The sequence below is a fragment of the Barrientosiimonas humi genome (genome assembly GCF_006716095.1).
In the GTDB taxonomy this organism is placed as follows: domain Bacteria; phylum Actinomycetota; class Actinomycetes; order Actinomycetales; family Dermatophilaceae; genus Barrientosiimonas; species Barrientosiimonas humi.
Map to the genome: position 1 here is coordinate 113857 of NZ_VFOK01000002.1, position 56125 is coordinate 169981.

The following is a 56125-nucleotide window of genomic DNA, read 5'->3' on the forward strand; positions in this document are numbered from 1 at the left end:
ACGGCGTTGCTGCCCGCGCCCCCGATGACCTTGACGTCGAACGGCAGGTCCTTGGCCCAGTCCATCCGCGCCCGCGCGGACATGCCCCACGGGTTCTGCTTGTTCTCCAGGTTCTTGAACAGCCCGCCGAGCTCGGTCGGGAACGCCGACTCCAGCAGCACCTGGTGGCGGCGCATGTCGACGATGTGGTCGACGTGCTCGATGTCGACCGGGCACTGCTCGACGCACGCCCCGCACGTGGTGCACGACCACAGGACGTCCTCGTCGACCACGGCGCCGGCACCGCTCACGCCGAGCGGGTCGTACGCCGTCAGCGGCGAGCCGATGTCGTAGCCGGTCTGCCCGACGAGACTGAGCTCGGCGACCTGCGCCGTCTGCGAGCCCTGGGCCTCCTCGACCGCCACGGTCGAACCCGCCTGTGCCGCCTGCAGATACGGCGCCTTGGCGCTGGCGTGGTCGCGCAGCGTCATCATCAGTAGCTTGGGCGACAGCGGCTTCTCGGTGTTCCACGCCGGGCACTGGCTCTGGCAGCGGCCGCACTCGGTGCAGGTGGAGAAGTCGAGCAGGCCCTTCCAGGTGAACTGCTCGACGGCGCCGACGCCCAGCTTCGGCTCGGCCTCGCTCTCGTCGTCCATCAGCTCGTCGAGGTTGTCGAAGTCGACCGGCTTGCCGTCGATCTGCATCGGCGCCAGGGCACCCAGCGAGGTGCGCCCGTCGGCGTGCCGCTTGAAGAAGATGTTGAAGAACGCCAGGAAGCGGTGCCAGGCGACGCCCATCGTGGTGTTCAGCGAGATGGTGATCATCCAGGCGAACGAGATGACGATCTTGATCGTCGCGATGACGACGATGAGCTGCTCCAGCGACGTCTGCGACAGCCCGCTGAACGCCTCGCCGACGGGGAAGGTCAGCGGGTAGTGCGCGATGGCGTTGACGTCCTCGGTCTTGCTCTGCAGGGCGTACTCCAGGCCGCGCAGGGTCAGGATGCACAGCATCACGCCGAGGATGGTCAGCTCGACGTAGTAGGCCTGCCAGAACGTCGACCCGAAGAAGCGCGAGCGGCGCTCGGTCGGGACCCGGCCCGGGTGGTTCTTGCGGCGCACGGCCATCAGCACGACGATCCCGACGATGCCGGAGATCGTGAGGATGTCGGTGATCCACTCGTACACCGGGAAGTGGCCGATCAGCGGGATCGCGAAGTGCGGGTCGAAGATCTGCCCGAACGCCGTCAGCAGCGTGAAGAACAGGAAGCCGAACGCGATCATCGTCACCCAGTGCGCCGCCGACACGATGCGGATGCGCGACATGCGGGTGTGGCCGAGGAACTCGCGCAGCAGGGTGCGGGTGCGCTCGCCCTTGTGGTCGCCGCGGTTCTCGGGCTGGCCGAGGCGGAAGGTGGCCAGGATGCGGCGCACGGCGCGGACCATCAGCGCGATGCCGACGGCGGTGATGCCCAGCGCGATGACGGCGCAGACGATCTGGAGCGGGGTCATGCGCGCAGTCTAACGATGGGTTACCCGCTGGTAACGTTCCCGGCTCGTCTGCCGGTCGCGGATCGAGATTGACGGGCGGGCCGCACGCACCTGAGGGTGGGGCGCGTGAACGAACCCCGCCTCGTGCTCGGCGCGATGTATTTCGGAACCCGCCTCGACGACCGCGCCAGCTTCGCGCTGCTCGACCGGTTCGTCGCGGCCGGTGGCCGCTGGATCGACACGGCCAACTGCTACTCCTTCTGGGAGGACCCCTCCGGCCTCGGCGGCCAGAGCGAGGAGGTCATCGGTCGCTGGCTGCGGGCCAACCCGGGCGCGGACGTGCGCCTCAGCACCAAGGTCGGCGTGCAGCCGACGGTCCCGCACGGTCACCCCGAGCACGACGAGGGCCTGTCGCGCCAGGCGGTGCGGGCGGGGCTCGCGCTCAGCCTCGAGCGGCTCGGCGTCGAGCGCATCGACCGTTACTGGGCGCACCCGGAGGACCTGCGCGAGCCGATCGACCAGGTCGGCGTGACCTTCGGTGAGCTGGTGCGCGACGGGCTGGTCGACGAGGTCGCGATCTGCAACAACCCGACCTGGGCCGTGGAGCGCGCCCGGGCCGCCGCGCAGGCCGCGGGCCTGGCGCCGTTCGCGGGGTTGCAGCTGCGCCACTCCTACCTGCAGCCCAAGCCCGGCGTGGTCGTCGAGGGGCAGGACTGGCGCTTCGGCATGGTGACGCCGGAGACGGTCGACTACGTCGCGCGGAACGACCTCGACCTGTGGGTCTACACCGCGCTGCTGCTCGGGGCGTACGACCGCGACGACCGGCCGTTCACGCCGGCCTACCAGCACGAGGGCAACGCGGCCCGGCTGCAGGTGCTGGGCGAGGTGGCGGCCGAGGTCGGCGCCAGCAAGGGGCAGGTGGTGCTCGCCTGGCTCGCCGGCGGCGAGGTGCCGATGCTGCCGATCCTCGGCGGCAGCAAGCCCGAGCAGCTCGACAGCGCGCTCGCGGGCGTGCGGCTGGAGCTGACCGCCGACCAGCGGGCGCGGCTCGACGCCGCCGGCTGAGCAGGCGCCGCCCGGCGAGGGCGTACCGACGGTGCTGAAGCGCGGTTTGAGCGCTCTGACTCCGCTGCAGCACGGTCAAAGCGCTGAAACGCGGTTTCGGCGCCCGGGGGTGCCCGGGTGCCGGACTCACCCGGCGGCCGCCACCTCGGAGGGAATAACCTGGCGTTGGAGTTCGTATAAGCCTTTGCCGGTCTTGGCGTACGCCGGCCGCACCGACCCCAAGGAGCATGCCCGTGCCCATCCTCGACGACGTCACCCAGTCCATCGGCCAGACGCCGCTGGTGCGGATCAACCGGATCATCAGCGCCGAGACCGGCGCCGCCGACGGCGTGACCGTCGCCGGCAAGCTGGAGTTCGCCAACCCCGCCGCCTCGGTCAAGGACCGCATCGGTGCCGCGATCGTCGAGGCCGCCGAGAAGTCCGGCGAGCTGAAGCCGGGCGGCACGATCGTCGAGGCCACCTCGGGCAACACCGGCATCGCGCTCGCGATGGTCGGGGCGGCCAAGGGATACCGCGTCGTGCTGGCCATGCCCGAGACGATGAGCAAGGAGCGCCGCGCCCTGCTGCGCGCGTTCGGCGCCGAGCTGGTGCTGACCCCCGGCTCGGAGGGCATGAAGGGCGCGGTCGCCAAGGCCCAGGAGCTCGCCACGGAGGAGGGCGCGGTGCTGGCCCGGCAGTTCGCCAACGAGGCCAACCCCGAGGTGCACCGCCGCACGACCGCCGAGGAGATCTGGAACGACACCGACGGCGCCGTCGACATCGTCGTGAGCGGCATCGGCACCGGCGGCACCATCACCGGCGTCGGCCAGGTGCTCAAGGAGCGCAAGCCCGAGGTGCAGATGATCGCCGTCGAGCCGGCCGAGTCGCCGATCCTCAACGGCGGCGAGCCCGGCCCGCACAAGATCCAGGGCATCGGTGCCAACTTCGTGCCCGACATCCTCGACCGCGAGATCTACGACGAGGTCATCGACATCGACTTCCCGACCTCGGTGGAGTGGGCCCGCAAGGCGGCCACCCAGGAGGGCCTGCTGGTCGGCATCTCCTCCGGCACCGCGCTCGCGGCCGCCGCGCAGGTCGCCGCCCGCCCGGAGAACGCCGGCAAGACGATCGTCGTGATCATCCCCAGCTTCGGCGAGCGCTACCTGTCCACGCTGCTGTTCGAGGGTCTTGTTGACTGATGGCCATGGGCACCCACCTCCTGACGGGGAAGACCGACGACCGGCGTCCGCTGGCGCGGCTGCGCCGAGCCGTGGACGACGTACGCTCGGGGCTGCGCGACGACGTCGACGCGGCTCTGCTGCGTGACCCGGCCGCCGGATCCTCGCTGGAGGTGGTGCTCACCTCGCCCGGGCTGCACGCCGTCTGGGCGCACCGGGTCGCCCACCGGATGTGGCAGCGCGGTGACCGCTGGCGCATCCCTGCGCGGCTCGTGGCGCACGCGTCGCGCGCTGCCACCGGCGTCGAGATCCACCCCGGCGCCACCATCGGGCAGCGCTTCTTCATCGACCACGGCATGGGGGTCGTCATCGGCGAGACCGCGGAGGTCGGCGACGACGTGATGCTCTATCACGGCGTCACGCTCGGCGGCCGCTCGATGGAGCGGGTCAAGCGACACCCCACGATCGCCGACGGCGTGACGATCGGTGCCGGCGCGCGCATCCTCGGCCCCGTCACGATCGGCGAACGCACCCAGGTGGGCGCCAACGCCGTGGTGGTCAAGGACGTCCCGCGCGACTCGGTCGCCGTCGGCATCCCCGCCACGGTGCGCACCTCCGCCCCCGCAGAGGACCCCTACGCCGACCCCGCGCTGTACATCTAGTCCTTTTGGCCTCGGTTCCTCCTCCGCCAGCCCGGCCCTGCCTACTGATTACCTCGGTTCCTCCTCCGCCAGCCCGTCGCAAGCTCCGGTCTGGCGGCATCGTCACCGAGGGGAGCTCCGGTCTGGCGGCATCGTCACCGAGGGGAGCTCCGGTCTGGCGGCATCGTCGCCGAGGCGGCGCCCTTCAGGGACGCTCGGGGGAGTGCCGCAGGGTCTGCAGCAGCACCGCCATGTCCTGCTCGCCCAGGCCGAGCGCCACGGTGCGGTCGAACTGGGCGGCCACGGCGTCGCGCACCGGCAGCCGTAGGTCGCCCGCGGCCTCCGCGGCGTAGCGCAGGTCCTTCACGAACAGCCTCGCCGCGGCGGTCGGGGTGAAGTCGTCGCTGCTCAGCGCCGGGCCGCGTTGGCGCAGCAGCTCCGAGGCAGCGAGCCCGCCGCCCAGCACCTCCAGCAGCTGGGCGCGGTCGAGGCCGTGCCGCTCGGCGAGCAGGGTCGCCTCGGCCAGCGCCTCCATCGTGGCCGCCACCACCAGCTGGTTGGCCGCCTTGGCGACCGAGCCCGCGCCGACCGGGCCGAGGTGGCGCACCGTGCGGCCCAGCGCCTCCAGCATCGGCCGCAGCCGCTCCAGCTGTTCCGGCGTGCAGCCGCACATGATCGACAGCCGCGCCTCCTGGGCGCCCTGCGCCCCGCCGCTCACCGGCGCGTCGACCACCTCGACCTGCGGGGCGAGCCGCTCGGCCAGCGCGACCACGTCGACCGGGGAGCAGGTGCTCATCACGACCAGCGCGGTCGTCGCGTGGCCCGGGGCCAGCAGCGAGCCGTCCTCGAGCAGCGCCTCCAGGTGGGCCAGCTCGGGCAGCAGGCAGACGAGCGTGTCGCACCCGCGCAGGTCGGCGAGGTCGGTGGTCGTGCGCAGCGACGCCGGCCCGGAGAGCGAGCGGGGCGTGCGCGACCAGCCGGCGACGGCGTACCCCGCCCTCGCCAGGTTGACCGCCATGGGCGCACCCATGTGGCCGAGGCCGATGACGCCGACGTGCTGCGGGGCGGCGGGCTGCATGGCTCAGCAGCCTAGGGCGGCACGGCCGTACGCCTGCCAGGACGCCGAGAGCCCGCTCCGCCGGTGGCGGTGCGGGCTCTCGGCCGAAGGGGAGAAGATCGCTGGGGCGTCAGCCCTTGGCGGCAGCCTTGAGCTTGCTGCCCGCGGTGACCTTGGCGGCCTTCGTCGCGGCGATCTGGATCTCCTCGCCGGTCTGCGGGTTGCGGCCGGTGCGCGCCGCGCGGTCGACGACCTCGATGGTCAGCAGGCCCGGCAGCTGGATCTTGTCGCCGCGGCCGACGGCCTCGAGGATCACATCGTTCAGTCCACCGATGACAGCGTTGGCGTCCTTGACGCTCACGCCGGTCTTCTGCGCGATGGTGCTGGCGAGGTCAGTGCGGTTCATGAATGAGTCCTGTCCTTGGTTGAACGGCAAGCCGTGACCGGCTTCCCGATGGAAACTACGCCAGATCGCCCGGAATTTCGCGACCTGGGGGCGTCGGGCGTGCCTCGTGTCGCGGGTGCCCGATACGCGTGTGACGCGTGTCGACCAGTGCTGCTGGACGTGCGTCGGGCGAGCGCAGGATCAGGGCAGGTTGCCCGGGCCGGGGCCGAAGCCACCGGGCTCGGCGTGCAGCTTGCCCTTCTCGTCGCGGTGGATCGTCTCCGGCAGGTCCTCGTCGGCGGTGTTGGGCGCCTCCGGCCCGGACGAGACGCCCGGGGTGGCCCGGGCCGCCTGACCTGCGGCCTTCTGCGCGGCGGTGCCGGCGGCGGCCGCGACCTGCGGCGCCTTGGCCTTCACCTGCTCGCTCGCCTTCTCCACCGTGTCCTGCACCTGCGGGTGGCCCCACGCCTGGTTCGCGCGGTCCTTGATCTGCTCGTAACGCTGCCTGCCGGCCTTGGCGCCGAGGACGTATCCGGCTCCGAGGCCGACGAGGAAGGACAGCTTGCCCATGATGTGCAGCTCCTTTCGGGGTTGGCTCGCCTGTTCCAGGCGGTTCTCGCGACCCTAACGCGACGAGAGCGGCGTTCCCACGCCCGCGCGGGCGTACGGCCGGCTCGCGTCTAGACTCGGGGACGGGCCCGCTGGTGCGGGCAGGGAGGGCTCGCATAGTGGCCTAGTGCGGCGGTCTTGAAAACCGCTAAGTCGGTTACCCCGGCTTCGTGGGTTCGAATCCCACGCCCTCCGCCACCGCAGTACGCCGCCCCCGGCCGGGGCCGAGGCACCGCGGACCGCTCCACCCCAACGGCGGAGGCCCGTCAGCGCGGGGCTGCGCGCAACATCTCGACGCGCTCCATCCGTCTGGTGTTCACCTGTCGCGTGCTAACGTCGCACCCGGTTGCAGTTGCAGTTCCTCGTGATCGATGGACCGCCCGCGCGAGCGGGCGTTCCTGTGTCGGGACCGTCTCGGTCCGGGCAGGGGGTGTCATCGGCAGCCGGCCCCGGCACCATCGGGGTCTCACGCCAGAGAAACAACAGATTGAGAGTTACACCCCATGGCACAGGGAACCGTCAAGTGGTTCAACGCTGAGAAGGGCTTCGGCTTCATCGCCCAGGACGGCGGCGGCCCGGACGTCTTCGTCCACTACTCCGCCATCCAGTCTCAGGGTTACCGCAGCCTCGACGAGCAGCAGCGCGTCGAGTTCGAGATCACCCAGGGCGACAAGGGCCCGCAGGCGACCAACGTCGTCCCGGTCTGAGTCCTGCCCTAGAGCAGACTTCGCCGGTCTCCTGACCGGCTCCGAAGGCCCCGCACCGATCGGTGCGGGGCCTTCGTCGTGCCCGATGGCGTACGTCCTCAGCCGGCCTGCGAGAGCAGGGTCAGGAAGTCCTTGGCCACCGGGGCGGCCCGGTCGCCGCCGCCGCTGCCCAGCGGCACCGTCTCGATCAGCACGGCGAACGCGACGTTGCCCTGCCAGCCGACCAGCCACGCGCGCGACTCGGGCCCGTCGGCGCCGTCGAACTCGGCCGTGCCGGTCTTGGCGAACACGTCGCCGCCCGGGGTGCCCTGCATCTGCCGGCCGGTGCCCTCGGTGACGACCTGGCGCATCATCTGCCGGATCTGCCCGACCGCGTTGCCGTCGAGCGGCTTCGGGGTGCGGTCGGTGCCGGACTGCACGACCAGCTGCGGCGGGACGTAGCTGCCGCGCGCGACCGACCCGGCCATCACCGCGAGCGACAGCGGCGAGGCGAGCGTGCGGGCCTGGCCGAAGCTCTCGGCGGCGTGGTCGACCTTCCCGTCGGTCGGCGGCACCGACCCGGTGTAGGCCGGCACGCCCAGCTGCTTGGTCCAGTCGACGCCGATGCCGAGCTGCTTGGCCGACGTGCTCATCGCGTCGGGCGCGAGGTCGCTGGAGGCCTGCACGAAAGCCGTGTTGCACGACTGGGCGAAGCTGTCGCGGAAGTCGGCGTCGGCCGGCAGCGTCTCCTGCTCGAAGTTCCCGATGCGGCGGCCGTCGACCATGATGCTCGGCGGGCACGGCACCTTGGTGTCGGCCGAGAAGCCGTTGGTGAGCAGGGCGTACGTCGTCGACACCTTGAGCGTCGACCCGGGCTGGTACTGCCCGGCCAGGGCACGGTTGATGCCGTTGCTCGGCCCGTTGGCGACGGCCAGCACGTCGCCGCTCTTGACGTCGAGGGCCACGATCGCGGCGGGGGAGGAGTCGCCGGCGTTGCTGATCGCCTTCTCGGCGGCGCGCTGCACCTTCGGGTCGAGGGTGGTCTGCAGCGACGTGCCGGGCTGCGGCTTGGCGCCGTGCAGCACCTGGTCGGGCTGCCCGGCCACGGTGACGGTGAGCCCGCCGCTCGGCGCGAGGGTCGAGTCGAACGCCGCCTGCAGGCCCGAGCGCCCGACGTACATGCCGGGGCGGTAGCGGTTCGGCTGCTTCTTGATCATCTCGTCGGTGGCCGGGCCGACGGTGCCGAGCAGCGGCTGCCCGAAGGTGCGGGTCTCGGCGAGCGGCTGCTGCCGGTCGTCCACGACGATCCCGTCGAGACCGGTGAGCGAGTCCTCCTTGGGCTGGTAGTCGCTCGCGCGGTAGGTGATCACCGGGATGAGCGCCTCGGACTTGCGGGCCTTGGCGGCGGTCAGCTTCGCCAGCAGCTGGCCGCGCTGGCCGACGACGCCCTCGAGCGTGCCGACGCTGCTCGGCGTGGCCTTCTGCGGGTCGATCTTGACGTCGTAGACGGTCTGGTTGGCCATCAGCTTCGCTCCGCCGCGGCCGAGGATCTCGCCGCGCTGCGCGTCGGACTCGCGCACCGCGAACGCGCCGTTCGGCGCCAGCTTGGGGTGCCACAGCGAGGTGTCGCCGACCTGGACGCCCCACTGCTGGCCCGACTTGGCGAGGGGCACCGGGTCGACCCACTGGAACGACTTGCCGTTGCGCAGGGTCCAGCTGACCTGCAGGTCGGCCGTGGCGGTGCTGCCGTCGCGCCGCAGGTCGCCGACGGTGATCTTGATCGGGCCCGAGCCGAGCGCGGCGGTGGCGGTGCGGAAGTTGGCGGCGGCGCCCTGCCCGTCGGTGCCGATGTAGCGGGCGTTCTGCGGGGCGCGCTGCATCCACGCCCGGGCGAACTGCTCGGCGGCCGCCCGCGCGTCGTCGTCGGCGGCGGAGCCCTCGCGGTAGTCGCTGAGCAGCATGTAGCCGCCGAGCCCGCCGGCCAGCACCACGCCGGCGACGGCCGCGGTCAGCACCGTGTGACGCGCCACGAGCGTCCCCCCTTCGTCGGTATGACCGTGCGCAGTCTCTCAGCAGGAGTCGCGCGTGTTGGTGATCGCCTGCGTGGTGGTGCTGCTGCTCGTCGGCGGCGCCGTCGTGGTCGTGCTGGGCGTCGGCGTGGGCGAGCCGGTCGACTTCGGCGCCGTCTTCTCCGGCGGGGCGGTGGTCGCCTGCTTCACGAGCGCGCGGATCTTGGCGTAGTCGGGGTCGTAGCCCTTGATGATCGGCGGCGACAGGTTGACGCTGCGCATCGTCCCCTTCTGCATCGTCTCCACGAGGGTCGCGAAGGCGGGCAGGTGCTCCTGCGGGATGTCGAAGCTGATGTTGTTCTCCGCGACGGCCATGATGTCGGGGAACTTCTGCAGCAGCGAGAACGGGTTGGACTGGCTCACCAGGGCGTTGACCATGCACCGCTGGCGACGCATCCGGTCGTCGTCGCTGGTGGTGGCGCGCGAGCGGGAGTACCACAGCGCCTGGTGCCCGTTGAGCCGCTGATAGCCCGGCTCGATCCAGTCGGTGATGCTGCCGGGCACGACATAGCCGTTGCGGATGACGCCGCCGATCGGGATGCGGGTCGGCACGTTCATCGTGACCCCGCCCATGGCGTCGACGAGCTTGGTGAAGCCGGACAGGTCGACCACGGTGGTGTAGTCGATCGGGAGCCCGACGATCTCCTGCACGACCTCGCGGGTGGTGTTCAGCCCCGGGTTGGCCTCGTCGGCGGGGAACTTGTCGCGGTTCTTGGTGGCGGCCTCTTCCCAGACGGCGTCCATCAGGCACTCGTTGCCGCAGTCGAAGCCGTTCGGATAGACCTTCTTCAGCGGGTTGTCGGCGGGGAAGGGCACCTTCTGCAGGTTGCGCGGCACGCTGATCAGCACGGTGTCGCCGGTCTTGGTGTCGATGCTCGCGACCATCAGCGAGTCGGTGCGCACGCCGGTGCGCTGGTCGGCCGCGTCGGAGCCGATGAGCAGCACGTTGACGCGCGGCACGTCGCGCCACGGGTCGGAGCCGCCGTCGGGGGTGCGCGCCGAGCCGCCGCGGCCGGCGTAGCGCTCCTCGGTCATCCGGGTGAAGGCGTCCTTGGTGATCAGGACGTACTGCGCGCCGCGGGCCGACGGCGCGGCGATCAGCAGGCACAGGGCGGCGGCGAAGATGCGGTGCAGCCAGACCGAGCGCGTCGACCACGAGTCGCGCACCGTCTCCTGCGCGGTCAGCATGATGCCGAGCACCCAGACCACGCCGCCGATGACGAACAGGGCGAGCAGGAGCAGCAGCCCGCGCGCGGTGAGGAACCCCGCCGCGCTGCTGATCACGCCGCCGCTGAGCAGCGAGAAACCGACGAGCCCGAAGGTGATCAGCGCGGCCAGCGCCATCAGGATGCCGAGGCCGCGGCGGCGGGTGAAGATCAGGCCGAGACCGGGCAGCAGGGTGCTCAGCGCGGTGAGCCCGAACGCCCGGCGCACCTCACCGTTGTGCTGGGCGCGCTGCCCCGCCTGCTGGTCGCGCCAGCCGCTGCGGGAGAGAGGATCCGACCCGCCCGGCTCGTCCCGGGGGTCGTACGGCCGCTGCGGGGGCGTCGCCGGCGGCGGCTGGCTCATGGATCATCCTTCGCGGGGCTCGGGAGGCACCGGGTCACGGTGCGGCTCGGGTGGCGCACGGTCGACCGTCGATGCTGTCGGGGCGCGACCGCCGATCATCGTCCCGCACCGTCTCCAGCAGTGTCAGGCGAACCGAGCAGATGTGACCCCGAGCATCTCAGATCGGTTACCGAGCATGACGCCACATCAACCTGTGTGGTTGCTGGGCGGTCCGGTTTGGTCGGGAACCCGCGCCGCAGGTAGCCTGGCGGACGCTCGACGGGGAGGCGTCGCCTAGTCAGGTCTATGGCGCCCGCCTGCTAAGCGGGTTTGGGGCTACAACCCCATCGAGGGTTCAAATCCCTCCGCCTCCGCCACAGCGCACGAAGGGCCCTCACCGACCAGGTGAGGGCCCTTCGCTGTGCCGGCCGAGGGCGTACGGCGGGGTTGGGCATGTCGTACGTCGTCGCACGATCTGCGCCAGCAGCTCAGGCGGGTGCGGGGCCGGGCGGGGCGGCCGGGGGAGGGGGCGCGAGCGGGGGCGGCGTCGCCGGGAGCGCGATGGTCACCGTCGTCTCGCCCGGGCGGCTGGTCAGCCCGACACGGCCGCCGTGCGCGCTCACGACCGCGTGCACGATCGACAGCCCGAGGCCGCTGCTGCCACCGGCGCGCTGGCGGGCGGCGTCACCCCGGGTGAACCGCTCGAAGACGCGCGCCTGCAGCTGCGGCGGCACCCCCGGCCCGGTGTCGCTCACCCGCAGCTCGACCCCGCCGGGGACCGGCCGGATCGCGGTCGTGACGAGCGTGCCCGGCGGGGTGTGCGTGCGGGCGTTGGCCAGCACGTTGATCAGCACCTGCCGCAGCCGGGCCTCGTCGCCGACGACCTCGGCGGGCTCGTCGGGCAGCTCCAGGGCCCAGCGGTGGTCGGGGCCGGCGGCGCGGGCGTCGCTGACCGTCTCCATCACGACCATCGTCAGGTCCACCGGGTCCTGGGCCAGCGGACGCCCGGCGTCCAGCCGGGCGAGCAGCAGCAGGTCCTCGACCAGCTCGGTCATCCGGTCGGCCTCGGCCTCGATGCGGCCCAGCGCGTGCACCACGCCCTCGGGCACCGGCTCGGGCTCCTTGCGGGACAGCTCGGCGTAGCCGCGGATCGAGGCGAGCGGGGTGCGCAGCTCGTGGCTCGCGTCGGCGACGAACTGGCGCACCTGCAGCTCCGAGCGGTGCCGCGCGGTGAGCGAGCGGTCCACGTGGTCGAGCAGCTCGTTGAGGGCGACGCCGACCTGGCCGACCTCGGTGCCGGGGTCGGTGTCGGCGGGCGCGACCCGCTCGGACGACGTCTGCGCGGCGCCCTCGGCCAGCGGCAGGTGCGACACCCGGCGGGCCGTGCCGGCGACCCGGCGCAGCGGCGCCAGGTTGCGGCGCACGAGCAGCCACGACGCGAGCACGATGAACAGCAGGCCGAACAGGCCGACGAGGGCGACGGTGCGCACCAGGCGGTCGACCGACTCCTGCACCGGCGCGAGCGGCAGGCCGCGCACCTCGGTGAGGGTCTGCTCCTCGGTGCCTTCGCGGGTGCGCACCAGGCCCGAGCGCTGGGCGGTGACGACGCGATAGTCGGAGCCGTCCACCGCGCGGGTGACCGGCCCGGCGGACTGCTGCGGCGAGAGCGTGCGCATCAGGGTCTCGACCTGCCGCTGCGTCAGGTCGTTGCGGCTGCCGTCGGTGCCGGAGACGTAGCAGGTGCTCGCCAGGCTGCCGTCGACCACGCGCTGCACGATCGTGCCGTCCTGGGCGACCGTGCAGGTGACCTGGGACAGACCGAGCCCCGGCGGCGGCCCGCTCTTGCCGGCGTCGCCGCCCTCCAGCGCGAGCGCGGCGCTGCGCAGCTGCTCGTCCATCTGGGACAGCTGGCTGGTGCGCGAGCCCAGCACGGTGGCGGCACCCGTCACCAGCGTGACGGCCAGATAGAGCAGGACGATCGAGGCGACCAGCTTGGTGCGCAGGTTCCAGCCGCTCGGCCGGAGCGCGCGCGCCCGCCGAGCCGAAGGGCTGGTGCCGGTCACGCAGCCGGCTTGAGGACGTACCCCGCGCCGCGCATGGTGTGGATCATCGGGGTCCGCCCCGCGTCGATCTTCTTGCGCAGGTAGGAGATGTACAGCTCGACGACGTTGGCCTGGCCGCCGAAGTCGTAGTGCCACACGCGGTCGAGGATCTGCGCCTTGGACAGCACCCGCCGTGGGTTGCGCATGAGATAGCGCAGCAGCTCGAACTCCGTTGCGGTCAGAGCGATCTCGTCACCGCCGCGGGTGACCTCGTGGCTGTCCTCGTCGAGCGTCAGGTCGCCGACGACCAGCACCGAGTCGGACTCCTCCTGCAGCAGCACGGTGCGGCGCAGCAGCGCGCGCACGCGCGCGACGACCTCCTCCAGCGAGAACGGCTTGGTGACGTAGTCGTCCCCGCCGGCGGTCAGCCCGGCCACCCGGTCCTCGACGGCGTCACGCGCGGTGAGGAACAGCACGGGCACCGTGGGGTTCTCGTCGCGCAGCCGGCGCAGCACCTCGAGGCCGTCGAAGTCGGGCAGCATCATGTCCAGCACGACCGCGTCGGGCTTGAACTCCTTGGCCACGCGCACCGCCTGCGAGCCGGTGCCGGCGCTCTTGACGTCCCACTTCTCGTAGCGCAGCGCCATCGACAGCAGCTCGGTGAGGTTGTTCTCGTCGTCGACGACCAGCACCCGCACGGGGTTGCCGTCGACGCGGGCGAGGGGCGCGCTGCTGCTCATAGCAGCAGTGAAGCGCGCGCCTCTGTGCCGGCGCCATCACCAACCTGTGCGAATCCTGTGTCGGCGCGAACCCTCAGGTGGTGGCGGTCACGTCGCGCAGGCCGGGGCGGGTCTCGGGAGCCTTGGTGCGGGTGGCGTCGCTCTCGGCGTCGGTCGCGAGCTGCTGCGAGGCGATCTCGGCCGCGACCCGCTCCTTGTAGGCCTCGATCTCGCGCGCCTTGGTGGCCTCGTCCCAGCCGAGCACCGCCGCCATGATGTCGGCGGTCTCCTCGGCGGCGTCGACCCCGCGGTGCTTGGTCTCGATCGACATGCGGGTGCGCCGGGCGAGCACGTCGGCGAGGTGCAGCGCGCCCTCGTGGGTGACGGCGTACTTCAGCTCGGCCCGCAGGTACTTCTCCGCGGAGGCGACCGGCTCGAGCATCGAGGGGTCCTCGTCGCCGAGCGCCAGCACCTCGTGCAGCTTGGAGCCGTAGCGGCCGAGCAGGTGCTCGATGCGCCACTCCGGCAGGCCCGCCTCGCGCCCGAGCTCGGACTTGAGGTTGAGCATCGCGGCGTAGCCGTCGGCCCCGACGAGGGGGACGTGCTCGGTCACCGACTCGCTGATCTGGCCGAGGTCCTCGGCGGCGGCGTCGACGGCGTCCTTGGCCATCACCCGGTAGGTGGTGTACTTCCCGCCGGCGATGGAGACCATGCCGGGGGCCGAGCGGGCCACGGCGTGCTCGCGCGAGAGCTGGCTGGTGTCCTCGCTCTCACCGGCGAGCAGCGGCCGCAGGCCGGCGTAGACGCCGACGATGTCGTCGTGGGTCAGCGGCACGGCCAGCACCGTGTTGACGTGCTCGAGCAGGTACTCGATGTCGGTGGCGGTCGCGGCGGGGTGCGCCAGGTCGAGCGCCCAGTCGGTGTCGGTGGTGCCGATGATCCAGTGCTGGTCCCACGGGATGACGAACAGCACCGACTTCTCGGTGCGCAGGATCAGGCCGACCTCGCCGGCGATCCGGTCGCGGTTGACCAGGATGTGCACGCCCTTGGACGCCCGCACCCGGAAGCGGCCCCGGCCGCCGGTCATCTTCTGGATGTCGTCGGTCCACACGCCGGTGGCGTTGATGACGACCTTGGCGCGCACGGTGGCCCGCTCGTCGGTCTCGACGTCGCGCACCACCGCGCCGACCACGCGGTCGGCCTCGGTGAGGATCTCGACGACCTCGGTCGAGGAGCGCACGACCGCGCCGTAGTGCGCCGCCGTGCGGGCCACGGTCATGGTGTGGCGGGCGTCGTCGGCCTGGCCGTCGTAGTAGCGCACGGCCCCGACGAGGGCGTCGGACTTCAGACCCGGGAACAGCTGCAGCGCCCCGCCCTTGGTGAGGTGCTTCTGCCGCGGCACCGAGCGTGCCCCGCCCATCTGGTCGTACATGGCCAGGCCGGTGGCGACGTACGGCCGCTCCCAGCCGCGGTGCGACAGCGGGTAGAGGAACGGCACGGGGTGCACCAGGTGGGGCGCGATGTGGGTGAGCATCAGCTCGCGCTCCTTGAGCGCCTCGGCCACGAGCGAGAAGTTCATCTGCTCCAGGTAGCGCAGGCCGCCGTGGAACAGCTTGGACGAGCGCGAGGAGGTGCCGCTCGCGAAGTCGCGCGCCTCGACGAGGCCGGTGCGCAGCCCACGGGTCGCCGCGTCGAGCGCCGTGCCGGCTCCGGTGACGCCGCCGCCGATGACCAGCACGTCGAACTCACGCTCGGTGAGCTCCTTCCAAGCCTGTGCGTGCTCGGCCGGACCGAGTGTGGCGCTGAACGGCTGCATCACCATGACGGGGATCCTCTCTCGACGCGACACAGGGCTCGGGCATCACCCGTTCGGTGTACCGACAACCCCGAAGTGCGGTAGGAATCGAAGCCTACTGAGCACGTCGAGGGCGTCGCAGCCGCACCGTGCGTCCGAGCCCTCATCGAGACGAAAGGCACACCATGAGTCTGGGGCAAGTGTTCGTCAGCGAGGTCTTCGGGACCGCGTTGCTGCTGCTGCTCGGCTGCGGCGTCGTCGCCAACGTCGCGCTGCCGAAGAACAACGGCTTCGAGGGCGGCTTCCTGATGGTCAACTTCGGGTGGGGGCTGGCGGTGTTCGCCGGTGTCTACGGCGCCTACAAGTCGGGCGCGCACCTCAACCCCGCCGTGACCTTCGGCCTGCTGGCCAACGACGCCGGCGAGTACGCCAAGGGCGTCCCGATCACGGTCACGTCCACGCTGGTCTACCTGGCCGGTGAGATGGTCGGCGCCTTCCTCGGCGCCGTGCTGTGCTGGATGGCGTACAAGAAGCAGTTCGACGAGCGCGGCGACGCCGCGTCGCTCGGCGTCTTCTCCACCGGTCCGCAGATCAAGAGCACCCCGTGGAACCTGATGACCGAGATCATCGGCACCTTCGTGCTGGTCTTCGTGATCATCACCTTCGGGCAGACGCCGTCCGGGCTCGGCCCGCTGGCCGTGGCCCTGCTCGTGGTCGGGATCGGCGCGAGCCTCGGTGGCCCCACGGGGTACGCCATCAACCCGGCCCGCGACCTGGGCCCGCGCATCGCGCACGCGCTGCTGCCCATCCCGCACAAGGACGACAGCAACTGGGGCTACGCCTGGATCCCGGTGGTCGGTCCGATCATCGGCGGCGTCATCGCCGGTGTCCTCGCCAACCTCTACATCTGAGCATCTGAGCCAAGGAGGCTTTTGTGAGCAGCTACATCGCCGCTATCGACCAGGGGACCACCAGCACCCGCTGCATGATCTTCGACCACGACGGCAAGATCGCCGCCGTCGCGCAGATGGAGCACGAGCAGATCTTCCCCAAGGCGGGCTGGGTGGAGCACGACGCCAAGGAGATCTGGAACAACACCCGCAAGGTCACCGCCGAGGCGCTGGCCCAGAAGGACCTCAAGGCCAGCGACATCGCGGCCGTGGGCATCACCAACCAGCGCGAGACCGCGCTGGTCTGGGACAAGACCACCGGTGAGCCGGTCTACAACGCCATCGTCTGGCAGGACACCCGCACCGACGACATCTGCGACGAGCTGGGCGCGCTCGGCGGCGGGGCCGAGCGTTATCGCGACAAGGTCGGCCTGCCGCTCGCGACCTACTTCTCCGGCCCCAAGGTGCGCTGGATCCTCGACAACGTCGACGGGGCGCGCGAGAAGGCCGAGAAGGGCGACCTGCTCTTCGGCAACATGGACACCTGGCTGGTCTGGAACATGACCGGCGGCGTCGAGGGCGGGGTGCACATCACCGACGTCACGAACGCCTCGCGCACCCTGCTGATGGATCTGTCGACGCTCGACTGGGACGAGTCGATCGCCGAGGACATGAAGATCCCGATGTCGATGCTGCCGGAGATCCGCTCCTCGGCGGAGGAGTACGGCAAGGTCCGCGAGCGCGGCGTGCTCGGCGGCGTGCCGATCGCGGGCATCCTCGGCGACCAGCAGGCCGCGACCTTCGGCCAGGTCTGCTTCGAGCCGGGCACCGCCAAGAACACCTATGGCACGGGCAACTTCCTCCTGCTCAACACGGGCGAGGAGAAGGTCATGTCCAAGAACGGCCTGATCACGACCGTCTGCTACAAGATCGGCGAGAACAAGCCGATCTACGCCCTCGAGGGGTCCATCGCCGTCACCGGCTCGCTGGTGCAGTGGCTGCGCGACAACCTGGGGCTGATCAAGCAGGCGCCGGAGGTCGAGGACCTCGCCAAGAAGGTCGAGGACAACGGCGACGTCTACGTCGTGCCCGCCTTCTCCGGTCTGTTCGCCCCGCACTGGCGCAGCGACGCCCGCGGCGTGATCGTCGGCCTGACCCGCTATGCGAACAAGAACCACATCGCGCGGGCGGCGCTGGAGGCCGTGGCCTTCCAGAGCAAGGAGGTCGTCGACGCGATGAACGCCGACTCCGGCGTCGACCTCTCCGAGCTGAAGGTCGACGGCGGCATGGTCGGCAACGACACCCCCATGCAGTTCCAGGCCGACCTGCTCGGGGTGCCCGTCATCCGCCCGGAGATCACCGAGACCACCTGCCTCGGCGCGGCCTACGCCGCCGGTCTCGCGGTCGGCTTCTGGAAGGACGAGGACGAGCTGCGCAAGCAGTGGGCCGAGGACAAGCGCTGGGAGCCGGAGATGGACTCCGAGCAGGTCACCGCGCTCATGACCAAGTGGGACAAGGCGGTCAAGCGCACGCTCGACTGGGTCAAGGACACCGACAGCGACGCGGCGCCGGAGGCCCCGGCCAACGCCTGACCCGTCCGCCGGCGAGCCGACCGGCGTCAGCCCGCGAGGTCGTACCGAGATCTCCCTGAGCCAGATCTCGGTACGACCTCGTGCTGTGTGCGCACCGATCTCACCGGGGCGGACGCGGGCCGGGCCGGTGGCGTCGGGTCAGGGGACGGTGACCTCGGCGCTGCCGGCGGAGGAGCTGCCGGCGCCCTGGTCGCCGCAGTAGGACACGGTCACCCGGATCGTGTAGGTGCCGGGCGCGGCGTAGACGTGCTGACGCTCGCTGGCGAGCGCCTGGCTGAGCGCGACGACTGGGGCGGCCGTGTCGCAGCTGTCGTTGACGTAGTGCTCCTCGCGGTCGCCGTCGCCGAACTCGACGGTGAAGGACATGATCCCCGCGCCCGGCGAGGTGACGTGGGCCTGCCCGATCGCCGAGCTGCTCCAGTAGACCGTGCGGCCCTCGACGCGGTCGGCGCTGGTCGTGACCTGCAGCCAGGTGCCGGGGCGCTCGTCGGCCGGCGGCGGGGGTGGGGTCGGGGCCGCCTGCGGCGGGACGGGCGCGGCGTACGTCGGTGCCGGCGACTCGCTCGGGCTGGGCGCCTCGGGTTCCTGGGGCGTGTCGGGCGCGTCCGGGTCGGAGGTGTCGGGGGCGGTGGTCTCGGCGCGCGGGCTCGCCGTGGGTGCGGCCGGCGGCGCTCCCGGCGCGGGGGACCCCGGGGCTCCGGGGGCCTGCGGCGACGGGCCGGGTGCGCCCGGCGGCAACGGGGCGGGCCGGGTCTGCTGGGGCGGGCGCGGCTGGCCCGGCTGCTGGGGCGCCGGCGGGGACTGCTGCGGCGCGGGTCCGCCCGGCGTCTGGCCGGTGGGTGCCGCGCCCGGGGTGGTGCCGGGGGCCGGCTGGCTCGGCGCGCCCGGCGTGCCGGTGGCGCCCGGGCTCTGCCCCGGGGAGCCGCCCTCGGTGGTGACCTGCACGGTTGAGGTGACGGTCGCGACCGAGCGTGAGCTCTCGGCGACCTGGCTGCCCTGCTGGTCGCGGTCGAGGGTCAGGGTGAGCACGCCCAGCCCCATGGCCGCGGCGGTGAGACCGGCCGCCGCGAGACGCCAGCCCCTTCCGGCGGGGCCACGACCGGCGCTGCCGAGGCGGCCGCCACCGGCGGCGGGCGGCTCCTCGGCCAGGCGTCGACGCAGCTGCGTCTCGCGGTCGCGGTCGAGCTGCTCGGGGGTGATGCTGCGCGCGCTCGCCTCGAACGCATCGCGCAGGCGCTGCTCGAGGGGGTCGGTCATGATCGGGCTTCTTCCAAGTACGTCTGCAGGGTCTTCATCGCGCGGCTCGCCTGGGACTTCACGGTCCCTCGGGACACCCCCATCGCCTGGGCGATCTCGGCCTCGGACAGGCCGGACCAGAATCTCAGGACCAGGACCTCGCGCTGCCGCTCGGGCAGCCGGCGCACCGCCTGGAGCACCTGCTGGTGCTCCTCGGAGAGCAGCAGGCCGGCGTCGGCCGGCGGGGCGACGTCGGGCTCGGCGACCCGCAGGTGGGCGCGCGCGGTGCGGCGGCGGCGCAGGGTGGACCGGGCCTGGTTGACCACCGCCTGGCGGATGTATCCCACCGCCGCGCCGGGGTCGCGCAGCGTCGCCTGGTTGCGGTGCAGGCCGAGGAAGGCGTCCTGGACGACGTCCTCGGCGGTGGCGAGGTCGTCGACGAGCAGCCGGGCCAGACGCACCATGCTGAGGTGGTGGGCGGCGTAGAGATCCGCCAGGTCGACCTCGGCCGGCACGAACGTCACCCCCGTCCCACGGGCCCGGACGGTCCGGGTGACCGCGGGCGTGGCTGCCGAGGCCAAGGTTGTCATGCCTTCGCCTCCCCGGTCAGGTGTTGAGCGCCGCGACGGCGCAGTGGCTGGTCGGACCACTACCTACGAGGACGCCTGACCCGCTCCGAGGTTGCACGACCGCAAAGGGTGATCTGCCCCACCCCTCCCTTCTCCCGCGCGGGAGGGGCGGCCCGGATACGGCAGGGGCGGCCCACGTCATACGTGGGCCGCCCCTGCCGTAAGGGGGGCCGCCCCACCTCGAGGAGGTGGGGCGGCCGGCGTACGTCCTGCGCTCGGTCAGACGCCCAGGCGGGCCTTCAGACCGTCGAGCTCGACCCGCAGCTGCGTCGGGAGGTCGTCGCCGAACTTGGCGAACCACTCCTCGATCTGCGGGATCTCGGCCTTCCACTCCTCGGCGTCGACCGCGAGCGCCTGCTCCAGCTCGGCGTCGCTCAGGTCCAGGCCGTCGGTGTCGAGCGACTCCGGCGTCGGGACGTGGCCGATCGGGGTCTCGACCGCGGCGGCCTTGCCCTCGATGCGCTCGATGACCCACTTGAGCACGCGGGAGTTCTCGCCGAAGCCCGGCCAGAGGAACCCGCCCTCGTCGTCCCGGCGGAACCAGTTCACGTAGAAGATCTTCGGCAGCTTGCTGGCGTCCGCGTCCTTGCCGACGTTGACCCAGTGCTGGAAGTAGTCGCCGGCGTTGTAGCCGATGAACGGCAGCATCGCCATCGGGTCGCGGCGCACCACGCCGACCTGACCGACCGCGGCGGCGGTGGTCTCCGACGACAGCGTCGCGCCCATGAACGTGCCGTGCAGCCAGTCGCGCGACTCGGTCACCAGCGGCACCGTGGTCTTGCGGCGGCCGCCGAACAGGATCGCCGAGATCGGCACGCCCTGCGGGTCGTAGTACTCCTTCGCGAGGATGTCGCACTGCTCGATCGGGGTGCAGTAGCGGGAGTTGGGGTGGCTGGACAGCTCCTCGGACTCGGGCGTCCAGTCCTGGCCCTTCCACGACGTGGCGTGGGCCGGCTCGTTCTCCAGGCCCTCCCACCAGATGTCGCCGTCGTCGGTGAGGGCGACGTTGGTGAAGACCGAGTTGCCCTTGTTGATCGTCGCCATCGCGTGCGGGTTGGTGTGCTCGTTGGTGCCCGGGGCGACGCCGAAGAAGCCGAACTCGGGGTTGACGGCGTAGAGGCGGCCGTCCTTGCCGAAGCGCATCCAGGCGATGTCGTCGCCGAGCGTCTCGACCTTCCAGCCCGGGATGGTCGGCTTGAGCATGGCGAGGTTGGTCTTGCCGCACGCGCTCGGGAAGGCCGCGGCGACGTAGTAGACCTGCTGCTCGGGCGAGGTCAGCTTGAGGATGAGCATGTGCTCGGCGAGCCAGCCCTCGTCGCGCGCCATGACGCTCGCGATGCGCAGCGAGTAGCACTTCTTGCCGAGCAGCGCGTTGCCGCCGTAGCCGGAGCCGAACGACCAGATCGTGCGCTCCTCGGGGAACTGCACGATGTACTTCTCGTCGTTGCACGGCCACGGCACGTCGGCCTGGCCCTCGGCGAGCGGGGCGCCGACCGAGTGCAGCGCCGGCACGTAGCGCGCGTCGTCGCCGAGCTCCTCGATGCGGCGCAGCACCTGGGTGCCGCAGCGGGCCATGACGCGCATCGACACGACGACGTACTCGGAGTCGGTGATCTCGACACCGAACATGGGGTTCTCGGAGTCCAGGTGCCCCATGACGAAGGGGATGACGTACATCGTCCGACCGGCCATGCACCCGCGGTAGAGGTCGGTCATGATGCGCTTCATCTCGTCCGGCGCCATCCAGTTGTTGGTGGGGCCGGAGTCCTTCTCGTCCACGGAGCAGATGAACGTGCGGTCCTCCACGCGCGCGACGTCGGTCGGGTCGGAGGCGGCGTAGAAGCTGTTCGGTTTCTTCGACTCGTCGAGGCGCACGAACGTGCCGGCGTCGACCAGCTTGTCGGTGAGCTCGGTCCACTCCTCGTCGCTGCCGGTCACCCAGTGGATGCGGTCGGGGGTGGTCAGCGCGGCGACCTCGTCGACCCACTGCTGCAGCTGGGTGTGCGTGGTGCCCTGGGCCGACTCGGGCTGGGCGACGTCCTGTGCAGTCATGCTGTGCCTCTTTCGGCTGCCGGCCGGACGGCATGCGTCGGGCGGGCGCGCCATCGCGGGTGGTGCGTCGCCGGGGTGCGAAGGCGACGTGGCCGTGACGTTACGGGCGCCGGTCGGGCCGCCGAGAATCGCGCCGAGGGGCCCGAGTGTGACGCTCGTCACACATGCTGGCTGGTTTGTTGGGTTGCCGGTCGCCCGTCGGCCAACCGGACGCCATGCACCCCGATCCAACAGAATCGATCACGCACGAGCACGTTTTACGTGCGGTTCTCGCCCGGTGTCGTACGTCAGTGGCGGGGTCGCGCGACGACCGTGAGCTCCTGGCGGTTGTGCTGCAGCTGACGCACGAAGACCGGCTCGTACGCCGGCGCCATCAGGTCCAGCGACTCGTCGGCCTGCTTGACCGGGTTGTTCGTGCCGAGCTTGAAGGTGACGATCGCGAGCCCGCCCGGGCGCAGCAGCGGGGCCGCCTCGACCATCGTGTGCGCGGTGAGGTGGGGGACCATCCGCATGTCGTTGACGATCAGGTCGACCGGCGCGGCGTCGGGACCGTTCACGAACTCGCCCGCCGTCGTGCGGTGATGGGTCACCCCGGGCAGGGCGAGCACCCGCGGGTCGAGGTCGGCAGGGTCGACCGCGTCGATGCGGGTGGCCCCGAGGCCGTGCACGATCCGGGTCCAGCCGCCGGGGCTGGCGCCGAGGTCGACGGCGCTGGTCACCTCCGGCGCCCCGACGAGCGAGAACAGCTCCTCGAGCTTGAACTCCGCGCGCGACACCTGCTCCTTGCGGCTGGCCAGGCGCATCCGGCCACCGCCCCAGTCGGACAGGCCGTCGGCGCTCGCGCCGATGCCGGCCGTGCTGCGCTCCTCGCCGAGGCACACGCTCACCGTGCGCGGTGCGCCCGAGGTGACCACCCGGGCGCCGGAGTCGATGAGCGCCTCGAGCAGCGGCCTGCGCACCTTGCCGGGGGCGTACGGCGCCTGCCCGCTGTCCCACACGTGCAGGCTGACCTCGTCGCCGGGCTCGATGCGGTCGAGCACGGCGTCGAGCGCCCAGTCGGCGGCGTCGTCGGGGCCGCCGCGCAGCGCCGACGTCTTGGTCTGGGCGTCGGCGGCGGCCAGGTGCCGGACGAACCGGACCTCGCCGCGACGGCACGCGTCGGCGACCGTGCGCAGCGAATCCCCTTGCGCACCAGACTGATCGGGCGTCTGGCGCAGCTCGACGACGCCCGCGTCGTCGCCCAGGCGGCGCACCGACGCGACGTCGAGCGAGCGGCGCAGCTCGGCGACGGCGGCGCGGTAGTAGTCGGGGGAGACCGAGAAGGTGACGGCGGAGCTCACCGGGTCATCCCACCACGAGTGCGGCGGGGCTCGGGATCACCGGGAGCGCGCCGCCTCGTAGAGCACGACCGTGCCTGCGGACGCCGCGTTCAGCGAGCTCGCCGAGCCGCCCATCGGGATGCTGAGCGTGGCGTCGCACGCGTCGCGCCACGCGGCGGTCATGCCGCGGGTCTCGTTGCCGACGACGACCACGGTGCGGCCGGACAGGTCGTGACCCGGGAGCGGGTGGTCGCCGTGCTCGTCGGTGCCGAGCAGCGTGGCGCCCTGCGCGCGGGCCCAGTCCACGACCGGCGCGTGCGAGTCGGCGCGCACGACGGGCAGGGCGAACATCGACCCGGTGCTGGCCCGCACGGCCTTGGGGTCGTAGGGGTCGGCCGCGTGCCCGGTGATGACCAGGCCGGACCCGCCGAGGGCGTCGGCCGAGCGCAGCAGGGTGCCGATGTTGCCGGGCACGCTCGGACGGTCGAAGACCAGCGCCGGCCGGCCCGGCTCGGGGGTGATCCGGGTGAGGTCGTCGGGCGGCATGCCGACCAGCGCCAGCAGCTCTGCGCCGTCCTCCTTCTCGGCCAGCTCTGCCATCAGGTCGGGCGCGAGGGCGTACGTCGGGGCGGGCTTGTCGCGCATCGTCGCCTCGGCCCAGTCGGACCGGCGTCCGGCGAGGGCGAGCCACGCCTGGATCTCCCAGTCGTGCTGCACCGCGAGGGAGATCGGCCGCACGCCCTGCACGAGGAACGCTCCGGCGCGGGTGCGTTTGGTGCGGTTGGTGAGCAGCGCCTGCCACTGCTGGAAGGTCGCGTTGCGCCGGTCGACGCGGGTGGTGCGCACGGCGGCGACGCTACCCCGTGTGGCTCCCGGTGAAAGCGGGGCCGTGGGGTCGCCGGGGCGCTACGTTCGCGGGAGCGCGGCCACCGGTGCCCCGCCCGACAGCGCGAGGTGCGCGATGAGGTTGCTCCTGGCGTCGGCCGGCGTGACGAGCCCCGGGATCCGCGCCGCCCTGGTGGGCATGCTCGGCAAGCCCGTCGAGGAGGCGGACGCGCTGTGCATCCCGACGGCGGCGTACGCCATGTCCGGGCCGCAGCGCGCCTGGGACTTCGTGGCCGGGGCCGAGCCGCGCTGCCCGATGACCGAGCTCGGGTGGCGCTCGGTGGGGCTGCTCGAGCTGACCGCGCTGCCGAGCCTCGGTGACGACGAGTGGGTCTCGTGGGTGCGCGCCGCCGACGTGCTGCTGGTGGGCGGTGGCGACGCGCTCTACCTCGCGCACTGGATGCGCGAGTCGGGGATGGTCGAGCTGCTGCCGTCGCTGGCCGACACGGTGTGGCTCGGCATGAGCGCCGGAAGCATGGTGCTGACGCCGCGCATCGGGAGCGACTTCGTGGCGTCGTGGCGACCGCCGACGGGTGGGGACGAGACGCTCGGCCTGGTCGACTTCGCGATCTTCCCGCACCTGGACAACCCGGACCTTCCGGAGAACACGACGGCCGACGCCGAGCGGTGGGCGGCCGGGATCGGCGGCCCGGCGTACGCCATCGACGACCGCTGCGCGATCTCGGTGGTGGACGGGGCGGTCGAGGTGGTCGGCGACGGGGCGTGGCGCCGGTTCCCGGGCTGATCACCCGCGGCCGGTGCGGGGGAACGACCAAGCCCCGACCGGACGTACGCCGGTCGGGGCTTGGTCGACTGTCTCAACTCAGTGCGCACCCGAAGGGATTCGAACCCCTAACCTTCTGATCCGTAGTCAGATGCTCTATCCGTTGAGCTACGGGTGCAGAGGCCGCCCTGGTGGGCAACGACGAGCAATGCTACCGGGGGCCCGGCCGATCCGCGAAATCGGCTCCGGGCGTGGGTTCGTGGGGGTGACCGAGAGGGTTCTCTCGGGGTGCAGCGGAGCGCGGCAGGGGGCCGTCAGTCTGCGTGAGTGCCGCTCACGGGCGTACGCCGAGCGGCCGAGGACGTACATCGCACCACGACAGGGGAGAGATCGTGAACAGCAAGACCACTCGCAGGCTGACCGCCGTTGCCGCCGTGCTGACCGTGGGGGTGCTGGCCGGGTGCCAGGACACCGGGCAGGTGCCCGGGGGCGGTTCGGCCGCCACACCCACCTCGTCACCGAGCAAGGCGCCGTCGGGCGACTCGGGCTCTGACGGCTCGCGCGGCACCGGCGGGAGCGGCGAGCTGAAGGCGCCGGATCTGCTCAGCGCGCCGTTCCCGGCCATGTGCGACAACCCGGCGGGCCGCTTGAAGGAGGGCAAGGCGAAGGTGGGCAACGGCAACGTCACGCTGATGGACCGGCACGTCTCGCCCGGCTACAACCCTTCCGCCGGCCCGGTCGGTCTCGACCTGGACAACGACGGCGACAACGAGATGGTCGCCGAGCTCGAGTGCGACAACGGCGGCGTCACCTGGCCGTCGGTGATCGTGGTCTACGGAGACGACTGGAAGATCCTGGGGAGCGTCGATCTGAAGGAGCAGCCGGCGTACAAGGGGCAGCCGATGTCGAAGGGGCGCGTCCTGAGCTGGAACGTGGACGGCAACGCGCTGAAGGTGAAATGGGGAACCACCGATGTCGGTCCCGTGCCCACGATCCCGTGGACCGGTCGACTGGTGCTCAAGAACGGCGAGCCGCAGCTCGTCGACGTCGCCCGTGGCGCGGAGACCACGTCGCTCTGAGTCGGACACGCGTCCGACCGACATCCATCGAACGACAGGGGAGAGACCGTGAACAGCAAGACCACTCGCAGGCTGACCGCCGTTGCCGCCGTGCTGACCGTGGGGGTGCTGGCCGGGTGCCAGGACACCGGACAGGTGCCCGGGGGCGGTTCGGCCGCCACGCCCACGTCGGCGTCGAGCAAGGCGCCGTCGGGCGGTTCGACCGACGATCCGGACGGGCCGCACACCGAGACCGCGCCGCCGGGGGCGGTCGCCTCAGCCCGGCGGCTGACCCTGGAAGGGCTGAAGAGCGCCTCGCACCCGGCGATGTGCGGCAACCCGGCGGGCCAGCTGAAGGACGGCAAGGCCACGTACGGCCGCGGCAGCGTCACCGTGAACGCGCCGGGCTCGCCCGACTACAACCCGCAGGCCGCGCCGACCCGCGTCGACCTCGACGGCGACGGCCAGGACGAGCTGGTCGCCGAGTTCTCCTGCGACGCCGGCGGGGTGACCTGGCCGTCGGTGGTCGTGGTCTACCGCGAGGGGTGGTTCGTCCAGGACTCGTTCAGCCTGGGTCAGCTGGCTGAGTACCAGGGGAAGACGATGACCAAGGGGCGCATCGACTCCTGGTACCGCGAGGAGAACGACCTCGTCATGAGCTGGCTGACGGCCGAGAGCGGCCCGGTGCCGAACGTCCAGTGGACCGGCCGCGTGGTGGCGACGCCGGAGGGGGGCTTCCGCATCGCCCAGGTCACCGGCGGCGAGACACCGTCGGCCACCGAGAGCGACCTGCCCGACCCCGCGCACACCGACGACTCCAACCGGGAGCCGGAGCCGACCGACCCCGCGACGCCCGACGAGAGCGAGACTGCCGAGGCGACTCCGCAGGGCGAGTGACGCGACCCGGCCCGGCGCTCCGTGCGCCGGGCCGGACCGGGCCTAGCCGGCGTACGTCAGCGCGGGCAGGCCGCGCACGCCGGGCTGGCAGGCGAAAAGACTTCCCGCCAAAGGCTGTTCGTCGTCGCTGAGGTTCTCGCGCGAGGTGGTGACGTAGAGCGTGTCGAGGTCGGCGCCGCCGAACGTGCAGGCCGTGACCTGTGTCGGCTCCAGCTCGATCACGGCGTCGAGCGAGCCCTCGGGGGAGTAGCGGTGCACGGCCGAGCCGCCGTACAGCGCGACCCACACCCCGCCCTCGGCGTCGACGCACAGACCGTCGGGGTTGCCCTCGACGTCGTCGCCGAGGGTGACGAACGGCCGCCGCTCGGTGAGGCCGGTCTCGGCGGACCAGTCGAAGGCAGACACCGTGCGGGTGGGTGTGTCGTTGAGGTACGCCGTCCGCCCGTCGGGCGACCACCCGAGCCCGTTGGAGATGGTCAGGTCGGTGAGCACCTGCTGGGCCGGCGCCTGGTCGGCGCCGAGCCGCCAGAGCGACCCGGCGCCGGTGGTGGCGGCGTAGGCCATGGTCCCGCAGTAGAACGCGCCGGCCGGGTCGCAGGCCCCGTCGTTGAAGCGAATCCCGTTGTCGCTCCACAGGTCTGGGCCTGCGACCAGGTCGGAGAGGTCGTCGGCGCGCCCCAGCAGGAAGCCGCGCTCGCCGGCGACCACCGCGCCCCCTCCTGCACGTGGTCGCAGCGCCGCCGCGACCTTGCCGACGTGGGTGCGGGTGACCGAGCCGCTCTCCCCGAGCTGCAGCACGTCACCCGCGAGCATGTCGACGTAGCGCAGGCCTCCCCACTCGGGCCACCAGACGGGGCCCTCGGCGTGATAGGCGTGCGGACGGGACAACGGCTCGGCGCGCATGCGCCCAGCCTAGGTCGCCGAGCCCCGCGTCGCTGACCCTGCGGGGCCGCTCCCCGCGTCGCGCCCGACCAGTCCGAAGTGCGCCAGCTCCGCGTCGCTCATCAGCCGCGACCGCAGCAGGAAGCGCACCCCCTCGGGCCCCTCCAGCGAGAAGCCGGACCCGCGCCCCGGCACCACGTCGACCGTGAGGTGCGTGTGCTGCCAGTACGCGTACTGCGACCCCGACATCCAGAACGGCACGTCCGGGATGCCGTCGACGACGAGGTCCTGCAGGTGCACGTCGGAGCCGCCGGTGCGGAACTCCCCGGCGGGGTAGCACATCGGTGCCGACCCGTCGCAGCACCCGCCGGACTGGTGGAACATCACCGGGCCGTGCGTCCCGACGAGGCGGCGGAGCAGGTCCGCCGCCTCGTCGGTGAGCTCGACCCGGGTGGGCTCTCGGCTCATCGGCTCACCCTCGTTGGTCGTCGAGTCCCGTTGCGGCTCAGAAGAATCCGAGCGCATCGGGGGAGTAGGACACCAGCAGGTTCTTCGTCTGCTGGTAGTGGTCGAGCATCATCTTGTGCGTCTCGCGACCGATGCCCGACTGCTTGTAGCCGCCGAAGGCCGCGTGCGCCGGATAGGCGTGGTAGCAGTTGGTCCAGACCCGGCCGGCCTTGATGCCCCGGCCCATCCGGTACGCCTGCGCCCCGTCGCGGCTCCACACGCCGGCCCCGAGGCCGTACAGCGTGTCGTTGCTGATCTTGAGCGCGTCGGCCTCGTCGTCGAACCGGGCGACCGACACGACCGGTCCGAAGATCTCCTCCTGGAAGATGCGCATCGAGTTGTCGCCCTCGAACACCGTCGGCGCGACGTAGTAGCCGCCGGCCAGGTCGCCCTCGAGCACGTTGCGCTCACCGCCGGTGAGGACCTTGGCGCCCTCCTGCCGGCCGATGTCGATGTAGGACAGGATCTTCTCGAGCTGGTCGTTGCTCGCCTGCGCGCCCATCGTGGTCTCGGTGTCGAGCGGGTTGCCCTGCACGATCTTCTCGACGCGCTCCACGCCGTCGCGCACGAACCCGTCGTAGATCGAGGACTGCACGAGCGCGCGCGACGGGCAGGTGCAGACCTCGCCCTGGTTCAGCGCGAACATCGCGAACCCTTCGAGAGCCTTGTCGTAGAAGGCGTCTCGCTCGCTGGCGACGTTGTCGAAGAAGACGTTGGGCGACTTGCCGCCGAGCTCCAGCGTGACCGGGATGATGTTCTCCGCGGCGTACTGCATGATCAGCCGGCCGGTGGTCGTCTCGCCGGTGAAGGCGACCTTGGCGACGCGCGAGCTCGACGCCAGCGGCTTGCCGGCCTCGACGCCGAAGCCGTTGACGATGTTGAGCACGCCCGGCGGCAGCAGGTCGCCGACCAGCTCGGCCACCTTGAGGATCGACCACGGCGTCTGCTCGGCCGGCTTCAGCACCACGGCGTTGCCGGCGGCCAGCGCCGGTGCGAGCTTCCACGCGGCCATCAGGATCGGGAAGTTCCACGGGATGATCTGACCGACCACACCCAGCGGCTCGTGGAAGTGGTAGGCGATGGTGTTCTCGTCGATCTCGGCGATCGAACCCTCTTGTGCCCGAAGGCAACCCGCGAAGTAACGGAAGTGATCGACCGCGAGCGGGATGTCGGCGGCCAGCGTCTCCCGCACGGCCTTGCCGTTGTCCCAGCTCTCGGCCACGGCGATGGCCTCGAGGTTCTGCTCCAGCCGGTCCGCGATCTTCAGGAGGACATCCGCGCGGGCCGACGGCGCCGTCTGGCCCCACGAGTCGGCGGCGGCGTGCGCGGCGTCCAGCGCCGCCTCCACGTCGCCCTCGGTGCCGCGGGCGATCTCGGTGAACACCTGACCGGTGACCGGCGTGATGTTCTCGAAGTAGCCGCCCTTGACCGGGTCGACCCACTCTCCGCCGATGAAGTGGCCGTATCGGGTCGCGACCTCGACGGGCGAGCCCGACTGTCCAGGAGGTGTGTAGGTGGTCATGCTCTCGTGCTCCCCACGTGTCGGGTTGTTGTGACCCCGGTCACGCTAGGAAGGGGGACGTTGCAACCACGTTGCGTCCGGTCTCGATGTCAGTGCTGGGGAGCACACTGGAGCACAGCTCGGGGGCGCCGAACCTGCGCGCGCGTCCTGACCGCGGGACGGCCTCCGCGCCGCTCGCGTCTCACGCTCCGAGCTCGCGGGTGAACCCCTCCGGGATCAGCACGTCCTCGCGCGTCAGCTCCTGCACCGACGTGCGCCCCAGGCCGAGCATCGCCGAGCGGATGCCGCCGCTCATGATGTCGAGCACGTTCTCCACCCCGGCCTGGCCGTTGGCCGCGAGGCCCCACAGGTAGGCCCGGCCGATCATCACCGCGCGCGCCCCCAGGGCGAGCGCCTTGACCACGTCGCCGCCCCGGCGCACCCCGCTGTCGAAGAGCACCTCGACCTGGTCGCCGACCGCGTCGGCGATGCCGGGCAGCATCCGGATCGCGCCGGGGGTGCCGTCGAGGTTGTTGCCGCCGTGGGTCGACACCGAGATCGCGCTCACGCCCGCGTCGACCGCCCGCCGGGCGTCGTCGATGCGGCACACGCCCTTGAGCAGGAACGGGCCGTCCCACTGGCTGCGCAGCCAGGCGATGTCCTCCCAGGTCGGCGGCGGGGTGGTCATCCACTCGCCGTACGCCCCGAAGAACGTCGGCCCCTTCTCGCCGCGCTCGGCCATGTTGGGGGTGGTCAGGTCGGGCAGCGCGCCGGACCGCGCGAAGTCGAGGAGCCACCGCGGCTTGAGGGCGACCTCGGGAGCGAACGACAGCATCGCCTTGGGCGTCAGGGCCTCGGGGATCGTCGGGCTGCCCCAGTCGCGGCCGTGCGCGAAGGTCCAGTCGAGCGTCGCGATGATCGCCTTGGCGCCGGCCTCCTGGGCGCGCTGCAGCCGGCGCTCCATCGTGGCCCGGTCGCCGGACCAGTAGATCTGGAAGAACGTCTTGTCGTTGGCCGCCACGACCTCCTCGATCGGCTGGCTCGCGAACGAGCTGAGCCCGACCGCCGTCCCGCGGGCGGCGGCGGCCCTGGCCACGGCGACCTCGCCCTCGGGGTGCACGGCCTGCACGCCGGTGGGGGAGATGATCACCGGCAGCGCGATCTCCTGCCCCAGCACGGTCGTGCCGAGCTGCGGGTCGGCGGGCATGCCCGCGACGTGCGGGGCGAAGCCCAGCTCGCCGAACGCCTCGATGTTGTCGCGATAGGTCAGGCCGCGCTCGGATCCGGCGAGGAGCGCCTTGTAGACCGACCGCGGCAACCGCTTCTCGGCCCGGCGTTGCGCTTCTGCCACCGTCTCGAACCAGCCGCTGCTCATGGGTCCATCCCCTTCCTGGGGTGCTCGTTGTCGCCGCGAGATCGCCTGCGCAGCAACGGGATCAAGGCTCCGATCGAGCGCTGCCGCACGACGCCCTGCCACAGCCCGAGGCCGTAGGCGAGGTCGTCGAGCGCGCGCAGCCCGACATAGCGCACCGGGTCGATCCCGGGGCGCACGCTGTGGTGGTCGGCGAGGCCCCCGGCCACCGCCGCCACGACGTATGCCCGCCTCGCCCGCGCCGAGAACGGCGCCAGCGCGAGGGTGAGGGGCACGTAGTGCCTGGTGACCGCCGAGGCGGTCTGCAGCAGCGTCGCCCGCAGCCCGGCCGCAGTCAGCTCGGCGGCCGCCCGCTGCGGGTGCTCGGCGAAGTCGAGCCGCCGCGCGAGGCCGCGCTGGGCGGCGAGCGTCGCGACGGTGACGACGGCAGGGCCCCAGCGCCGCTGCGCGAGGAGCCCGACGGTCACCGCGGCGGTCCACGGCGTCAGCACCGCGGGCGCGACGGCCCGGCCGTGCCGGGCGGCCAGCAGCGCAGCACCGTTGCCGTAGCAGGCTTTTCGCGCGAACCAGGAGCGGGCGGACGTGCGGTGCTCATGGCGTACGACCGCGCCCGGTTCGTAGCGGACCGTCCAGTCCCGCCCCACTCGCCACACCAGGTCGACGTCCTCGGCCACGGGCATCGTCTCGTCGAAGCCGTCGCCGAGCGCCGCCCTGCGCGCCAGCAGCATCGCGCTCGGCACGTAGGCGACGCGCGCGTGCGGCTGCACCAGCGCCGGGTCGGGACCGAGGTCGAGCGAGGAGCGAGCCGCTTCGTACCTCTGCAGCGCCCCGCCGCGCTCGACCAGGCCGCGCACGCGCGGCGCCACGATGCCGACGCGCGGGTCGTCGAGGTGCCGCTGCAGCCGCACCAGCGACTCGGCCGCGAGCACGACGTCGGAGTCGACGAACGCGACGAGCGGCGTCGTCACGGCCCGCAGGCCGGTGTTGCGCGCGGCAGCCGGGCCGCGAGTCTCGTTGTGGCGCAACAGCTCTGCGCCGTGCCGACGGCAGACCACGCGGATCGCCGCGGCGTCGCGAGACCCGTCGTCGACGACGACCACCGGGTGGTCGCCGAGCGAGCGCAGCAGGCGCTCCAGCTGCACCGGCCGGTCGAGCACGGGCACGACGACGGTCAGCTCGTCGGGCGGCGCGGACGCCGCGTCACCGGGCCAGCAGGGCGTCGCGAGCCCGCGGTCGAGCAGCAGCCGCGCCAACGCCGCCGACGTCGCGTCGTGCACCCGCACGGTGCCGGCCGTGTCGAGGTGGGCCAGCGCCGCGGGCCGCAGCCGCAGGATCGTGCCCGTGCCGCCGAACAGCGTGCGCCCGTCGCCGCACCGGTGCGTCGTCGCGCCCAGCCGGACCCGATATCCCAGGGGCAGGGCGGTCGCGTCAGCCATGACCGAACCCCCCGTCGGCGCGCAGCACCGCTCCGTGCAGCGCCCGCCCGGTCTGCGCCGCGAACGCGATCACCTCGGCCAGGTCGTCGGCGGGCAGCGGCTGTCGCCCCTGCATGTCCTGCGCCAGCTCGGCCACGTCGTCGAGGCCGTACAGCCCGGCGGTGCGCCGCAGCATCGGAGTGTCGGTCGACCCGGGCGCCACGCCGCACGCCGTGACCGACGTGCCGACCAGGTCGGCGGCCAGCGCGCGCACCAGCCCGACCACCGCGTGCTTCGCGACGACATAGGCACCGAGGCCGAACAGGCCCTGGCTGCCGGCGACGCTCCCCACCCCGACGTACGTCGGTCTCGCCTGCGCGGGCCGCTCCAGCAGGTGCGGCACGGCAGCGACCGCGAGGTTCCAGGCGGTCAGCGTGTTGGCCCGCAGCAGCGCCTCGAGCAGCGCCGGCTCGGTCTCCCAGATCCGGGCGCCGCCGGCGACCGCGCCGGCGAGCGCGACCACCGCGTCGACGTGCCCGTGGGAGGCGACGACCTCGGTCACCGTGCTCGCGGTCTCGTCGGTGTCGCGCAGGTCGACCGCGTGCGTCGTGACGCCCGGGATCTGTTGCAGCGCAACGCGATCGGCCTCCGAGGCCAGCGGATAGAGGTCGTCCTCCAGGCCGAACGCGTCGAGCACCACGACCTGGTGACCCCGCTCGGCGAGCAGCCGGGCCGTGGCCGCGCCGATGCCGCGGCCGCCCCCGGCCAGCACCGTCACGCGTCCCACCTCCGCGCTCACGGCGTCGCCTCCGTGCCCGCGCCATCGGGGCGCAGCAGCACCCCGGCGTCGCCCACCGCACCCGAGCGCACCTGACGCACGATGCGCTCCACGAGCACCGTCAGCAGCTCCTGGCCGTGCTCCGCCGTGGCGCCGGTCGGGTCGCCGAGCACGCCGTTGGGCGCGACCGCCGCCACGCCGGCGGAGCGCAGCCGCGGCCACAGCACCTGCACGGGCTCGGTGTTGCCCGGCTCGGCGCGCCCGACCCGCACCAGGTCAGGCGCCAGGGCGAGCACGATCGAGGTCTCGGCGAGGCCGGCGTGGGCGTCCCAGCCTGGTTCGGCGCAGGTCGTCCACGCGACGTCGCGGCTCTCCTCGCGCAGCAGCCGGCACGCCGCCGACAGCGCGGGCACGTTGCCGCCGTGGCCGGAGACCAGCACCACCCGCGGGCACCACCGGGTCGCCGACCGCACCAGCTCGACGAGCACGTGCCGCAGCGCCTCGTGACCGATCGACACCGTGCCGGCGAACCCCTCGTGCTCCCCGCTCGCGCCGAGCTCGACCACCGGGGCCACCGCGACGCACCTGCCCTGCTCCCGCAGCGTCGCCGCCACCCCGCCGCACGCGGCCTGGGCGATGAGCCCGTCGGTGCCGAGCGGCAGGTGCGGGCCGTGCTGCTCGACGGCCCCGAGCGGCACCAGCAGCAGCTCGGTGCCGTCGGCCTCGGCCGACGTGGCGTCGCCGAGCAGCAGGGCGGCCACGGGTCAGCCGCCGACGAGCGGCAGGTCCCGGGGCGACAGCGGGCTCTCGTCGCACGGCGACGGGGGTCGCCGCCCGATCGTGACGGGCACCGGACCGCCCCGGCCGGCGCCCGACGCGCCACGGCCACCAGCCGGCGCCGGCGCGTTGCGCACGGTGCCCTGGTGCGAGTGGTCCTGCGACGGCGCGGGGCGCGCGTCGGCCGCGTCGAGCAGACCGGCGGCGTTCCCCTTCACGCACTCCGGGTCGGGGCCGTCCAGCGGCAGCCCGGTGAAGAACTTGGCGGCCATGCACCCGCCCCGACAGCTGTCGTACGCCGAGCACGAGGTGCACGCGCCCCCGGTCTGCGGCTCGCGCAGCGAGCGGAACAGCTCGGCCTCGCGCCACACGTGCCCGAAGCCGCCGTCGCGCACCGACCCGGCGAGGAACTCGTCGTGGATCGCGAACGGGCAGGCGTAGACGTCGCCCACCGGGTCGACCAGGCAGACGACACGACCGGCGCCGCACAGGTTCAGCCCGGGCAGCGCGTCGCCGAAGGCGCTGAGGTGGAAGAACGAGTCGCCGGTGAGCACCCCGTCGCCGTGCTCGACCAACCAGTCGTAGAGCTCGCGCTGCTGCTCGGGCAGCGGGTGCAGCTCGTGCCACACGTCGGCGCCGCGCCCCGCCGGCCGCAGCCGGGTCAGCCGCAGCTGCGCGCCGTGCTCGTCGGCGATCCGCTTGAACTCGTCCAGCTGGGGGATGTTCTCGCGGGTGCAGACCACCGACAGCTTGAAGTCGGTCATGCCGGCGTCGCGCAGGTTGGCCATCGCGCGCAGCGCGGCGTCGTACGTCCCCGCGCCCCGGATCGGGTCGTTCACCTCGGCGGTCGCCCCGTCGAGCGACACCTGCACGTCGACGTAGTCGGTCGCCGCGAGCTGCCGCGCCCGCTCGGGCGTGATGCGAAAACCGTTGGTGGAGAACTTGACTCCCACGTGGTGCTCGACGGCGTAGTCGAGCAGCTCCCAGAAGTCGGGCCGCACCGTCGGCTCGCCCCCGCCGATGTTGACGTAGAAGATCTGCATCCGCTCGAACTCGTCGATGAGCGCCTTGCACTCCTCGGTCGTGAGCTCGCGCGGGTCGCGCCGCCCGGAGCTGCTGAGGCAGTGCACGCACGCGAGGTTGCAGGCGTACGTCAGCTCCCAGGTCAGGCAGATCGGCGCGTCGAGCCCGAGCTCGAAGTGGTCGACGAGGCGGGTGGGGGCGGGGGCGAGCGCGGTCATGCGGCGGTCCTCCTGGTGATCATCTGCTGGTCGGCCAGCCGGCCCAGCGCGGCGCAGAACCGGGGCCGTTGCTCCTCGGCGACGCCGACGGCGTCGAGCGCGGCGGCCACGGTCGGGTGCTGCTCGAGCGCGCGCACCAGGTCGACCAGCGCCGGGTCCTTCAGGAAGGTGAGCCGGCGGGTGGTGAAGTCGTAGGCCAGGGCGCCGAACGGCTCGGGGCGCAGCGCCACCGAGCCGTTCAGCGACCAGGCCTCGGTCAGCATCAGTAGACGCCGCACATGCCGTCGATCGAGACGTCCTCGACGAGCTCGTCGGCGACGACCTCGTCGGTGGCGACCAGCTCGGCGGGTGCGGCGGTCTCGGGCTCCTGCGTGGCTTCCTGGACGAGTTCCTCGGCGGCCATGGCCAGCTCCTCGGGCGATAGACGGGCACGGGCCGGTCACGCCGGGCCGCGGCGCCGTGGGGCGCGTCGTCCACGCTAGGAAGCGGTGCGCGCCACCAGCACCCGCCGCTCGACCAGTCGCCACCTGTCGGGATGGACAGCCGGTCACGATTTCGGACACGTCCCACGCGGGCCCTCCCCGGAGCGGCAGACTGCCCCCATGGCCGCGATCGACAGCACCGCACCCGAATCGGCCGAGCGGGGAGCCTTCGCCTCCCGCAAGGTGTTCATCCTCGCCGCGATCGGCTCCGCCGTCGGGCTGGGCAACATCTGGCGCTTCCCCTACGTCGCGTACGAGAACGGTGGCGGAGCCTTCGTCATCCCCTATCTCGTCGCGCTGCTCACCGCCGGCATCCCGTTCCTGTTCCTGGACTACGCCCTGGGTCACCGCTTCCGCGGCTCGGCGCCGCTGTCGTTCGCGCGGCTGCGCAAGGGCGCCGAGGGGCTCGGCTGGTGGCAGGTCGGGATCTGCTTCTGCATCGCGGTCTACTACGCGGCGATCATCGCCTGGGCGATCCGCTACACGATCTTCTCGTTCAGCCACGCCTGGGGCGACGACCCGGCCGCCTTCTTCACCGGCGACTTCCTGCAGGTCAGCGACCCCGGCGTCACCGCCGACTTCGTGCCCGGCGTGCTCATCCCGCTGGTGCTGGTGTGGGCGGCGCTCATCGCGGTGCTCGTGCTCGGCGTGCAGAAGGGCATCGGCGCGACCTCGGTCATCTTCATCCCGGTGCTGATCCTGGCCTTCGGCGCGCTCGTCGTGCGCTCGCTGTTCCTGCCCGGCGCGGCCGAGGGCCTCAACGCCCTGTTCACGCCCAACTGGGGGGCGCTCACCGAGCCGTCGGTCTGGGCCGCGGCGTTCGGCCAGATCTTCTTCTCGCTGTCGGTGGGCTTCGGGATCATGATCACCTACGCCTCCTACGTCGACCGCAAGACCGACATGACCGGCTCCGGCCTGGTCGTCGGGTTCGCCAACTCCGGCTTCGAGCTGCTCGCCGGCATCGGCGTCTTCGCCGCGCTGGGCTTCATGGCCCAGGCGCAGGGCGTGGCCGTGAGCGAGGTCGCCGAGAGCGGGGTCGGCCTGGCCTTCATCGCCTTCCCCGCGATCATCAGCGAGGCCCCTGCGGGCGCGCTCATCGGCGTGCTGTTCTTCGGGTCGCTGGTCATCGCCGGACTCACCTCGCTGATCTCGGTCATCGAGGTCGTGATCTCCGCGGTGCGCGACAAGTTCGCCCTGTCGCGGGTGGCCGCCACGCTGGCCGTCTCGGTGCCGGCCGCGCTGATCAGCCTGGCGCTGTTCTCCTCCACCAGCGGGCTGCACGTGCTCGACATCCTCGACCACTTCATCAACCAGTTCGGCATCCTGCTCGTCGCGGTCGTCTCGATGCTGGTGATGACCTGGGGCCTGCGGGCGCTGCCGCTGCTGGCCGACCACCTCAACCGCCGCGGCACGGTCAAGCTCGGCACCTGGTGGCGCGCGCTCATCGGCGTGCTCGCCCCGATCGCCCTGATCTACGTGCTGGTCGAGGCGCTGCGCGCCGACCTGGCCGAGCCGTACGGCGGTTTCCCCACGTGGATGCTCGTCACCTTCGGCTGGGCCGCCGCGGCCGGCGTGATCGTCGTCGGCTTCGCCCTGGCCCAGCTGCCCTGGCGCGACCGTGACGCGCTGCGCGATCCCGAGCCCGAGACCGAAGGAGTCGACCGATGAACACCTCCGCCATCGTGATGATGATCGTGGCGATCCTGGTCATCTGGGGTGGCCTCGGGGTGGCGATCGTCAACCTGCGCCGCAGCCCCGAGGCGCCGCGCGAGGACGAGCTGCGCCGCGACCTGTGAGCGACCGACCTCGCCGTTCCTCACCGGACGGGTAGGCACCTCGGCTGGCTGGACGGTCAGCGAGGGGCGACCGAGCAGCCGGTGCTCGCCACCGCGGGGTCTCCCTAGCGTCGAGGTGGCCGGGTTCTTCCCGGTCCCCGCCACCGCCTCGACGAGGAGACCCCCATGCAGGTCGACGAGCTGCTCAAGCCGTTCCCCATCAAGGAGTTCCACCCCTTCCCCCGTGCCCTGATGGGCCCCGGCGCGCACGAGATGATCGGCCCGGAGGCGCTCAAGCTCGGCTTCCGCAAGACGCTCGTGATGACGTCCGGCCTGCGCGGGACCGACATCGTGCACAAGATCGTGGAGTCGATGAAGTACCACGGCCTCGACGTCGTGGTCTACGACAAGGTCGAGTCCAACCCCAAGGACTACAACGTCATGGACGCCGTGGGGATGTACCAGGACAACGAGTGCGACTCGTTCGTGTCCATCGGCGGCGGCTCCTCGCACGACGCCTGCAAGGGCGCGCGCATCTCGGTCGCGCACGACGGGCGCAACGTCAACGAGTTCGAGGGCTTCAACAAGAGCGAGAACCCCAAGAACCCGCCGCACATCGCCGTCTCGACGACCGCCGGCACCGGCTCGGAGACCTCGTGGGCGTACGTCATCACCGACACCACGACCGACCCGGACAACCCGCACAAGTACGTCGCGTTCGACGACGCCTCGGTCACCTCGCTCGCCGTCGACGACCCGGTGCTCTACTTCGACTGCCCGGTCGACTACACCGCCCAGTGCGGGTTCGACGTGCTCGCCCACGCGAGCGAGCCGTACGTCTCCCGGCTGAACTTCGAGCCCTCCCTCGGCAACGCGCTGCGCGCGGTCAAGCTCACCGCCGAGAACCTGCGCGAGGCCACCTGGAACGGTCAGGACCTCGCCGGCCGCGAGGGGATGATGTACGCCCAGTACATCGCCGCGCAGGCGTTCAACTCCGGCGGCCTCGGCATCATCCACTCCATCTCGCACGCCGTGAGCGCGTTCTACGACACCCACCACGGGCTGAACAACGCGATCGCGCTGCCGCGGGTGTGGGCGTTCAACATGCCCACCCACTACAAGCGGTTCGCCGAGATGGCCGAGGTCATGGGCGTCGACACCTACGGCATGTCCGACGTGCAGGCCGCCGACGCCGCGCTCGAGGCGGCCATCCGGCTGCTGCGCGACGTGGGCATCACCGAGAAGTTCACCGACGTCACCAAGGACAGCTACTCCAAGAACCGGCTCGGCGAGGGCCCGACGAAGTACTACGAGAACGCGCCGACCATCAAGGGCGACAAGGAGGACGTCGACCGGATCACCAACCACGTGCTCGGCGACGCGTGCACCCCTGGCAACCCCAAGGAGTGCACGTTCGAGACGGTGCGGCCGGTCGTCGACCACGCCATGAACGGCGACCTGGACGACCTGCTGACGTGACACCCGACCCGGACTTCGCAGGGGTGCAGGACGCCCGTGACCGCCTGCACGACGTCGGTTACCTGACCGACGATCGGCTGGCGACCACGGCGTACCTGCAGTCCGCGCTGGGCAAACCCCTGCTGCTGGAGGGGCCGGCGGGCGTCGGCAAGACGCAGCTGGCGCAGAGCGTCGCGGCGGCCACCGGCCGCCGGCTCCTGCGGCTGCAGTGCTACGAGGGCCAGGACGAGACCAAGGCGCTCTACGAGTGGGACTACGGCAAGCAGCTGCTCTACACCCAGATCCTGCGCGAGAAGATCGGCCAGGTCATCGCCGACGCGCCCGACCTGCCGGCCGCCGTCGAGCGGATCGCCGCGCAGGACAGCGTGTTCTTCTCCGAGCGCTTCCTGGCCCCCCGGCCGCTGCTCGAGGCGGTGCAGTCCAGCGACCCGGTCGTCCTGCTCGTCGACGAGGTCGACCGGGCCGACGAGGCGCTGGAGGCGGTGCTGCTGGAGCTGCTCGCGGAGTATCAGGTGTCGGTGCCCGAGGTCGGCACGTTCGTCGCGCAGACCACCCCGATGGTGCTGCTGACCTCCAACAACACCCGCGACCTGTCGGCCGCGCTGAAGCGGCGCTGCCTGCACCTGTTCCTGGACTACCCGGCCGCCGAGCGCGAGCTGGAGATCATCCGGTCCAAGGACACCGGGCTGGCCGACTCGGTGGCCGAGCAGCTGGTCCAGGTCGTGCGCGGGCTGCGCGAGCTGGACCTGCGCAAGTCGCCGAGCATCTCCGAGACCATCGACTGGGCCCGCACCCTCGCGGTGCTCGGCGTCGACGAGCTCACCCCCGGCGTGCTCGCCGACACCCTCAACGTGGTCATGAAGTACGAGCGCGACCTGGCGCTCGCGGCGCGCGAGGTGCCCCGGCTGCTCGACCCCAACGCCGAGGTCCCCGAGTCGCTGCACGCCCACGACCACCACGCGCACGACCACGGGCACAGCCACTCCCACGACCACGACGACGGGCACGAGAAGGACAAGGAGGGACGGCGTACGTCATCGGCGGCCGGGCCGGCCACCGCCGAGCCGGGCGGGTCCGAGCCGGACGGCACGGCCGTACGCCGGGAGAAGGACACCCCCGGACGGCACGGCGCGGCCTACGCCAACCGCGACGCGGACACGCCGCTGCCCCCGCGCACGGTGACGCCCGGCCAGGGCGAGCGCTCGTTCGGCCGGCGGGGCGCGCGACGGCGCCCGGTCTGACCCGTGGACGCCACGCTGCACCGGTTCGTCCGGTTCCTGCGGCTGCACGGTCTGCGGATCAGCGTGGCCGAGGCGCTGGACGCGGTCGAGGCCGCCGCGCAGCCGGGCATCGTCGCCGACCGGGAGCTGCTGCGCTCGGCGCTCGCGGTGTCGCTGGTGAAGGACCGGCGCGACCTGGAGGTGTTCGACGACGTCTTCGACCGGTTCTTCCGGCTGCGGGCCGTCGTGCCGCAGGAGGAGGAGCACAGCCACGCGCACGACGACCTCAGCGACGAGGGTGAGCTCACCGAGTTCACCCTGTCCGAGGACCTCGGCGACACCCCGCAGCAGGGGCACTCGCACGACCGGCCCAAGGACATCCGCGACTTCTTCAAGCCCGAGGACCTGGCCCAGCAGTACAACCTGCACCAGGAGGCCAACAAGCTCGACATGGCCTCGATGACCGACGAGGTCGTGGTCTCCAAGGACGGGCAGGTCTCGCCGGGCGAGGCCGCGCGGGTGCAGATCACCACCTCGCGGATGCACAACCCCGGCGCCCCCGGGAAGCTCACGAGCAACCCGGGGCTCGTGGTCGACGCCGAGCTGTCGGTGGCCGAGGAGATGGCGCTGCTGAGCTGGCTCGGCGAGCCCGACGACGAGCGCGACGACCCGGCCGCGCACCCCGACCTGGCCGAGCTGCGCGAGCGGCTCGCGCCACTGCTGGAGGCGCTGCCCGAGGCGCTGCGGCGGCACCTGGAGCAGCTGCTGCAGGCCGAGGTCGAGAGCGAGGAGCAGATCGCCACCGCCGCAGCGCGCGCCGAGGTGGTCGAGGAGTCCGAGCGGCTGGCCTTCGAGGACTCGCTGCGCCGGCTGCTGCGCAGCCTGCGCGGGGCGCCCCGGCCGCGGCGGCACGTCACCGGTCGCGGCACGATCGACAGCCGGCGCACGATGCGCACCAACATGCGCTTCGACGGGGTGCCGTTCCGGCCGGTGCTGGTCAGCAAGCGCGAGGACCGGCCGCGCCTGGTCGTGCTGTGCGACGTCTCGCTGTCGGTGCGCGCCACGTCGGGGTTCGCGCTGCACCTGGTGCACAGCCTGCAGTCGGTCGCGTCGCAGGTGCGGTCGTTCGCGTTCGTCGCGGAGTGCGCCGAGATCACCGGCGTGTTCGCGGATCACCATGTGCAGCAAGCGCTTTCGCTGATCATGACCGGCAAGTCGGACGGCGGGAAGATCGATGTCGACGCCGACTCCGACTACGGCGCGTCGCTGCACCAGTTCCTCGACGAGTACGGCTCGGCCGTCACCCACCGCACCACCGTCGTCGTCATCGGTGACGGCCGCGGCAACGGCAAGGACCCCGCAGTCAGCACCTTCGCCGAGATCGCGCGCCGGGCCCGCTCGGTCGTCTGGCTGACCCCCGAGCCGAGATACTCCTGGGGCCTCGGCCGGTGCGACCTGCCGCTGTACGCCGACTACTGCGACCGCGTCGAGGTGGTCCGCAACCTGCACCAGCTGCGCGACTTCTCGCACACCATGGCCGAGGCTGCGCGGTGACCGGGCTCGGCGACGTCGACCTCGACGCGTTCCGCCCGTGCCCGGGCGGGGTCTATCGCTCGGCCGGTGTGGTCGTACGCCGTCGTCGCCCGAGCGCCGGACGTCGGCTCGGCATGACGCGCACGCCGACGTTCGACGTCAGCCGTGCCGGCGACGCGCTGCTCGTGGAGCACGCGCTGACGGCCGCCGACGTGAGCGACGACCTCGCCGGGCTGCTCACCCAGGAGCTGTTCGACCCCGGGTGGGTGCGCGGGGCGGAGCTGTTCGAGGAGATCTTCACCGGGGTCGTGCTGACCTGCGCCGACGACCCGCGCGAGGCGTGGATCCGGTTCTACCGCAACACGATCCGCCGGCTCGACGACGAGATCCGCACGCCGACCGGGCGCGGGTCGATCGCGCAGTTCGCGCCCGTGCACGCGCACGTCACCGAGCTGGTGCGCGGGCCGTCGGTGCTCGAGCTCGGCAGCTGCTTCGGCTTCCAGGCGCTGCGGCTGGCCGCGCGCGGGCTCGACGTGACCGCGAGCGACCTGGCCCCCGGCACGGTGGCGCTGCTCGCCGAGATGAGCGCCAGCCTGCAGGTGCCGGTGCGCACCCTCGTCGCCGACGCGTCGCGGGTGCCGCTGCCCGACCGGTGCGCCGACACGGTGCTGGTGGTCCACCTGCTCGAGCACGTGGAGCCCGACGTCGCGGTGCAGGTCGTGCGCGAGGCGTGCCGGCTGGCCCGCCGCCGGGTGGTCGTGGCGGTGCCCTTCGACCGCGAGCCGCAGGAGCAGTTCGGCCACCTGCGCTGCCTCACGCTGGCCGACGTGCGCGCCTGGGGCGAGCAGACCGACTGGGCCTGGACGTCGTACGAGCACCACGGCGGCTGGCTCGTGCTCGACCGCCCCCGCTGAGCCCGCCCCACGCCGCGCCGCGCACCCCCGCAGATCGTGCGTTGACGTACGAAATGCAGCCGGGCGCCGCGGGATCCCGGGGGTGGTGTCCTCAGATCGTGCGTTGACGTACGAAATGCAGCGGGGGCCGCGGGATCCCGGGGGCGGTGTCTTCAGATCGTGCGTTGACGTACGAAATGCAGCGGGGGGCCGCGGGATCCCGGGGGCGGTGTCCTCAGATCGTGCGTGGACGTACGAAATGCAGCCGGGCGCCGCACGTCTCGGCGGTCCTCCGGCAGAAGGTGCCCCCGCCGACCCGCTCGGGCGCGCACGCCTCGGCGGCCCTCCGCCCGACCGTGCGGTGGGGCGCACGTCTTGGCGGTCCTCCGGCGGAGCGTGCCCCCCGGGGAGCCCGTTCGCCGCGGCTCAGATCAGCTGCTGCTTGCTGGCGGCGTAGACCGCCTCGGCGCGGCTGGACACCCCGAGCTTGCGCAGGATGTTGCCGACGTGGAACTTCGCGGTGGTCTCGCTGACGAACAGCTTGCGGCCGATCTCGCGGTTGGACATGCCGCGGGCGAGCAGGCTGAGCACCTCCTGCTCGCGCGGCGACAGCTCCTGTGTGGGTTCGGGGGCGGGGCGCTGCATGCCGCGCACCATGGCGGCGGCGCTGCGCGCGTCGAACGCCGACTCGCCCCGGCTCACGTCGTGGATCGCCCGCATGAGCGCGTCGGTGTCGACGTCCTTGACGACGTAGCCCTTGGCGCCCGCCCGCACCGCCTCGAGCACCAGCGCCTCGTCGAGGAAGGTGGTGAGCACCAGCACGGCGACCTGCGGGTGCCGCTCGGCGATCTCGCGCGCGAGGTCGAGGCCCTCGGTGTCGCTCGAGGTCGACAGCTTCAGGTCGAGCAGGACCACGTCGGGCTCGGTGCGGTCGAGCACCGTGACGCACTCGCCGCGCGAGGACGCCTCGGCCACGACGGCGATGTGGTCGTCGCGCTCGAGGATGGAGCGCAGCCCCTGCCGCACGATCGCGTGGTCGTCGACGAGCATCACCCGGATCGTCTCGCCCTCGGGGTGCCGGCGCGTGGTGCTGGTCGGGGTCATCTCGCCTCCGCGGTGATCGTGGGGGTGGTGGGGGTCTCGGGCACGGGCAGCGGCAGGTGCAGCACGACCCGGATGCCGCCGAGCCGGGCTCGGCGGAACGCGAGCGAGCCGCCGAGCGCAGCCATCCGGTCGGCCATGTTGACCAGGCCGCGGTGCCGGCCGTCGCCGACGTCCTTGCGCTCCAGCCGCAGCATCCGGCGCAGCTCGGTGGGGTCGCCTCGGCCGTCGTCGGCGACCGAGACGGTGAGCGCCTCGGGGCGGTATCGCAGCCGCACGACCACCTTCGACGCGCGTGCGTGGGCGGCGACGTTGAACAGCGCCTCGCCGACCGACCGAGCCAGCTCGTGGCGTACGCCCTCGCCGACGTCGGTGACCCGGCCCTCGGCGACCACGCGGATGTGCAGGTGCGACCGGTGGTTCGCGGCGACCTGGTTGATCAGCTCCTCGAGCGACGTGGCGACGCCGGAGTGCTCCTGGGCGAGGGCGTAGATCGCCGACCGCAGCTGCTGCACGGCGGTCTGGGTGAGCGTCTTGGCCTCGGTCAGCTGGTCGGCGAGCGCGGTGAGCTCGCGGGCGGCCGCCTCGCCCCGGGCGAGCTCGAGCGCCATGCCGGCGGACAGGACGTACTGCGTGACGCTGTCGTGCAGCTCGCGGGCGATCCGGTGCCGCTCGTCGTCGACCAGCTCCCGCTGCAGCGCGACCGCCAGGCGCTGCTCGGAGCGCTGCAGCTGCTCGGTGCGCACCGCGAGGTCGCGCGCCTGCGCCTGCGCCTCGCGCTTGAGCCGCTGCGCGCGCCGGTGCAGCGTGACGCCCGCCTGGTACTGCTCGCTGGTGTGCAGCGACACCGCCGCCTGGTTGGCGAGGATGCGCAGCACCGCGAGGTCCTCGGGCTCCGGCTCGTGGGTGAGCCCGTGGCGGGTCGACAGCGCCCCGACCTGGCGGCCCTCCAGGTGCATCGCGACCCGCACCCACCCGTCGTCGCGGGCGGTGGGCGCGGCATAGCCCGAGCGCACCGCAGCCAGCTCCAGCCGTACGCCCTCGGGCAGCTCGTCCGCGTCGCTGCGCGTCTCGCCGTCGGGCCCGACCGCGACGAAGCGGGGGCGTGCGCCCTGCAGGTGCCCGTCGGAGAGGGCGAGCACGGCCCACTCGGCGTGCACGTGGCCGGCCGCGGCCCGCGCGACCTCCTCGAGCAGGCCGCGCGGCCCCTCGACCGTGCGCACCACCGCCCGCGAGATGCGGTCCATCGCCCGCACGGTCTGCTGCATCCGCTCGGTCGAGCGGACGAAGGCGGGGTAGTAGGAGTTCTTGCCCGAGCGCACCCCGGTGAGCCGGGACAGGTCGTGCGCGAGGTCGGGTCCGGCGGCCGGGTCGGTCACAGCGCGGCCCGGAAGATGCGTTCGATGTCGGCGGCGTCGGACGCGCGCGGGTTGGTGGTGAGGCACGCGTCGTCGAGCGAGTTGCGGGACAGCACCGCCAGGTGGCTCTCGTCGAGACCCAGCTCGCGCAGCGACCGCGGCACCCCGACCTGGTCGGCGAGGATGCGCACTCGCTCGGCCAGCGCGTCGGCCACGACGTCGGAGGGGACGCCGTCGGTCTTGATCCCGAATCGCGTTGCCACGTCGACGAATCGGGACGGGTCGGTCTCGGCGTTGTAGCGGATCACGTGCGGCAGCAGGATCCCGTTGATGACGCCGTGCGGGGCGTCGAGGAGCCCGCCGACCTGGTGGCTCATCGCGTGGGTGGCCCCGAGGATCGCGTTGGTGAACGCCAGGCCGGCGTCGAGGCTCGCCTGCGCCATGCCGCTGCGGGCCTCGACGTCGTCGGGGTCGGACATGGTCTGCACGAGGTGGCGGTCGACCAGGCCGATCGCGTTGAGCGCGTGCACGTCGGCCAGCGGGTTGTGCGCGCGCGAGACGAACGCCTCGATGCCGTGGGTCAGCGCGTCGAGGCCGGTCGCGGCGCCGAGCCACTCCGGCATCGTCATGAGCAGCCGCGGGTCGGTGAGCGAGATGTCGGGCACCAGCGCCCGGCCCATGATCGTGACCTTCACGTGGCGCGTGGTGTCGGTGACGATGCAGAACTGGCTGACGTCGGCGCCGGTGCCGGAGGTCGTCGGGATCATCAGCATCGGCGGGATCCGCTCGGCCACCTGGTCGACGCCGCGGTAGTCCAGGATCGACCCGCCGTTGCCCGCGAGGATCGCGACGCCCTTGGCGGCGTCCATCACCGAGCCACCGCCGATGCCGACGACGACGTCGCAGCCGCGCTCGGCGTACGTCGTCCAGGCCGCGGCGACCTCGACCTCCTTGGGGTTGGGGGTCACCTCGGTCACCAGCACCGGCTCGAGGTGGGCGGCGCGCAGGTGCCCCAGCAGCAGGTCGGCCCAGCCGGCCTCGACGATGCCGGGGTCGGTGACCACGAGCGGGCGGCGGGCCCCGAGCCGCCGCGCGGCGTAGCCGGCCTCGGCGAGCGCGCCCGGACCGAACACGATCTCGGGGGCCTGGAACTTCACCAGGGGCGAGGGCGCCGGGCCGCTGTCGGCCGCGGGGCGCAGCACTCGCGCGTCGGTCATCGACTGCCTCCACACCGTCGGCCGGGGAGTCCCGGGCGGCTGATCGCTCAACTGTAGATCGCCCGTGCGGGTGGTGAGCCGGTATTGAGCCTGCCCGTCCGGGTAGTGCGTCCGCGGCGCCGAGGGCCGATGATCGGGAGGGACCGGACCTCAGCGGACAAGGACCGCCATGCCCCCACGCCCCGAGACCGATCCCGGCATGCGTGCCCAGATCAGCGCCTCCTGGCACCGCTCCGCCGCCCACGGCGTGCAGGTCGAGCTGGCCGAGGCCCCCATCACGCTGCCCGACGACCAGCTGCGCGCCGCCCGCGACCTGCACCCGCTCGCGCGCGTGCTGCCGCTGCTGGAGGACGTGCTCGGCCCCGCGGTGCGCGGCTGCGACGCCGTGCTCGCGGTCGGCGACGCCGACGGGCAGCTGCTGTGGGTCACTGGCTCCTCGGCCGCGATGGGTCGGGCCGAGCGCATCGGGTTCGTGCCGGGCAGCAACTGGGACGAGCGGGTCACCGGCACCAACGCGCCCGGCACCGCGCTCGCGCTCGGCGAGACCGTCTCGGTCGACCAGCGGGAGCACTTCCGCGAGTCGGTGCGCGGCTGGAGCTGCGTGGCCACCCCGATCCACGACCCGCGCACCAGCCAGGTGCTCGGCGTCCTCGACGTCACCGGCGGCGGCTCGCTGATCGTGCCGCAGACCGTGGCGATGATCCGGGCGGCGGCCCGGATGGCCGAGTCCGAGCTGGCCGGCGCCGCCCCCGCCGCGCTGACCCCGCAGGTGCGCACCGGCAGCGTGCAGCTGGAGGCGCTGGGTCGCGACGAGGCGATCCTGCGCGGCGTCGATGGCCGCGCGGTGCGGCTGGGGGCGCGCCACAGCGAGATCGTCGTGCTGCTCGCCGCGCACCCCGAGGGCCTCACCGGCGAGGAGCTGGCGACCCTGGTCTATCCCGACGACGTGCGCCCCGCGACCGTGCGCGCCGAGCTCAACCGGCTCCGCGCGGTGCTCGGGGAGGACATGGTGGGCTCGCGGCCCTACCGCCTGCTGCCGAGCGTCTCCGCGGACTGGTACGCCGTCGCCGCCCTGCTCAGCGCCGGCGACGTCGAGGGCGCGCTGCGGGCCTACCGCGGGCGGCTGCTGCTGCGCTCGCAGTCGCCCGGGGTCGCCGACCTCGCCGACGAGCTGGAGTGGTCGCTGCGCGCGGCCGTGCTCGCCAGCGGCCGCGCCGACCTCATGGCGGCCTGGACCCGCACGGCCGCGGGCGCCGACGACCTCGAGGCCTGGCAGGCGCAGGCCGCGGCGCTGCCCGCGCGCTCCCCGTTGCACCCGATGGTCGCGGCGCAGGTGGCCCGGCTCGACGCCGCGCTGCGGGCGCCCTGACCGCCCGCCCGGCCACGGACGTACGGGCACCTGGCCGGCCGGGCAGGGCGTGCCTGCCGTGCTGGCGGAGGCGCCCGGTCGCCCGCCCGCTCTAGCGTCGCGAGCACGGCGGCCCGCCGGGTCGCACCGAGCGAAGGAGCGGTCATGGGCCGTTATGTCATCGAGCGCGGGCTCCCCGGCGCGGGGCAGCTGAGCGACGAGCAGATCCACGACATCAGCGCCAAGTCCAACGAGGTGCTGTCGGGCATGCAGGGCATCTCGTGGGTGGAGAGCTACGTCACCGACGACAAGATCTACTGCGTCTACGACGCCGAGGACCCCGACCAGATCCGCGAGCACGCGCAGCGCGGCGGCTTCCCGGCCGACGCGATCAGCGAGGTACGCCGCACGATCGACCCGAGCACCGGCGCCTGACCCCCGTGGGCCCGCCGGCGCGGCCGGGTCGGACAGGGAGTGAGACCCATCCGCTCGGGCAGTTGCGACGGAGTCGCACCTGGGTGTTGCATGCCGATTAATCGATGCGATCGACCGGCTCCCCGCGCGACCGGCCCCAGGAGGCCCCCATGCACGTCCCCGACGGATTCCTCGACGTGCCGACGTCGGTCGCGACCGGCGTCGTCGCCGTCGGCGCGGTGGGCCTGGCGCTGCGCAAGGCCGCGCCCGAGATCAAGGAGTCCGGCCCCGCGCTGCCCGGCCTGGTCGCCGCCTTCGTCTTCGCCACCCAGATGGTCAACTTCCCGGTCGGCGCCGGCACCAGCGGCCACCTGATGGGCGGGGCGCTGGCCGCCGCGCTGGTCGGGCCGTGGACCGCCGTGCTCGTCATGACCGTGGTGCTGCTGATCCAGGGCGTGCTGTTCGCCGACGGCGGCCTCACCGCGCTCGGCACCAACGTCTCGGTGCTCGGCGCGGTCACCGTGCTCGCCGGATATCTCGTCATGGCGGCGCTGCTGCGCGTGCTCCCGAAGACCCGCGGGTCGGTCGTCGCGGCCAGCAGCATCGGCGCGCTGGTGTCGGTGCCCGCGGCCGCGCTGGTCTTCACCGGCCTGTACGCCCTCGGCGGCACCGTCGACATCCCGACCGGCCGGGTGGCCGCGGCCATGGTCGGCTGGCACACCCTCATCGGCATCGGCGAGGCGCTCATCACCGGCGCGGTCGTGAGCGCCGTGCTCACCACCCGCCCCGACCTGGTCTACGTCGCCCGCCACCTGCGCCGCGACCTGCAGCTGGTCGACGCGCAGGGCAACAGCCGGACCGTCGCCGCCGACGAGGTGGGCGCTCGTCCCGCCACCCGCGTCGGACGTACGCCCGTGCTGGCCTTCCTCGCCGCGAGCCTGGTCGTCGCGGGGACGGTGAGCTACTTCGCCAGCGCCAACCCGGACGGGCTGGAGACCGTCGCCGAGAAGTTCGGCTTCACCAGCCAGGACCACGCGCTGGTCGACAGCCCGACGGCCGACTACGGCATCGCCGGCATCGACAACGCGTTCCTGTCCGGTGGGCTCGCCGGCATCCTCGGGGTGCTCGTCACGGTGCTCGTCGGCGCCGGGATCGCCTGGGTGGTGCGCCGCGGTGCCCGCCGCGACGACGACCGTGCGCCCGCCGGCACCCACGACGACACCCCGGTCGGCAGCCGCTGACATGGCCGCCACCACCAGCCCCGCCCTCGTCCCCGCCACCGCCGGGGTCGACGGCCTGCTGGTGCGGCGGGAGAGCCCGGTGCACGCGCTCCCCGCGCAGGTCAAGCTCGTCGCCCTGCTCGCCTTCGTCGTCGTGGTCGTCGCCACCCCGGCGTCGGCGTGGCCCGCCTTTCTGGTCTACGCCGCGCTGCTCGTCGGCGTGGTGAGCCTGGCCCGGCTGCCGTTCGCGATGGTCGCCCGGCGGATGCTCGTCGAGACGCCGTTCGTCGTGTTCGCCCTGCTCATGCCGTTCGTCGCGACCGGCCCGCGGGTCGACGTGCTCGGCCTGGCGGTGTCGCGCTCGGGGCTCGAGGGCGGCGCGCTGCTGCTCACCCGGGGCACGCTCGGTGTCGTCGCCGCGATCGTGCTGGCCGCCACCACCGCGCCGCGCGAGCTGCTCGTCGGCCTCGGCCGGCTGCGGCTGCCCGCGGTGCTCGTGGGCATCCTCGGCTTCGCGATCCGCTACCTGTCGATCGCGCGCGAGGACCTCGCCCGGGCCGAGGTGGCCCGGCTCGCCCGGGGCGGACGCGCGGGCCGCGGCGCCCGGCTCCGTTCGCTCGCCTCGGTCGCGGGATCGACCTTCGTGCGGACGTACGAACGGGGCGAGCGGGTGCACCGCGCGATGCTCGCCCGCGGACTCGACGGTCCGGTGCCAGCGCTGGCGGGGGCGGCACCGGCCCGTCGGGACTGGGCGCTCGCGCTGGCCCTGCCGGCCGCCGCGCTGCTGACGCTCGCCGTCGCGCTGGTGGCCCGGTGACCGATCTCGACCGGGGCCCCGCCGACGCGGGCCCGGGCCCCGCGCCCGCGCTCGAGGTCGAGCAGCTGGCCTTCGCCTACCCCGACGGCCGGCAGGCGCTGTTCGGCGTCGACCTGCGGGTCGAGCCCGGCGAGCGGGTCGCGCTGCTCGGGCCCAACGGCGCCGGCAAGACCACCCTCGTGCTGCACCTCGCCGGCATCCTCGGTGCGGTCGCGGGCGGCACCGGCGCCGGGGCGATCACGGTCGGCGGGGTGCGCCTCGCCCGCGACACGCTGAGCGAGGTGCGCCGCCGGGTCGGCCTGGTCTTCCAGGACCCCGACGACCAGCTGTTCATGCCGACCGTCGGCGACGACGTCGCGTTCGGGCCGGCCAACCACGGCGTCACCGGCGACGCGCTGCGCGAGCGGGTCGAGCGGGCGCTGGAGCTGGTCGGGATGAGCGGCTTCGAGGACCGCGCGCCCTATCACCTGTCGTTCGGTCAGCGGCGGCGCGTGGCGCTCGCGACGGTGCTCGCGATGGACCCCGAGGTGCTCGTGCTCGACGAGCCGTCGAGCAACCTCGACCCGGCCGCGCGGCGCGAGCTGGCCGAGATCCTGCACCGGCTCCCGGTGGCCGTGCTCATGGTCACCCACGACCTGCCGTACGCCCTCGAGCTGTGCTCGCGCTCGGCCCTGATGAGCCAGGGACGGGTCGTCGCCGACCGGCCGACGCGCGACCTGCTCGCCGACGAGGAGCTGCTGCACGCGCACCGCCTGGAGCTGCCGTACGGCTTCCGGCTGGTGTGATCCCGCCCGGCACCTGCCGGGCCCAGCGGCTCAGACGTCTTCGGCGTCGGTGGTCGACGGGTCCCACTTGGTGATGTGGGCGGCCTCCCAGCCGCGCTGCTTGATCGCCTCGCGCGAGCGGGTGCGCACGGTCGGGGTGAGCCGCTCGACGAACAGCTTGCCGTCGAGGTGGTCGGTCTCGTGCTGCAGCGCGCGGGCGAGCAGCCCGGTGCCCTCGATCACCAGCTCGTTGCCGTCGAGGTCGGTGCCGGTGACGCGCGCCCAGTCGGCGCGGGCGGTGGGGAAGTGCTCGCCGGGGATCGACAGGCACCCCTCGCCGCCCTCCTCGCGCGGGACCTCGCCCGGCGGCACGACGCCCTTCTCGAGCACCGGGTTGAGGATCACGCCGCGGTGGTTCACCGTCTCGTCCTCGTCGTCGGGCACGTCGAACACGAACAGCCGCAGGCGAACTCCGACCTGGTTGGCCGCGAGACCCACACCGTTGGCCGCCTCCATGGTGTCGAACATGTCCTCGACCAGCGTCCGGATCTCGTCGGTCACCTCGCGCACCTTCTTGGTGGGCTGGTGCAGGGCCTTGTGGCCGATGACGGTGATGGGGCGGACAGCCATGGTGCGGTGATCTTTCGGTGGTGCGAGCGGGGATTCGCCGGTCGGCGACCGGGCTCCGACCCTATCTGCGGCGGTGCGCGCGCCCGACGGGCAGTGCCCTCAGTCCCACCAGCCGGCGTTGCGCCGCGGCACCTGCTCGTAGGGCGAGGCGTCCTCGTGGCTGACCTCCCAGCCGGGGGCGTCGTCGGCGGGGTCGGTCGCCTCGAGCGGCCCGGCGGCGGTCCGTCGCGCGGGCGCGGTCCCTGGCCGGTCGCGACGGGGCCGGCGCACCCAGCGCCGCCCGAACGACGAGCGGTCGGTCGGGGCGAGATAGCTGCCGAGTCGTTGGACGGGTACGTCGGTGTCGTGCGGGTCGCGCCGGTCGCCGCGCCGGTCGGCGGGGTCGGCCTCGTCGGCGGGTTCGCGCTCCTCGTCCGGGTCGCGCGGGTCGTCGCCGTCGTCGGGCCCGTCGCCGTCGGGGTCGTCGCCCGACCGGTCCGGGCCGCCGGGACCACCGGGACCACCGGGCAGGTCCGGGTCGTCGGGGTCGGTGCCGCCGGCGTACGGGCCGTTCGTGCCGCCACCGGGCCAGGCGTCGGCCGGGTCGGAGCTGCCGAAGATCTCCTGGCAGATGGTGCGGTAGGTCTCGTCGGGGTCACGGACGTAGGTGATCTCGTGCAGCGCCTGCTCCTGGCCGGCGCTCTCCAGCGTGAAGGTGCCGAAGCCGAGCAGCCGGGCGGGGACGCTGCGCGAGTAGGACATGTCGGTGACCTTCGACAGCGGCATCATCGCGACCTTCTTGGTGACGACGCCGTAGAGCAGCAGCAGCCGCTTGTTGGTGGCGATGAACCAGCTGACGTGCCACTCGACCAGCGACCACGCGGCGCGGGCGAGGAGCGCGAACCACAGCCACCACGCGACGTCCGACAGCACGCCCAGGCCGGCCGGCATCCACGCGCTGATCAGGAGCACCGCGACGAACCCGACGAGGGCGGTGACGACCGGCTCGACCTTGGCGGCCCAGTGCTCCTGCATGGCCACGCGCATCTGCTCCCCGGGGAGCAGATAGGGCTCCAGGCGAGCGACCGCCCGTGGGTCGAACTCGGCCACGGTCGGGCCTAGGAGCCCATCAGGTTGCCGAAGAACTGGCCGATGTTGCGCACGCCCTGGGCGAGGATGTCCCACAGGTTGCGGACCGTGTCGGCGGACTTGTCCGGCGACGTGATGACGGCATACACGAGGAAGGCCGCGATCACCCACGGCACGAACTGCCGAACTCTGGCCATGACGTCCCTCTGACTGGTCGATTCCGCCGCCCGCGGCGCATGCTGCCGCGCACGAATCGTCTCGATGGTGCCACAGCTGGGGCTGCTGTGACGGGTGTGACTCGCCGGGAGAGGTCCCCCAAACAACTGTTTGACAGTTGCCGACCGCCCGCGGATACTCCCCAACATGTCTTGGGAGGATGAGGCCTTGCAGCGGCTGAGGGCCACCGCCCACCCGGTGCGGCTGCGCATCATGTCGCTGCTCACCGGCGCCGAGCTGTCTGCGGCCGAGGTGGCGCGCGAGCTCGACCTGACCCAGGCCAACGCGAGCTATCACCTGCGGAGGCTGTCCGATGCGGGCAAGGTCGAGGTGGTCGGCACGCAGAACGTGCGGGGCGGGAAGGCGAAGAAGTACCGCTACACCGAGTTCCGCGGCTCCGACGACGGCCCGCAGCCGTGGCGCGGCGCGGAGTCCTCGCCCGGCTCGCTGCAGGCGATCCTCGAGGCGGTCGGCGTCGAGCTGCAGCGCCGAGCCGCCCAGCACGGGCACCACCCCGCGGTGCAGACCCAGCAGGTCTTCGCCGACCTGGAGACCTGGCTGCCGCCCGAGGTCTGGGCACAGGTCGTCGACCACGTCGAGCAGGCGAGCCGGCTCGCCCACGCCGCGGCCCTCCCGCCGCGCACCGAGGGGGCTGTCCCGGTGTCGATCGTCGCGAGCCTGTTCACCATGCCCGGCGAGGCTGCTCGCACGGAGCGGTCGTGAAGCTCTCCGACTCCTGGGAAGCCTTGCGCGACAAGGACTTCCGCTGGTTCTTCATCGCGCGCACGGTCTCCCGCACCGGCTCGTCGATGGCACCCGTCGCGCTGGCCTTCGCGGTGCTCGAGGTCGAGCAGAAGGCGGTGGCGCTCGGTCTCGTGATGGCGGCGCGCACGACCGCGACGATCGTCTTCCTGCTGGTCGGCGGGGTCGTCTCCGACCGGTTCTCCCGGCGGGTCGTGCTGCAGGTGTCGCACGTGCTGACCGCGCTGACCCAGGGGGCCGTCGCCTGGCTGGTCATCACCGGCAACGCCACCGTCGCCTCGATCGTGGCCATCGAGGCGATCAACGGCGCGGTCACCGCCTTCACCATGCCGGCCATGCAGGGCCTGGTCCCGCAGCTGGTGCCCAACCGGCTGCTGCAGCAGGCCAACGCGCTGATGTCGTTCGCGATGCAGGGCACCACGGTCATCGGCCCGGCGCTCGCCGGGCTGATCGTCGCCGGCCCCGGAGCAGGCTGGGCGCTCGCGGTGGACGCGATGACGTACGCCATCGCCGTCCTGGCCCTCGCCCGCGTCACGATCCCCCCGGTCGCGCGGGCGACGACGAGCATGCTGCACGACCTGCGCGAGGGGTGGAGCGAGTTCACCTCCCGGCAGTGGCTGTGGGTCATCGTGCTCGCGTTCGGCTTCCTCAACGCGATCCATGTCGGTGCCTGGGTGGTGCTCGGTCCGTTCATCGCGACGCGGCACCCGGACCTGCTGGGCGAGCGCGGCTGGGGCCTGGTGCTGTCGGCTGAGGCGGTCGGCGCCGTGCTCATGACCGTGGTGCTCATGCGTGGCCAGCTGCGGCACCCGTTGCGCGCCGGGATGCTCGGCGTGTGCCTGGTGGTGCCTGCGCTGGTCATGCTGGGAGTCGCGCCCTCGGTCTGGCTGCTGCTGCCGGTCGCCTTCGCCGCCGGGATGGGCATGGAGGTCTTCGGCACCGGCTGGAACGTCGCGCTCATGGAGAACGTCCCGCAGCGGGCACTGTCGCGCGTGGCGTCCTACGACGCGCTCGGCTCGTTCGTCGCGATGCCGGTGGGCGCCACGGTCTTCGGCTGGCTGGCCGCCGTGGCCGACCCGCGGTGGCTCGCGGTGATCAGCGGCGTGGCCTACCTGCTGATCAGCCTGGCGGCGCTCGCCGTGCCGAGCGTGTGGCGGCTCGGCCGTCGGCTGCCGGAACCTGCCGAGAGGGCGGCGGCGCCGGGCGTCTGACCTACTGGACGGCCACGCCGTACAGCCGGTCGCCGGCGTCGCCGAGGCCCGGCACGATGTAGCCGTTGTCGTCGAGCCGCTCGTCGATCGCCCCGGTCACGAGGGTGAACGGCACGTCCAGGTCGGCGAGCTCGCGCTCGACCGCCGCGATGCCCTCCGGCGCGCACAGCAGAGTGATCGCGGTGATGTCGTCGGCGCCGCGATCGACCAGGTAGCGCACCGACATCGCGAGCGTGCCTCCCGTGGCGAGCATCGGGTCGAGCACGTAGCACTGCCGTCCGGACAGGTCGTCGGGCAGCCGGTTGGCGTAGGTCACGGCCTCCAGCGTCTCCTCGTCGCGCGCCATGCCGAGGAAGCCGACCTCGGCGCTCGGCAGCAGCCGCACCATGCCCTCGAGCATGCCGAGACCGGCGCGCAGGATCGGCACGATCAGTGGCTTGGGCGTCGACAGCTTGATGCCCTCGGCCAGCGCGACCGGCGTCTGGATGGTGAACGGCTCGACCCGCACCTCGCGCGTCGCCTCGTACGCCAGCAGCGTCATGAGCTCCTCGGTGAGCCGCCGGAAGGTCGGCGAGTCGGTCTCCTGCGCCCGCAGATAGGTGAGCTTGTGGGCGATGAGCGGGTGGTCGGCCACGATGACGCGCATGGGCCAGACTCTAGCCGTGAGCGACCTGCTGCCCGGCGCCCTCGCCGACCGCTACGCGGCCTGGATGACGGATGCCCTCGCCGAGGCGCGCGCGGCCCTCACCACCGGCGACGTGCCGGTCGGTGCGGTGGTGGTCGACGCCGACGGCGAGGTGGTCGGGGCGGGCCGCAACCGGCGTACGGCCGACGGCGACCCGCTCGCCCACGCCGAGGTGCTGGCGCTGCGGGCGGCGGCCGAGCGCCGCGGCGGCTGGCGGCTCGACGACTGCACGCTCGTGGTCACCCTGGAGCCGTGCGCGATGTGCGCCGGCGCGGTGGCCCAGGCGCGGCTGCAGCGGGTCGTGCTCGGGGCCTGGGACGCCAAGGCCGGGGCTGCCGGCAGCCGGTGGGATCTGTTGCGCGACACCAGAGCTCCGCACTGGGTCGAGGTCGTCGGGGGCGTACGCCAGCAGGAGTGCGCCGCCCTGCTCACCGACTTCTTCCGCGCCCGCCGCCCCTGACCCACGCCCCCGCCCCGACGTACCCCCAACCCGGCATGAAACCGGGTTACGGCCGTTTGACCCTCATGCATTGAGGTCAAACGAACGAAACCCGGTTTCATGTGCAGGGGGGTTGTCCCACGGTGTGACCCAGATCTCGAAGAATGCTTGACCGCGTCCAGGCGCGGTCCTACCGTTCCGGTATTCGCAAGATATATTCCGCCAGACGGAATATATCTGACGCGAGGAGCCAGGACCGGCCGCGCCCCGCGGCCTGCAGGAGAGCAAGGAGTTCCCCATGGCCACCGACGTCCGCACCAGACCGGTCCACCCGGTCGACGAGGTGCTCCCTGCGCCCAAGCTCGCGATCTACGGCTTCCAGCACGTGCTCGCGTTCTACGCCGGCGCGGTGATCGTGCCGATCCTGCTGGCCAACGCGATCGGGCTCAACACCCAGCAGCTGATCCACCTGATCAACGCCGACCTGCTCACCTGC

General features: G+C 72.6%; 55 protein-coding genes and 3 tRNA genes (2 of these 58 running past the window's edge). 26 read left to right on the forward strand and 32 right to left on the reverse strand.

Going from position 1 to position 56125, the window contains the following annotated elements:
- Positions 1-1490: the 5' portion of a (Fe-S)-binding protein gene (locus tag FB554_RS16275; protein ID WP_142007725.1), read on the reverse strand. Its footprint begins 793 nt before the window's first position; the window shows 1490 of its 2283 coding nt (coding positions 1-1490); its start codon is at positions 1488-1490; the stop codon falls past the left edge of the window.
- A 105-nt stretch (positions 1491-1595) separates the two neighbouring features.
- Here FB554_RS16275 and FB554_RS16280 point away from each other — a divergent pair, with 105 nt between their 5' ends.
- From FB554_RS16280 to epsC, 3 genes are all read left to right on the forward strand, one after another.
- Complete coding sequence (locus FB554_RS16280; protein ID WP_142007726.1) at positions 1596-2534, forward strand: aldo/keto reductase; 939 nt, start codon at positions 1596-1598, stop codon at positions 2532-2534.
- Between the two features lie 233 nt (positions 2535-2767).
- Entirely contained in the window at positions 2768-3712 is a 945-nt protein-coding gene (gene cysK / locus FB554_RS16285) for a cysteine synthase A (RefSeq protein ID WP_211344695.1), read from the forward strand.
- The gene (epsC, locus tag FB554_RS16290; RefSeq protein ID WP_420809474.1) at positions 3712-4353 is read left to right on the forward strand and encodes a serine O-acetyltransferase EpsC; all 642 of its coding nucleotides are present in this window, start codon (positions 3712-3714) and stop codon (positions 4351-4353) included. The genes cysK and epsC overlap by 1 nt, the downstream gene beginning before the upstream one ends.
- A gap of 184 nt (positions 4354-4537) precedes the next feature.
- Here epsC and FB554_RS16295 read toward each other — a convergent pair whose 3' ends face one another.
- The 3 genes from FB554_RS16295 to FB554_RS17745 all read right to left on the reverse strand — a co-directional run bounded on the left by FB554_RS16295 (position 4538) and on the right by FB554_RS17745 (position 6344).
- Positions 4538-5410, reverse strand: a complete 873-nt coding sequence (locus FB554_RS16295; protein WP_142007729.1) for an NAD(P)-dependent oxidoreductase — start codon at positions 5408-5410, stop codon at positions 4538-4540.
- Between the two features lie 109 nt (positions 5411-5519).
- Positions 5520-5795, reverse strand: coding sequence for an HU family DNA-binding protein (locus FB554_RS16300; protein ID WP_142007730.1), 276 nt, complete (start codon positions 5793-5795; stop codon positions 5520-5522).
- A gap of 180 nt (positions 5796-5975) precedes the next feature.
- A complete protein-coding gene (locus FB554_RS17745) occupies positions 5976-6344 on the reverse strand; it encodes a YtxH domain-containing protein (RefSeq protein WP_142007731.1) in 369 nt (122 codons plus the stop codon).
- A gap of 144 nt (positions 6345-6488) precedes the next feature.
- On the opposite strand from FB554_RS17745, the gene FB554_RS16310 reads away from it, so the two are divergent.
- Both FB554_RS16310 and FB554_RS16315 read left to right on the forward strand, forming a co-directional pair.
- Positions 6489-6581: transfer RNA gene (locus FB554_RS16310), tRNA-Ser, on the forward strand.
- Between the two features lie 305 nt (positions 6582-6886).
- Positions 6887-7090, forward strand: coding sequence for a cold-shock protein (locus tag FB554_RS16315; protein WP_142007732.1), 204 nt, complete (start codon positions 6887-6889; stop codon positions 7088-7090).
- 98 nt (positions 7091-7188) lie between these two features.
- On the opposite strand, the gene FB554_RS16320 is transcribed toward FB554_RS16315, so the two are convergent.
- Both FB554_RS16320 and FB554_RS16325 read right to left on the reverse strand, forming a co-directional pair.
- The gene (locus tag FB554_RS16320) at positions 7189-9099 is read right to left on the reverse strand and encodes a penicillin-binding transpeptidase domain-containing protein (RefSeq protein WP_142007733.1); all 1911 of its coding nucleotides are present in this window, start codon (positions 9097-9099) and stop codon (positions 7189-7191) included.
- 39 nt (positions 9100-9138) lie between these two features.
- Complete coding sequence (locus tag FB554_RS16325) at positions 9139-10707, reverse strand: LCP family protein (RefSeq protein WP_142007734.1); 1569 nt, start codon at positions 10705-10707, stop codon at positions 9139-9141.
- A 262-nt stretch (positions 10708-10969) separates the two neighbouring features.
- On the opposite strand from FB554_RS16325, the gene FB554_RS16330 reads away from it, so the two are divergent.
- A tRNA-Ser gene (locus FB554_RS16330) sits at positions 10970-11063 on the forward strand.
- Between the two features lie 111 nt (positions 11064-11174).
- Here the strand turns inward: FB554_RS16330 and FB554_RS16335 are convergent.
- From FB554_RS16335 to FB554_RS16345, 3 genes are all read right to left on the reverse strand, one after another.
- Positions 11175-12749, reverse strand: coding sequence for a sensor histidine kinase (locus tag FB554_RS16335; RefSeq protein ID WP_142007735.1), 1575 nt, complete (start codon positions 12747-12749; stop codon positions 11175-11177).
- Positions 12746-13468, reverse strand: a complete 723-nt coding sequence (locus FB554_RS16340; protein WP_142007736.1) for a response regulator transcription factor — start codon at positions 13466-13468, stop codon at positions 12746-12748. The genes FB554_RS16335 and FB554_RS16340 overlap by 4 nt, the downstream gene beginning before the upstream one ends.
- Positions 13469-13541: 73 nt before the next feature.
- Positions 13542-15269 (reverse strand): glycerol-3-phosphate dehydrogenase/oxidase, encoded by a 1728-nt coding sequence (locus FB554_RS16345; protein ID WP_142007737.1) that lies wholly within the window; start codon positions 15267-15269, stop codon positions 13542-13544.
- Between the two features lie 158 nt (positions 15270-15427).
- On the opposite strand from FB554_RS16345, the gene FB554_RS16350 reads away from it, so the two are divergent.
- Positions 15428-16153, forward strand: a complete 726-nt coding sequence (locus FB554_RS16350) for an MIP/aquaporin family protein (RefSeq protein ID WP_142007738.1) — start codon at positions 15428-15430, stop codon at positions 16151-16153.
- 23 nt (positions 16154-16176) lie between these two features.
- Positions 16177-17724: a glycerol kinase GlpK gene (gene glpK / locus FB554_RS16355; protein WP_142007739.1), complete on the forward strand. Its 1548-nt coding sequence runs from the start codon at positions 16177-16179 to the stop codon at positions 17722-17724.
- Positions 17725-17862: 138 nt separating this feature from the next.
- Here the strand turns inward: glpK and FB554_RS16360 are convergent, their stop codons facing one another.
- The 5 genes from FB554_RS16360 to FB554_RS16380 form a co-directional block, all read right to left on the reverse strand.
- Positions 17863-18981: a hypothetical protein gene (locus tag FB554_RS16360; protein WP_142007740.1), complete on the reverse strand. Its 1119-nt coding sequence runs from the start codon at positions 18979-18981 to the stop codon at positions 17863-17865.
- Positions 18978-19550, reverse strand: a complete 573-nt coding sequence (locus tag FB554_RS16365) for an RNA polymerase sigma factor (RefSeq protein WP_142007741.1) — start codon at positions 19548-19550, stop codon at positions 18978-18980. Before FB554_RS16365 ends, FB554_RS16360 begins: the two co-directional genes overlap by 4 nt.
- Positions 19551-19808: 258 nt before the next feature.
- The gene (locus FB554_RS16370) at positions 19809-21641 is read right to left on the reverse strand and encodes a phosphoenolpyruvate carboxykinase (GTP) (RefSeq protein ID WP_142007742.1); all 1833 of its coding nucleotides are present in this window, start codon (positions 21639-21641) and stop codon (positions 19809-19811) included.
- 287 nt (positions 21642-21928) lie between these two features.
- On the reverse strand, positions 21929-22981 hold the full coding sequence (locus FB554_RS16375) for an SAM-dependent methyltransferase (RefSeq protein ID WP_142007743.1): 1053 nt from the start codon (positions 22979-22981) through the stop codon (positions 21929-21931).
- 36 nt (positions 22982-23017) lie between these two features.
- On the reverse strand, positions 23018-23806 hold the full coding sequence (locus FB554_RS16380; RefSeq protein ID WP_142007744.1) for a TrmH family RNA methyltransferase: 789 nt from the start codon (positions 23804-23806) through the stop codon (positions 23018-23020).
- A 115-nt stretch (positions 23807-23921) separates the two neighbouring features.
- Here FB554_RS16380 and FB554_RS16385 point away from each other — a divergent pair, with 115 nt between their 5' ends.
- Entirely contained in the window at positions 23922-24590 is a 669-nt protein-coding gene (locus FB554_RS16385; RefSeq protein ID WP_142007745.1) for a Type 1 glutamine amidotransferase-like domain-containing protein, read from the forward strand.
- A gap of 84 nt (positions 24591-24674) precedes the next feature.
- Here FB554_RS16385 and FB554_RS16390 read toward each other — a convergent pair.
- Positions 24675-24747: transfer RNA gene (locus FB554_RS16390), tRNA-Arg, on the reverse strand.
- Positions 24748-24961: 214 nt separating this feature from the next.
- Between FB554_RS16390 and FB554_RS16395 the strand changes: the two genes are divergently transcribed.
- Together FB554_RS16395 and FB554_RS16400 are read left to right on the forward strand one after the other, a co-directional pair.
- A complete protein-coding gene (locus FB554_RS16395) occupies positions 24962-25648 on the forward strand; it encodes a hypothetical protein (protein WP_142007746.1) in 687 nt (228 codons plus the stop codon).
- Between the two features lie 48 nt (positions 25649-25696).
- The gene (locus FB554_RS16400) at positions 25697-26524 is read left to right on the forward strand and encodes a hypothetical protein (RefSeq protein ID WP_142007747.1); all 828 of its coding nucleotides are present in this window, start codon (positions 25697-25699) and stop codon (positions 26522-26524) included.
- 42 nt (positions 26525-26566) lie between these two features.
- On the opposite strand, the gene FB554_RS16405 is transcribed toward FB554_RS16400, so the two are convergent.
- The 10 genes from FB554_RS16405 to mftA all read right to left on the reverse strand — a co-directional run bounded on the left by FB554_RS16405 (position 26567) and on the right by mftA (position 35400).
- The gene (locus tag FB554_RS16405) at positions 26567-27427 is read right to left on the reverse strand and encodes an SMP-30/gluconolactonase/LRE family protein (RefSeq protein WP_142007748.1); all 861 of its coding nucleotides are present in this window, start codon (positions 27425-27427) and stop codon (positions 26567-26569) included.
- Between the two features lie 9 nt (positions 27428-27436).
- Positions 27437-27874 (reverse strand): DUF779 domain-containing protein, encoded by a 438-nt coding sequence (locus tag FB554_RS16410; RefSeq protein WP_142007749.1) that lies wholly within the window; start codon positions 27872-27874, stop codon positions 27437-27439.
- A 37-nt stretch (positions 27875-27911) separates the two neighbouring features.
- On the reverse strand, positions 27912-29435 hold the full coding sequence (gene exaC, locus FB554_RS16415; RefSeq protein WP_142007750.1) for an acetaldehyde dehydrogenase ExaC: 1524 nt from the start codon (positions 29433-29435) through the stop codon (positions 27912-27914).
- A 181-nt stretch (positions 29436-29616) separates the two neighbouring features.
- A complete protein-coding gene (gene mftD, locus FB554_RS16420) occupies positions 29617-30789 on the reverse strand; it encodes a pre-mycofactocin synthase MftD (protein ID WP_142007751.1) in 1173 nt (390 codons plus the stop codon).
- Positions 30786-32222: a mycofactocin biosynthesis glycosyltransferase MftF gene (gene mftF, locus FB554_RS16425; protein ID WP_142007752.1), complete on the reverse strand. Its 1437-nt coding sequence runs from the start codon at positions 32220-32222 to the stop codon at positions 30786-30788. The genes mftD and mftF overlap by 4 nt, the downstream gene beginning before the upstream one ends.
- Positions 32215-33000: a mycofactocin-coupled SDR family oxidoreductase gene (locus tag FB554_RS16430; RefSeq protein ID WP_142007753.1), complete on the reverse strand. Its 786-nt coding sequence runs from the start codon at positions 32998-33000 to the stop codon at positions 32215-32217. The genes mftF and FB554_RS16430 overlap by 8 nt, the downstream gene beginning before the upstream one ends.
- Positions 32997-33740 (reverse strand): mycofactocin biosynthesis peptidyl-dipeptidase MftE, encoded by a 744-nt coding sequence (gene mftE, locus FB554_RS16435; protein ID WP_211344696.1) that lies wholly within the window; start codon positions 33738-33740, stop codon positions 32997-32999. The genes FB554_RS16430 and mftE overlap by 4 nt, the downstream gene beginning before the upstream one ends.
- Positions 33741-33743: 3 nt before the next feature.
- Complete coding sequence (gene mftC, locus FB554_RS16440; RefSeq protein ID WP_142007754.1) at positions 33744-34997, reverse strand: mycofactocin radical SAM maturase; 1254 nt, start codon at positions 34995-34997, stop codon at positions 33744-33746.
- Complete coding sequence (mftB, locus tag FB554_RS16445) at positions 34994-35260, reverse strand: mycofactocin biosynthesis chaperone MftB (protein ID WP_142007755.1); 267 nt, start codon at positions 35258-35260, stop codon at positions 34994-34996. The genes mftC and mftB overlap by 4 nt, the downstream gene beginning before the upstream one ends.
- A complete protein-coding gene (mftA, locus tag FB554_RS16450; RefSeq protein ID WP_142007756.1) occupies positions 35260-35400 on the reverse strand; it encodes a mycofactocin precursor MftA in 141 nt (46 codons plus the stop codon). The genes mftB and mftA overlap by 1 nt, the downstream gene beginning before the upstream one ends.
- A gap of 199 nt (positions 35401-35599) precedes the next feature.
- Between mftA and FB554_RS16455 the strand changes: the two genes are divergently transcribed.
- The 6 genes from FB554_RS16455 (at position 35600) to mftM (ending at position 42400) form a co-directional block, all read left to right on the forward strand.
- On the forward strand, positions 35600-37147 hold the full coding sequence (locus tag FB554_RS16455; protein ID WP_142007757.1) for a sodium-dependent transporter: 1548 nt from the start codon (positions 35600-35602) through the stop codon (positions 37145-37147).
- Complete coding sequence (locus FB554_RS16460) at positions 37144-37275, forward strand: methionine/alanine import family NSS transporter small subunit (protein ID WP_142007758.1); 132 nt, start codon at positions 37144-37146, stop codon at positions 37273-37275. The genes FB554_RS16455 and FB554_RS16460 overlap by 4 nt, the downstream gene beginning before the upstream one ends.
- A 165-nt stretch (positions 37276-37440) precedes the next feature.
- On the forward strand, positions 37441-38733 hold the full coding sequence (mdo, locus tag FB554_RS16465; protein ID WP_142007759.1) for an NDMA-dependent methanol dehydrogenase: 1293 nt from the start codon (positions 37441-37443) through the stop codon (positions 38731-38733).
- Positions 38730-39974, forward strand: a complete 1245-nt coding sequence (locus FB554_RS16470) for an AAA family ATPase (protein WP_142007760.1) — start codon at positions 38730-38732, stop codon at positions 39972-39974. The genes mdo and FB554_RS16470 overlap by 4 nt, the downstream gene beginning before the upstream one ends.
- 3 nt (positions 39975-39977) lie before the next feature.
- Positions 39978-41507: a VWA domain-containing protein gene (locus FB554_RS16475; RefSeq protein WP_142007761.1), complete on the forward strand. Its 1530-nt coding sequence runs from the start codon at positions 39978-39980 to the stop codon at positions 41505-41507.
- Positions 41504-42400 (forward strand): mycofactocin oligosaccharide methyltransferase MftM, encoded by an 897-nt coding sequence (gene mftM, locus FB554_RS16480; protein ID WP_142007762.1) that lies wholly within the window; start codon positions 41504-41506, stop codon positions 42398-42400. The genes FB554_RS16475 and mftM overlap by 4 nt, the downstream gene beginning before the upstream one ends.
- A gap of 405 nt (positions 42401-42805) precedes the next feature.
- On the opposite strand, the gene FB554_RS16485 is transcribed toward mftM, so the two are convergent.
- The 3 genes from FB554_RS16485 to FB554_RS16495 are packed head-to-tail and all read right to left on the reverse strand — an operon-like array spanning position 42806 to position 46055.
- Positions 42806-43483, reverse strand: a complete 678-nt coding sequence (locus FB554_RS16485) for a MadR family response regulator transcription factor (RefSeq protein ID WP_142007763.1) — start codon at positions 43481-43483, stop codon at positions 42806-42808.
- Positions 43480-44859 (reverse strand): MadS family sensor histidine kinase, encoded by a 1380-nt coding sequence (locus FB554_RS16490; RefSeq protein WP_236022183.1) that lies wholly within the window; start codon positions 44857-44859, stop codon positions 43480-43482. The genes FB554_RS16485 and FB554_RS16490 overlap by 4 nt, the downstream gene beginning before the upstream one ends.
- A complete protein-coding gene (locus FB554_RS16495) occupies positions 44856-46055 on the reverse strand; it encodes an iron-containing alcohol dehydrogenase (protein ID WP_142007764.1) in 1200 nt (399 codons plus the stop codon). The genes FB554_RS16490 and FB554_RS16495 overlap by 4 nt, the downstream gene beginning before the upstream one ends.
- Before the next feature lie 169 nt (positions 46056-46224).
- Between FB554_RS16495 and FB554_RS16500 the strand changes: the two genes are divergently transcribed.
- From FB554_RS16500 to FB554_RS16520, 5 genes are all read left to right on the forward strand, one after another.
- Complete coding sequence (locus FB554_RS16500) at positions 46225-47424, forward strand: GAF domain-containing protein (protein WP_142007765.1); 1200 nt, start codon at positions 46225-46227, stop codon at positions 47422-47424.
- Positions 47425-47568: 144 nt separating this feature from the next.
- Entirely contained in the window at positions 47569-47838 is a 270-nt protein-coding gene (locus FB554_RS16505) for a DUF4242 domain-containing protein (protein ID WP_142007766.1), read from the forward strand.
- Between the two features lie 149 nt (positions 47839-47987).
- On the forward strand, positions 47988-49058 hold the full coding sequence (locus FB554_RS16510; protein ID WP_142007767.1) for an energy-coupling factor ABC transporter permease: 1071 nt from the start codon (positions 47988-47990) through the stop codon (positions 49056-49058).
- 1 nt (position 49059) lies between these two features.
- Positions 49060-49854 carry a cobalt ECF transporter T component CbiQ gene (cbiQ, locus tag FB554_RS16515; RefSeq protein ID WP_142007768.1) on the forward strand — a complete coding sequence of 265 codons (795 nt, stop codon included), beginning with the start codon at positions 49060-49062 and terminating at the stop codon, positions 49852-49854.
- Positions 49851-50639 carry an energy-coupling factor ABC transporter ATP-binding protein gene (locus FB554_RS16520; protein WP_142007769.1) on the forward strand — a complete coding sequence of 263 codons (789 nt, stop codon included), beginning with the start codon at positions 49851-49853 and terminating at the stop codon, positions 50637-50639. The genes cbiQ and FB554_RS16520 overlap by 4 nt, the downstream gene beginning before the upstream one ends.
- A 30-nt stretch (positions 50640-50669) precedes the next feature.
- Here FB554_RS16520 and def read toward each other — a convergent pair whose 3' ends face one another.
- The 3 genes from def to FB554_RS17275 form a co-directional block, all read right to left on the reverse strand.
- Positions 50670-51248 carry a peptide deformylase gene (def, locus tag FB554_RS16525; RefSeq protein WP_142007770.1) on the reverse strand — a complete coding sequence of 193 codons (579 nt, stop codon included), beginning with the start codon at positions 51246-51248 and terminating at the stop codon, positions 50670-50672.
- A gap of 99 nt (positions 51249-51347) precedes the next feature.
- Entirely contained in the window at positions 51348-52337 is a 990-nt protein-coding gene (locus tag FB554_RS16530; protein WP_142007771.1) for a PH domain-containing protein, read from the reverse strand.
- Between the two features lie 8 nt (positions 52338-52345).
- Positions 52346-52513 (reverse strand): hypothetical protein, encoded by a 168-nt coding sequence (locus tag FB554_RS17275; protein ID WP_170206952.1) that lies wholly within the window; start codon positions 52511-52513, stop codon positions 52346-52348.
- 166 nt (positions 52514-52679) lie between these two features.
- Between FB554_RS17275 and FB554_RS16535 the strand changes: the two genes are divergently transcribed.
- On the forward strand, positions 52680-53255 hold the full coding sequence (locus FB554_RS16535; protein ID WP_142007772.1) for an ArsR/SmtB family transcription factor: 576 nt from the start codon (positions 52680-52682) through the stop codon (positions 53253-53255).
- Positions 53252-54505, forward strand: a complete 1254-nt coding sequence (locus tag FB554_RS16540; protein WP_142007773.1) for an MFS transporter — start codon at positions 53252-53254, stop codon at positions 54503-54505. Before FB554_RS16535 ends, FB554_RS16540 begins: the two co-directional genes overlap by 4 nt.
- A gap of 1 nt (position 54506) precedes the next feature.
- On the opposite strand, the gene upp is transcribed toward FB554_RS16540, so the two are convergent.
- A complete protein-coding gene (upp, locus tag FB554_RS16545) occupies positions 54507-55151 on the reverse strand; it encodes a uracil phosphoribosyltransferase (protein ID WP_142007774.1) in 645 nt (214 codons plus the stop codon).
- Positions 55152-55215: 64 nt separating this feature from the next.
- Between upp and tadA the strand changes: the two genes are divergently transcribed.
- Together tadA and uraD are read left to right on the forward strand one after the other, a co-directional pair.
- Positions 55216-55650, forward strand: a complete 435-nt coding sequence (tadA, locus tag FB554_RS16550) for a tRNA adenosine(34) deaminase TadA (protein WP_236022419.1) — start codon at positions 55216-55218, stop codon at positions 55648-55650.
- A 277-nt stretch (positions 55651-55927) separates the two neighbouring features.
- Positions 55928-56125, forward strand: partial view of a 2-oxo-4-hydroxy-4-carboxy-5-ureidoimidazoline decarboxylase gene (gene uraD / locus FB554_RS16555; RefSeq protein ID WP_142007776.1) — the beginning only. The gene runs 1704 nt beyond the window's last position; 198 of the gene's 1902 nt are visible here — the first part of the coding sequence; it begins with the start codon at positions 55928-55930; its stop codon lies beyond the right edge, outside the window.

Coding starts and splice junctions, on each gene's coding strand:
- FB554_RS16370 (WP_142007742.1), bottom strand. CDS start 21,641: ATGACTGCACAGGACGTCGCCCAGCCCGAGTCGGCCCAGGGCACCACG.
- cbiQ (WP_142007768.1), top strand. CDS start 49,060: ATGGCCGCCACCACCAGCCCCGCCCTCGTCCCCGCCACCGCCGGGGTC.
- mftF (WP_142007752.1), bottom strand. CDS start 32,222: ATGGCTGACGCGACCGCCCTGCCCCTGGGATATCGGGTCCGGCTGGGC.
- FB554_RS16360 (WP_142007740.1), bottom strand. CDS start 18,981: ATGACCGACCCCCTCGAGCAGCGCCTGCGCGATGCGTTCGAGGCGAGC.
- FB554_RS16350 (WP_142007738.1), top strand. CDS start 15,428: ATGAGTCTGGGGCAAGTGTTCGTCAGCGAGGTCTTCGGGACCGCGTTG.
- FB554_RS16340 (WP_142007736.1), bottom strand. CDS start 13,468: ATGAGCAGCAGCGCGCCCCTCGCCCGCGTCGACGGCAACCCCGTGCGG.
- FB554_RS16385 (WP_142007745.1), top strand. CDS start 23,922: ATGAGGTTGCTCCTGGCGTCGGCCGGCGTGACGAGCCCCGGGATCCGC.
- FB554_RS16365 (WP_142007741.1), bottom strand. CDS start 19,550: ATGACAACCTTGGCCTCGGCAGCCACGCCCGCGGTCACCCGGACCGTC.
- FB554_RS17745 (WP_142007731.1), bottom strand. CDS start 6,344: ATGGGCAAGCTGTCCTTCCTCGTCGGCCTCGGAGCCGGATACGTCCTC.
- mdo (WP_142007759.1), top strand. CDS start 37,441: ATGCAGGTCGACGAGCTGCTCAAGCCGTTCCCCATCAAGGAGTTCCAC.
- FB554_RS16460 (WP_142007758.1), top strand. CDS start 37,144: ATGAACACCTCCGCCATCGTGATGATGATCGTGGCGATCCTGGTCATC.
- FB554_RS16455 (WP_142007757.1), top strand. CDS start 35,600: ATGGCCGCGATCGACAGCACCGCACCCGAATCGGCCGAGCGGGGAGCC.
- FB554_RS16410 (WP_142007749.1), bottom strand. CDS start 27,874: ATGAGCCGAGAGCCCACCCGGGTCGAGCTCACCGACGAGGCGGCGGAC.
- FB554_RS16495 (WP_142007764.1), bottom strand. CDS start 46,055: ATGACCGACGCGCGAGTGCTGCGCCCCGCGGCCGACAGCGGCCCGGCG.
- FB554_RS16505 (WP_142007766.1), top strand. CDS start 47,569: ATGGGCCGTTATGTCATCGAGCGCGGGCTCCCCGGCGCGGGGCAGCTG.
- epsC (WP_420809474.1), top strand. CDS start 3,712: ATGGCCATGGGCACCCACCTCCTGACGGGGAAGACCGACGACCGGCGT.
- FB554_RS17275 (WP_170206952.1), bottom strand. CDS start 52,513: ATGGCCAGAGTTCGGCAGTTCGTGCCGTGGGTGATCGCGGCCTTCCTC.
- FB554_RS16405 (WP_142007748.1), bottom strand. CDS start 27,427: ATGCGCGCCGAGCCGTTGTCCCGTCCGCACGCCTATCACGCCGAGGGC.
- FB554_RS16315 (WP_142007732.1), top strand. CDS start 6,887: ATGGCACAGGGAACCGTCAAGTGGTTCAACGCTGAGAAGGGCTTCGGC.
- FB554_RS16485 (WP_142007763.1), bottom strand. CDS start 43,483: ATGACCCCGACCAGCACCACGCGCCGGCACCCCGAGGGCGAGACGATC.
- FB554_RS16345 (WP_142007737.1), bottom strand. CDS start 15,269: ATGGTGATGCAGCCGTTCAGCGCCACACTCGGTCCGGCCGAGCACGCA.
- mftA (WP_142007756.1), bottom strand. CDS start 35,400: ATGGCCGCCGAGGAACTCGTCCAGGAAGCCACGCAGGAGCCCGAGACC.
- FB554_RS16300 (WP_142007730.1), bottom strand. CDS start 5,795: ATGAACCGCACTGACCTCGCCAGCACCATCGCGCAGAAGACCGGCGTG.
- exaC (WP_142007750.1), bottom strand. CDS start 29,435: ATGACCACCTACACACCTCCTGGACAGTCGGGCTCGCCCGTCGAGGTC.
- mftB (WP_142007755.1), bottom strand. CDS start 35,260: ATGCTGACCGAGGCCTGGTCGCTGAACGGCTCGGTGGCGCTGCGCCCC.
- tadA (WP_236022419.1), top strand. CDS start 55,216: ATGACGGATGCCCTCGCCGAGGCGCGCGCGGCCCTCACCACCGGCGAC.
- FB554_RS16510 (WP_142007767.1), top strand. CDS start 47,988: ATGCACGTCCCCGACGGATTCCTCGACGTGCCGACGTCGGTCGCGACC.
- FB554_RS16500 (WP_142007765.1), top strand. CDS start 46,225: ATGCCCCCACGCCCCGAGACCGATCCCGGCATGCGTGCCCAGATCAGC.
- def (WP_142007770.1), bottom strand. CDS start 51,248: ATGGCTGTCCGCCCCATCACCGTCATCGGCCACAAGGCCCTGCACCAG.
- FB554_RS16535 (WP_142007772.1), top strand. CDS start 52,680: ATGTCTTGGGAGGATGAGGCCTTGCAGCGGCTGAGGGCCACCGCCCAC.
- FB554_RS16325 (WP_142007734.1), bottom strand. CDS start 10,707: ATGAGCCAGCCGCCGCCGGCGACGCCCCCGCAGCGGCCGTACGACCCC.
- upp (WP_142007774.1), bottom strand. CDS start 55,151: ATGCGCGTCATCGTGGCCGACCACCCGCTCATCGCCCACAAGCTCACC.
- mftD (WP_142007751.1), bottom strand. CDS start 30,789: ATGAGCAGCGGCTGGTTCGAGACGGTGGCAGAAGCGCAACGCCGGGCC.
- FB554_RS16295 (WP_142007729.1), bottom strand. CDS start 5,410: ATGCAGCCCGCCGCCCCGCAGCACGTCGGCGTCATCGGCCTCGGCCAC.
- mftC (WP_142007754.1), bottom strand. CDS start 34,997: ATGACCGCGCTCGCCCCCGCCCCCACCCGCCTCGTCGACCACTTCGAG.